Source organism: Bradyrhizobium sp. SZCCT0231 (assembly GCF_018130245.1).
GTDB lineage: Bacteria > Pseudomonadota > Alphaproteobacteria > Rhizobiales > Xanthobacteraceae > Bradyrhizobium > Bradyrhizobium japonicum_F.
The window spans coordinates 1-56088 of sequence record NZ_JAFCKP010000018.1 but is presented as its reverse complement, the minus strand read 5'-3'; the positions used below and the strand labels follow the sequence as shown (position 1 = coordinate 56088).

Genomic DNA, 56088 nt, shown 5'->3' with positions numbered 1-56088 from the left:
CTATCTCGCGCGCTTTGCCACCGAGCAGACCGTGACCATCAACACCGCAGCAGCCGGCGGCAATGCTGCGTTGCTTGCGGGGGAGGAGTGAGGCCCTGCGCCGGGCGCCGTTGCATCCCGGTGAAACATCGGTCTAATGCTCCCATCACTGGCCCGCGCCAATTCCAGCGCGCGGGAAACGACAAGAGCGAGGGAGCAACGCCGCGATGGAAAAGGGCATTTTTGCGGGGCTGAAGGTTCTGGACTGCGCGAGCTTCATCGCAGCGCCCGCGGCCGCGACCGTGCTGTCGGATTTCGGCGCCGACGTCATCAAGATCGAGCCGCCCGGCACCGGCGACCCCTACCGCAATCTGCCCAACCTCCCGGGTTATCCGACCGGAGAGCACAATTTCGCCTGGCTGCTCGAGGCGCGCAACAAGAAGAGCATCGCGATCGACCTCGCAAAGCCCGAGGCGCAGGCCGTGCTCTACAAGCTGGTGGAAGAGGCCGACGTCTTCATCACCAACATGCCGCCGCCGGTGCGTGCCAAGCTCGGCATCACCTACGACCATCTCGCCCATCTCAACGACCGGCTGATCTACGCCTCCTTCACCGGCTATGGCGAGAAGGGCGAGGAAGCCAACAAGCCCGGCTTCGACAGCAACGCCTATTGGGCGCGCTCCGGCCTGATGGACCTCGTCCGCGCCGACACCGACACCACGCCGGCGCGCTCGGTCGCCGGCATGGGCGACCATCCCTGCGCCATGGCGTTCTACGGCGCCATCGTCACCGCGCTCTATCAGCGCGAGAAGACCGGCAAGGGCTCGCATGTCGCCTCCAACCTGATGGCGAACGGGGTGTGGGCCGCAAGCGTGCTGGCGCAGGCAAAGCTCTGCGGTGCCAAGTTCGGCGAGCGACGGCCGCGCGAGCGCGCGCTGAACGCGGTCGCCAACCACTATCAATGCAAGGACGGCCGCTGGCTGATCCTGTCGCTGCTGAACGAGGAGAAGCAGTTTCCGACGCTGGCCAAGTGCCTGGGGCGCGAGGACCTGATCGACGATCCCCGCTTCGCCACCAAGGCCGACCGCCACGCCCGCTCGGTCGAGCTGATCAAGATCCTGGACGAGACCTTCGCCACCAGGGATCTCGCCGAATGGCGAAAAATCCTCGACGGCAATGGCCTCGTGTTCGGTGTCGTCGCCATTCTGGACGACATTCCGAACGACAAGCAGATGCTCGACAACGAGGTGCTGGTGCCGTTCGAGAACGACACCATGCTCACCATCAACAGTCCGATCTGGATCGACGGCGCCAAGAAGGTGCAGCCGCGCAAGCCGCCCACTGTGGGCGAGCACAGTGACGAGATTTTGCGCGGCGCGGGATACGACGAGGCGGCGATCAAGGCGCTACGGAGTTCGGGGGCGGTGGGGTAAGCGGCGGTCGCTCCACAAACTCCGGTCATTGCGAGCGCAGCGAAGCAATCCAGAGTTCCGCGGACGCATTGCTGGATTGCTTCGCTGCGCTCGCAATGACGATGGGAGACGATGTAGCTTCACCGCCAACATCCGCGTCGCGAGGTCCCATGCCCAGCTACCGCCTGCACTACTTCCCCGAATCCGGCAACAGCTACAAGCTGGCGCTGATGCTGACGCTTTGCGGCGAGACGTTCGAGCCGATGTGGACCGATTTCGCCGGCGGCGTCACGCGCACGGCAGAGTGGCGCAAGACCGTGAACGAGATGGGCGAGATTCCCGTGCTCGAAATCGATGGCGTGAAGATGACGCAGACCGCGCCGCTCCTGCTGAAACTGGCCGAACAATACGGACGTTTCGGCGCCGAAACGGAGGAAGAACAATTCGAGCTGCTGCGCTGGCTGTTCTGGGACAACCACAAGCTCACCGGCTACATGGCGACTTACCGCTTCATGCGCGCCTTCACCGAGAAGAACGATCCGCAGGTGCTGAAGCATTTCCGCCGACGGATCGAGGACTTCCTCGGCATTCTCGACGGACACCTCCAGCACAATGCCTTTGCAATTGGAGCGAGGCCGACGGTCGCCGATATCTCGATGATGGCCTATCTGCACTATCCCAGCGACGAGCACGGCTTTGATTTCGCGCAGAGTCACCCCGCCATCCACGGCTGGATCGGCCGCATGGCCGCGCTGCCCGGCTGGAAGCCGGCCTATGAGCTGCTGCCGGGCAAGCGGATGACGAATTACGCGAAGTGAGGGGCTTCGATCACCTCAGCGACAGCCAGCCGAGCGTGAACAGGATCCCGCCGATGATGACGACCACCGCGACCGCCCAGATGCTGACGCGAGCGCTGCCGGTGATCTGCTTGGCTTCTTCATTCCGCGCGATCTCGCGATTGCGCTCCTTGTTGGCTTCGCTGGTATCCGTCATGGGTCATCCAAATCGGTCTGTTAGCTTGCGCGTGATCTTTTCGGAAAACCGCTACACACTTTGCGCTGGCGCGGCCCTCCGGGTCCGGATCACGCGCTAACGCGTCTTGATGAAGCACATGCCGATGCGGCGCGAGGCCGCGGCGGCCTGACAGGTGAGACCGTTAGCACAGCTCCATGACGTAAAACTCTTGTCCGGCATTCCCGATCCCGGATCTTGCAGGGAACAATGCGCGCCCCAGCCGTCCTGATATTCGGTACCGGCGAGCTCGCTTCTCCCGCGGGTCTGCGGCCGGCTGGCAAATCCGCGTGAGAAATCAGGGTTTTTTCCGGCCGCGAACGCGGTCAGGATATCGCGGCGGCGGAGCTGGTCGCCGAAGAAATGCGGCGAGGCCGGCACGATGGTGGAATTCGACGGTTTGTCCACAAGCCAATCGACGCCCGGGAAATGGAAGCCGCCGATGCCGCGGGTCTGGTGACAGCCGGCGCAGGTGAGGTCGTTGAGGCGGCGCTGGAAGCCTGCGATCGAACGGACGTTCTGCATGTCGACGCCACGGGCCGTCGCCTGCTTCAGCGCGCCGACCACGTCATTGTCGGTGAAGACGGGATCGCCCTTGCCCTCGCCTTTCACCTCTCCTTGCATCATGCCGAACTCCGGCTGCAACGCCGAGGCATCGAGGCCGGCGGGGGTCGGCACCACCGCGGCCTTGGCCAGGAATTTCTCCGGGATCAGCACGGTGCCGCGATCGAACTCGCGCAGATGATCAGGCGCGAGCAGCCAGGCCTTGAAGTCGCGCCGCAGCGCGTCGTCGGCAACAATCCGGTCGCGGTCGATCTGGTTCTCCAGCGTCGACTCCTCGAACGTCTTCGTGGCGGCGTCGTACCTGAACACCTTGAGCAGATAGTCGGAGCGGAAATCGTGCAGCGCCGATTTCGGCGCGACCGAGACCTGGATGTTGGTCTCGATGCGGTCGAGCATGGCCTCGTCAGGCGGGAGGCGGCTGCCGATCAAGCCTGGCCAGTCGCCATTGTCGAGCCAGCGTCGCGCGATCTCGGCGCAGCTGATCGGCTTGCCGTTCGCGTCCGTCTGGCGCGGATCGCGCGCCTTCATCACCAGGTTGAGCGTCATCGGCAGGCGCGTTGCGGTCTTGCCGCCATCCGGCCCATTATCGAAACGCGCGAGACGGTAGATCAGGCGAACCTCGCCGCAGGATTCTTCCGAGACATAGGCGCGGTCCATGCGATTGACGATGCCGGCCAGCACGAAACGCGTGTCGCGCGATTTCAGATTGGCCCGATCGAACAATTGCGCGTCAAAACCCTCGCCGACGCCGATGGTCTCGCCCGGATATGTCGCCTTGTACCACGCGATGTAACGGTCGAACTCCGCATCGATCGCGGGTCGAATCTCCTTCAGCTGCGGCAGCGAGGCGAACATCAGCTCGGTCGTGAGCGGGACGTCCGCGTTCCGCTCCGGCGATAGCAGGCGCGGGATCGTCAGCGTATTGCTCTGGTCGAGCTTGCGCAGGAGATCGGGATCGGTCATCGCCGTGCCGCGCGTGAGGGCAGTGGTCTCTGCTGCGAAGAGCGAGACGACACCGCCCAGCAATGCGGCGGCAGCAACCAGAATTCGCAAGGCGCGGCCCATGTCTCCAGTAACACCGCGCAGGGACGCCTATTCAAGCAAAAAAGGCGCCTCACATCGCGGTGAAGCGCCTCTGCGACAGTCGTATCGAACGCTCAGCGCGCGACGATCAGGCCCCTGCTGGTGACGACCACCCAGCGGCCGTCCTGGCGGCGGATTGCATCGACGCGGCCGACCCCGGGGATGGGGTCGCCGGGATACACCTCGTAGAGGCCGTCACGGCCCTCGATCAGCGCGCCGCCGTTGCTGGCGTTGCGCAGGCGCCAACCTTCGATCGTCGGCAGACGTCCGACCTCGGTCTTGGGCGCGCTAGCTACCGGAGCCGACGCAGCTGCGGCGGTCGCGACCTGGGTCGGCGCGATCGAGCCGGTGGTCTCCTTGGGCACCGCTGCTGCGGCCTGCGCGGGGGCTGCGGGCGGCGTGGCGCGGAGCTTGTCGACGGTCTCGGACAGCTTTGCGATCCTAGCCAGCGGCTCGGCCTGTGCCTTCTCCAGCTTGTCGAGGCGGTCGTTGGCGCGGTTGGACTGGCTGAGGCCGGTCTTGGAGCTCTGCTCAACATTGGCCTTCAGGGCGACGAGATCGGCATCGATTCGCGCGACCGACGCATCCAGCGCACTGGTGTCGGCGACCTGCACCGGCGCCTGGGCGGGTGCGGCGAAATGCATCATGCCGGCCGTCGCAAGCGCGCCGCTGATCGCGCCGACGCTCGCCGCAATCGCCACCACCGCGGCCATCGCCGACAGGCGGCGCTTGCTGCCGGTGTCGCGCGGCTCGTCCGCCTTCACATGCGGGGCATACTCTTCGCGGTCCCAGGCGCGGTCGGCAGGCGGCATGACGATGAGCTTGCCGAGCTTCGGCTCGGGCTTCGCCGCAGCCTTCGGCTCAACCTTGGCTTCGAACTTAGGCACTTCGATCCGCGGCGGCTCCACCTTTGCGGCTTCCGCCTTGACCGGATCAGGCTTAACTGGATCAGGCTTGGGCGGCGTCTCGTGGTCGGGGGCGATCGAGGGGGCGTCGATACCGGCGGCAGCCTCGACGGCCTGCGGCGCTACGGCGTCGACAGCACCGGAATCCTGGGCAGCCTGCTCGGGCATTGGTTCGCTCACGGCTCAAATACTCCAGTCTGGATTGACCTTTTGGTAACTTTCATTACTTGCGAAATCCTTACCTGCGGACCCGCTTACCGAAATTTTAGGAACTCATCCGGGGCCGAATTGGGCCCGGAAAGTGGAACCGGCGTGGCCGCGTGCAACAATTTGTAATCGGGGCGAGATGAACGGAGGCGGAATGCGCGAAGCACGGCGCAACTCCCAACCCGTCATCCCCGCGCAACGGCGAAGCCGTTGTCGCTGGAGGTGCGAGGCGTGCGCTGCGAAGCAGTGCGCGCGGAGCCTCGAAGGATGAACGGCCTAGCTGCCGCAGCCGGGCCGTCGCCCTTCGAGGCTCGCCGAAGAGGCGAGCGCCTCAGGGTAGACGGTCAGAGAGTTGAGCACGTCGCATCCACACCACTATCCGTCACATCACCACCGGCGCATCCGGCAGCTCGTTCGGACGCGGGCCGCCCGGCGGGAAATGCCGCGCCAGCTCGCGCGACACCGCCTCGATGCCGCCGATCACGCCGTGCTCGAACCGGCCCGATCTGAACTCGGCCTCCATCGTGCGGCAGATGGTCTCCCAGCCCTCGGCGCCAACCTTCGCATCGATGCCGCGATCCGCGACGATCTCGACGTCGCGGTCGGCGAGCAGGAGATAGATGAGGACGCCGTTGTTGTGCGCGGTGTCCCAGATGCGCAGGAGCGAGAACACGTCGAGCGCGCGCTCGCGCGCCGGCTGGTTGCGGAACAGCGGGCCGCCGTCGAGCGCGCCTTCGACGACGAAGCGGACCTGGCCGGAATGGGTGGCTTCGCCGCGCTTGATCGCCTGCTCGATGCGGTCGAGCACGGCTCGCGGAAAAATCTGCTTCGCCCGCCAATGATGCTGCACGAGGTGCCTGGCAATGCGCTTGATGCTCATGACCGCTACCAGCTCCCCGAGGCGCCGCCGCCGCCGAAACTACCCCCGCCGCCGCTGAAGCTGCCGCTGTCGCTGCTTGACGATCCGCTGCTCCAGCCGCCCGAGGAGCCGCTCGACCACGAGCCGCCGCGCGAGCGGCCTGTGCCCGGCGTGATCGCCGAAAACAGATCGGCGACAAATCCGATGATGAAGCCGAGGACCCCGACGGCCGCCGCGAGCGCGGCGGAGCCGAGGATGAACCAGGTCACCGCTGCGATGATGCCCCCGGTCGCCAACGATCCGAGCAGCCGCCCCAGGATCGCGCGGAAGAACCCGCCGACGCCGATCGAGGCAAACAGCGCCACGGCAAACACCGGCGCGAGGTCGTCCAGATTATGGGCGAAGTTGACGCTGCGCGACGGTGACGGCAGCGGCTCGCCGTCGATCACCCGCAACATGCGGTCGACGCCCGCACCGATGCCCGCGGCGAAGTCACCGCTCCTGAACTTGGGGGTGATATCCTCGTCGATGATGCGCCGCGAGGTCACGTCGGTCAGCACGCCTTCGAGGCCATAGCCGACCTCGATGCGCAAATGCCGGTCGTTCTTGGCGACGACGAGGATCGCGCCGTCATCGACCTTCTTGCGGCCGATCTTCCAGGCCTCCGCAACGCGGATCGAGAATTGCTCGATCGTCTCCGGCTGCGTGGTCGGGACGATCAGGACGGCGATCTGACTGCCCTTGCGGTTCTCGAAGTCGCGCAGCTTTTGCGTGAGCGTGGCGATGTCGCTGCTGGAGAGCGTGCCGGTCTGATCGACCACGCGGCCGGTGAGCTGGGGGACGGCGACATCGGCGGAGGCGGGTAGCGCGAGCGACAGCAGGAGCGCGACGAGAATGGCAGGACGCCACCACACACTCAGTGTCATCGCCCGGCTTGACCGGGCGATCCAGTATTCCAGAGACGCCAGCAGGATACGGAGAAGCCGCGGCATACTGGATTCCCCGCCTTCGCGGGGAATGACGGCGGTGGGCGGGGCGATGCGCATTCGCGAAACGACGCGCTTACTTCGACGGCGCGGGCGCCGGGTTGAAGTCCACCTTCGGCGCGGTCGAGATCGCCTTCTCGTTCTCGACCGAGAAGTTCGGCTTCTCCTTGTAGCCGAACGTCATCGCGGTGAGGTTGGTCGGGAAGGAGCGGATGGTGACGTTATACTCCTGCACCGCCTTGATGTAGCGGTTGCGCGCCACCGTGATGCGGTTCTCGGTGCCCTCCAACTGGGACATCAGGTCCTTGAACAGGGCATCCGACTTCAGCTGCGGATAGTTCTCGGTGACGACCAGCAGCCGCGACAGCGCGCTGGAGAGCTCGCCCTGCGCGGCCTGGAATTTCTGGAAGGCTGCAGGGTCGTTCAGCACCTCCGGCGTTGCCTGGATGCTGCCGACCTTGGCCCGCGCATTGGTGACGCCGAGCAGCACGTCCTTCTCCTGCTGGGCAAAACCCTTCACCGAGTTGACGAGGTTGGGCACGAGATCGGCGCGGCGCTGATACTGGTTCACGACCTCGGACCAGTTGGCCTTGATCTGCTCGTCCTCGCTCTGGATCGCGTTGTAGCCGCAATTGGTCAGGCTCAGCGAGGCCAGCGCCGCCAGCACGGTCAGGATCTTGCGCATCAAATTTCTCCCGGTGGAAACCAGCGCAAACTATCAGATTGCGCGCCCGAGAAAAGCAGCCGGCTGACGCAAGCCTCTTGCCTATCGCAGGCCGGCATAGTCAACTCCGGCAAAACAAAAGCGGAAGCGCCAGGGAGGAACGCGATGTCCTCGTTCGAGACCATCCTCGTGGAGCGGCCGGAGCCGGCGATCGTCCGTGTCGTGATGAACCGGCCCGAGGCGCGCAACGCACAGAACCTGCAGATGACCTACGACCTCAACGCCGCTTTCGACGCGGCGGTGCAGGACGACGCGGTCAAGGTCATCATTCTCGCCGGCAACGGGCCGCACTTCTCCTCCGGCCATGACCTGCGCCCCGGAGACAAGAATACCGCAGGGGTCGATTTCCCGCCGATCGGAAATTGGGGCGGCTTTGCCGAGCCCAACGCGCATGGCCGCTTCGCCCGCGAGCAGGAAATATATCTCCAGATCACGCGGCGCTGGCGCAACCTTGCGAAGCCCACCATCGCCGAAGTGCACGGCAAGTGCATCGCGGGCGGCTTGATGCTGGCCTGGGCCTGCGACCTCATCGTCGCCAGCGACGATGCGCAGTTCTGCGATCCCGTCGTCACCATGGGCGTCTGCGGCGTCGAATGGTTCGTGCATCCCTGGGAGCTCGGGGCGCGCAAGGCCAAGGAGTTTCTGTTCACCGCCGACAGCTGGAGCGCGCAGCAGGCGCACCAGCTCGGCATGGTCAACCAAATCGTGCCGCGCGCGGAGCTGTCGTCGCGCGTGCTAGAGCTGGCGCGCCGGATCGCGACAAAGCCGTCCTTCGCGCTGAAGCTGACCAAGGAGGCGGTCAACCGCTCGGTCGACGTGATGGGCCAGCCCGCCGCGATCGACCAGGCCTTTGCGCTGCATCAGCTCTGCCACGCGCATAATCTCCAGGAGTTCGGCATGATCGTCGATCCCTCCGGCCTGCATCCCTCCGTGCGCAAGCCACCGGCGGCGGCGGAGTAGACGCGATGGATCTCAATCTCAGTGACGAGCAGAAGCTGCTGCGCGAGAGCGCGGAACGGTTCGTAGCCGAAAGCTACGATGCCGATCACCGCCGTAAGACGGCGAACGACCCGCTCGGCTTCAGCCCTTTGGTGTGGAAACAATTCGCCGAGCTCGGCTGGCTGGCGCTACCGCTTCCCGAAGAGTTCGGCGGGCTCGGCGGCGGCGCGGTCGATCTCGGTATCTTGATGGAAGCCTTTGGCCGCGGACTGGTGTCGGAGCCCTATGTCGCAACCGTGGTGCTCGGGGCCGCGCTGATCGCCAGATGCGGCAGCACGGAGCAGAGGCAGGCGAGCCTGCCCAAGGTGGCGGACGGATCACTGAAGCTTGCCTTTGCGCATTCCGAGCGCGCAGCCAGGTTCGATCTTGCTGAGGTCGCGACCAGCGCCAACAAGACGGCGCAAGGCTGGCGTCTCGCCGGCAGCAAGATCGCCGTGCTCGACGGACATGCCGCGGACCAGATCATCGTCTCCGCGCATATCCACGATCATCGGGGGCCGTCGGGGCGGATCGGCCTGTTCCTCGTGCAGGCGACGACGCCGGGTCTCGTCATCAGCGACTATCCGCGCCTTGGCGGCGGACGTGCCTGCAACATCGAGCTGTTCGACGCGCATCTGCCGGAGGACGCCCTGCTCGGCGACGGCGGCGACGCCCTGCCCGCGATCGAATGGGCGGTCGATCGCGCCATGGCCGCCCTAGGTGCGGAAGCTGTCGGCATCATGCAGACGCTGCTCGACACCACGCTCGAATACACCAAGATCCGAAAGCAATTCGGCCGGCCACTCTCCGCCAACCAGGTGATCCGCCACCGCCTCGCCGACATGGCGATGCAGGTGGACGAGGCGCGCTCGATGGCGCTGCGGGCGGCGTTGAAGGTGGATGCTGCGCCGGCCGAGCGCGCTCGTGCGGCATCAGGTGCGAAGGCCAAGATCGGCAAATGCGCGCGCTTCGTCGGCGAGCAGTCGATCCAGCTTCACGGCGGCATGGGCGTCACCGAGGAGCTCGAGGTCGGCGCCTATTTCAAGCGGCTCGTCGCCTTCGACACGCTGTTCGGCGGCAGCGCCCATCACTATGCCCGCCACGCGCTGCTCGGCCGCAGGGCCGTTTCGGCCTGACACTGGGAGAGCTTCATGGACCTGTCGTTCAATGCCGAGGAGCGTGCCTTCCAGGACGAGGTGCGTGGATTCATTGTCAAGAACCTCACCGAGGAGATGAAGCGCGCGACCGCGCTGACGCCATCGGTGTTCTCCGACCCTGACATCGGCATGGCCTGGCAACGCGCGCTGCACAGGCAGGGCTGGGGGGCCCCGGGGTGGCCGGTCGAATATGGCGGTCCGGACTGGACGCCGGCGCAGCGCTGGATCTTCGAGACCGAATGCGCGCGGGCCGGCGTGCCCAACGTCAACGTGATGGGCGTGAAGATGGTCGGGCCCGTCATCATCGGCTTCGGCAGCCCCGAGCAGAAGAATTTTTACCTGCCGCGGATTCTCTCCGGTGAGGACTATTGGTGCCAGGGCTATTCCGAGCCGGGCTCCGGCTCCGATCTCTCCTCGCTGAAGACACGCGCGGTGCGCGACGGCGACGACTACATCATCAACGGCACCAAGATCTGGACCACGCATGCCCATCACGCCAACCGCATGTTCGCACTGGTGCGCACCAGCGACAGGCCGCGGCAGCAGGACGGCATCAGCTTCGTCCTGATCGACATGAAGACGCCGGGAATCACCACGCGCCCGATCCTGACCATCGGCGGCGACCACGAGGTCAACCAGGTGTTCTTCGACGACGTGCGCGTGCCCGTCGCCAACCGCGTCGGCGAGGAAGGCAAGGGCTGGACCTACGGCAAATATCTGCTCGAGTTCGAACGCGGCTCCGGCATCGCCTCCGCCAAGCTGCGCGAGGGCTTGAAGGCGATCGCGGATCTCGCCGAGTCCGACTTGACCGGCCGGGCGATCGACAGCCCCGATATCGCAGCGCGGATCTCGGAGGTGGAGGTCGACATCGACGCGCTGGAGATGACCGAGCTGCGCGTGCTCTCGGCACTGCAGACTGGCCAAAATCCCGGCGCGGTGTCCTCGATCCTGAAGCTGCGCAACAGCGAGATCCGCCAGGCCGTGACGCGGCTGGGCGCCGACGTGATCGGCCATGACGCCCTCGCCGTCGAGCCGATGCGCCCGCTCTACAAGCTGAACCACGAGCCGGCGATCCCTGAGGAGATGCTGACGGTGATGCCGGAATATCTCAACGGCCGCGCCTACACGATTTTCGGCGGCACGTCGGAAATCCAGCGCGACATCATCGCGAAGATGATGCTGGGGATTTAGCCGAGCTGCCGCCACACGCTCCGCCGTCGTCCCGGACAAGCGCAAGCGCAGCTCCGGGACCCATAACCACAGGCAGATGTGGTTACGGGGACTCGGAGCTACCCCAGCTTCGCGCCACAACTACTCCCTGTGGCTATGGGTCCCGGATCGGCGCGCGCTTGAGGCGCGCTTGTCCGGGACGACAGCGGAGTTTGGAGCGAACGACTAACCCGCCTTCGCGTCCCGGATCGCCTGCCAGATCTTCTGCGGCGTCAGCGGGGTGTTCAGCTGGGTGATGCCGAGCTCGGCGAGCGCGTCCATCACGCCGTTGGTGACGCAGGGCGGGCCGCCGATGGCGCCGGATTCGCCGCAACCCTTGGCGCCGAGCGGATTGGTACGGCACGGCGCGGTGTCGTCGAGCGTCACTACGATCGGCGGCACGTCGTCCGCGCGCGGGATGCAGTAATCCTGGTAGCTCGCCGTGAGAAGCTGGCCGTCGGCATCGTAGGAGACGCCCTCATACAGCGCCTGGCCGATTCCTTGCGCGACGCCGCCATGGATCTGCCCCGTCACCAGCATCGGGTTGACGGCGACGCCGACGTCGTCGACGGTGGTGTAGCGCACGACCTTGGAGACGCCGGTATCGGGGTCGATCTCGACCTCGCAGATATGCGTGCCGTTGGGCCAACTGGGGCCATCGACCTCGCCTTCAGAATCGACGCTGAGCTTGGCGCCGCTCTCCTTCTCGGCGAGATCGAACAGGCTGATGCGGCGGTCGGTGCCGACCACGGTGAGCATGCCGCCCTGGTACTCGATATCCTCGACCGAGGTCTCCAGCACGTTGGCCGCCTTCTCGCGCGCCTTCTGGATCAGGTCATTGGAGGAGACCGCGACCGCCGTGCCGCCGACGAACAGCGAGCGCGAGCCGACGCTGCCGAAGCCCATCGCGAGATCGGTGTCGCCCTGGACGACGTCGATCTTGTCGAGGGGAATGCCGAGCGAGTCGGAGATCATCTGGGTGTAGGTGGTCTGCAAGCCCTGCCCCATCGCCATGGTGCCGGAATGCAGCACGACGCGGCCTTGCGAGGTCGCGTGCAGGCTGACCTTCTCGGTATGGGCGCGGCCGCCGGTCCATTCGATGTAGGAGGTGAGGCCGCGGCCGTAGAGCAGGCCCTTCTTCTTCGCCGCCTTCTTGCGCGCGGCAAAGCCGTCCCAGTCGGCGAGCTTCACGGCCCGATCGAGCATATGGGCGAAGGCGCCGGAATCGTAAACCTGGCCCGCGGCGTTGGTGTAAGGCAGCTGCGCCGGCTTGATGTAGTTGGCTTTGCGGATCGCGCGCGGATCCATGCCGATTTTTCGCGCGGCCGCGTCGAACAGGCGCTCGACGATGAAGACCGCTTCGGGACGGCCGGCGCCGCGATAGGCACCGACGGGCGCAGTGTGGGTCATCACCGACTGCACCTCGAAATGCACCAGCGGCAGGTCGTAGACACCGGTCTGCACGAACGGCCCGAGCACCAGCGGAATGATGTTGGCTGCGCCTGAGGAGTACGCGCCGGTGCAGCCGACCGACTTGACCCGATAAGCCAGCACCCTGCCCTTCTCGTCGAGCGCGAAGGATGCCGTCGAGGTGAGATCGCGGCCGTGGGTGCCGCCGACGAACTCGTCGGTGCGGTCGCCGCGCCAGCGGATCTTCCTGTTCAGCTTGGTCGCGGCATAGGCGACGATGCCGTCCTCCGGGTAGAGGTTGGTCTTCTGGCCAAAGCCGCCGCCGATGTCTCCGACCAGCACGCGGACGCTGTCCTTGGGACGCTTCAGCACGGCTTCCGCCAGCACGTCGCGGGTCGAGGCCGGGGTCTGCGACTGCACGTGCAGGAGGAGACGCCCCGTTTTCTTGTCGATTTCGGCGATGGTCGAGCGCGGCTCCATCGCGGACGGCACGAGGCGCTGGCTGACGAGATCGAGCTCGACGGTGTGCGCCGCCTTGGCAAAGGCTTCATCCACCTTGGCGGCATCGCCGTAAGCCATCGCGCCGACGATGTTGTCGGGCGCCTCCGGCCACACCACGGGCGCGCCGGGCTTCACCGCCTCGACCGGATCGACCACCGCGGGCTGCACGTCGTATTCGACCGCGATCGCCTCGGCCGCGCTCTGCGCCTCCGCGCGCGATGAAGCCACCACCGCGGCCACGGCCTCGCCGGCGTAGCGCACGACCTCGTGGGCGAGCAGGCGGCGCGGCGGCACCGTCATCGGCTTGCCGTCGGGACGCTTGAAGATGCTCAACGTCGGGATGCTGCCGATGTCGTCCTTGACGAGGTCGGCACCGGTGTAGATCGCGGCAACGCCCGGCATCGAAGCCGCGGCGCCGGTGTCGATGGAGACGATCTTCGCATGAGCGTGTGGCGAGCGTAGCACGTACAACCACAGCGCGCCGTCCTCCGGCTTGTCGTCGATGAATTGCCCCTTCCCGGTCAGCAGCCGCTGGTCTTCCAAACGCTTGACGGGCTGGCCCGCTCCGAAACGCAAATTGCCGGGAAGAATGTTCATTCCGTGGGGTCCTCGAAGTCTCTTGAAATGCGGCAGCCTTTTAGCGGATCGCCCGGAGCCATGCCAGCCACGGTTTTAGGCGGGATATCCGCGATTTCGTCATGCCCGGGCTTGTCCCGGGCATCCACGTTCTTCGTTTCCTGCGGTAAGGCGTGGATGGCCGGGACAAGCCCGGCCATGACGACTACGGAGAGAGCTCCCTGAGCGCCGCCTCCACGACCTTGCGCGCGTCCGCCGTCAGCGCGGCCTGCGGCGGGACGGGGTCGCCGGCATCGTAGCCCTGGATCGCAAGGCCGGCCTTGATGCAGGCGGCGAGGTTGAAGCGGGCGAAGGCCTCGTTGATGCGCCACAGCCGGCGCTGCAGCGCCATGGCCTCGTCCCAGCGGCCGGCCTTGCAGAGGTCGTAGAGCATAACGCTCTGGCGCGGGATGATGCAGGCCGGTCCCGCCATCCAGCCGCGGCCGCCGATCAGCATGACCGCCGCCGGAATGTGGGCGGACGCCGAGAACACGCGCAAGGCATCGCCGCAGCGGTTCATGATCGAGAGCAGCCGCCCGGTGTTGGTCGAGGCGTCCTTGATGTAGCCGATGCGCGGATGTTCGGCGAGGCGCGCAATGACGTCGAGGGTGAGATCGGAGCGCTGGAATTGCGGATTGGTGTAGATGACGACGGGAATGTCGACCGCATCGGCGATGGCGCGGAAGTAGGACTCCACCTGGACATCGGCGAGCGGGAAATACGCCTCCAGGATCGCCAGGATGCCATCGGCGCCGAGTGCCTGATAGGCTCTCGCCTGCGCCACCGCGTCCGCGGTCGAGGTGGAGGCGACGCCGGCCACGACCGGCACGCGACCCTTTGCCGCCGAGATCGTGGTCTGCACGATCGCGGTGCGCTGCGCGGCATTGAGATAGGCGAATTCGCCGGTCGAGCCGAGCGGCGTCAGCCCATGCACGCCGGCGCCGATCAGGTCGTCGCAGAGCTTTGCCAGCACGTTCGTCCGCACCGTGCCGTCGGCATCGACGGGGGAGACGAGATAGGGAAAGACGCCGTGGAATTCGGACATGTCGGAGGCTTCCGGAAAGCTGCTGGCACCCCACGGGTATTAGCAATGCCCGCCCCGGCGATCAAACCTTGAGCAGACGTATCCGCGTGCCCCAGGGATCGACCGCCTCCACGCCGTCGGCAAGCGCCGTGAGCTTCACACCGCTCTTGCGCAGGCGCTCCTCCTGGGCGGCGACCAGCTCCGGCTTCGCCATCACCAGCGAGAACCAGGCAAGACCAGTCATGGAATCGTCGCGTGGCCCGGCGCCCTGGCTCTGCCAGACATTCATACCGAGGTGATGGTGGTAGCGGCCCGACGACAGAAACGCCGCGCCGTTGCGGCGGCGGGTCGGGTCGAGGCCGACTGAGCCGTGATAGAAGCTCTCGGCCTGCGCGAGATCGCCGACGCGCAGATGCATGTGGCCGATGCGCATTCCATCCGGCGCCTTGGCATAATCAGGCACGCGCGTATTCGTGAGCGACAACAGGTCGGGGATGTTGAGCTCGTCGGTCGCCATCTTCACGCTGCCCTCGCTCCACTGCCATTGCGAGGGATCTCGGTCGGCATAGACCTCGATGCCGTTGCCTTCGGGGTCGTCGAGATAAACGGATTCGCTGACGAGATGATCGGCAAAGCCCGACAGCTTCACGCGGTGCGAGGCGGCGTGAACCAGCCAGCGCGCCAGGTCCTTGCGCGTCGGCATCAGGAAGGCGGTATGGTAGAGGCCGGCGGCGCTGCGCGATTCAATCGCGGCATCGGGACGGGCCTCCAGCACCAGCAAAGTGATGCCTGATGTGCCGAGCCTTGCTGCGGCCGACGAGCGCTCCATCACGGTAAGCCCGATCACGTCACGGTAATAGTCCGCAACGTTGTCGAGATTCTTCACCCGGAGCGTGACCATGCCGACGCGCATCGGCGTGCGGCTGGCAAAGGTCGGGCCGCCGCCCTGCGGTGTGCCCTCGGCACGTGCCGCGGCCGCGGCTGCCATCGCCAGCGACGTGGCTCCGGCGAGTTGAAGCAGGGTGCGGCGGGTCAAGTCGATGGTCATCAGTCAGGGCTCGCTGGAAATCCTTGAGGCCATATGGCCCAATTTTGGGATTGCTACACGTTCCCGTGAGGCGCTCCCAATCACATGTTCGTCGGCCGTGGTCCTACGAAGGCCGTCCTGGTCCTGGCCACCCGGCCAGTTTCGCAATCGCCCGCGGCATCCCAGATTGAGGACAACTTACAGGAGCCCGCCATGACTGATCTTAGTCCCCTGTCCTCACTGTCGTCCGCGCTCGCGGACATCGTGGCGCGCACCGCGCCGTCCGTCGTCTCCGTGCATTCGCATCGCTCCCGCGCCACCGGTTTTGCCTGGAAGAGCGGCCTGATCGTCACCGCCGACGAGGCACTGGCCGACGAGGGCGAGGTCGGGATCGGCCTGCCCGACGGCAGCCGGGTGCCGGCCACGATCACCGGCCGCGACCATACGACCGATATCGCGCTGCTGCGCACGGATGCCGCCATCGCGCCAGTCAAGCTAGCCGCAACGGTCCCACCTCTCGGCGCGTTGTCGATCGTGGTCGCGACCAACCGCGATACGCCGAGTGCGGCGCTCGGGATGGTGTCGGCGTCCGGCAAGAGCTGGCGCTCCTTGCGCGGCGGCGACATCGACGCCCGGATCGAGCTCGATGTCGGCCTTCGCGGCAGCCAGCAGGGCGGCCTCGCGCTCGATGCATCGGGCGAGGCCTTCGGCATGGCCGTTCTCGGGCCGCGGCGGGTGCTGGTGATCCCGACGGCGACGATCGAGCGCGTCGCGGCGCAGCTCGAGACGCGCGGCCGCATCGCGCGCGGATATCTCGGCCTCGGGCTCCAGCCGGTGCGGCTCGACGATGGCATCGGCGCCATGGTGATGAATGTCGACAAGACCGGGCCTTCGGCCGCGGCCGGCATCCGCCAGGGCGACGTGATCGTCGCGGTCAACGGCCAGAAACTGTCCGGTGTGCGCGCACTGTCGCGGACGCTGGGACCTGCGAGCGTCGGCACGGTGGTCGACGTCGCGGTGCGCCGCGGCGGCGAGCCGATCAGCTTCAAGGTCACGGTCGGCGAGAGGCCGGAGACGTGAGCGAGGACAAGACGGCCGAGATCGTACTGTCGCTGGAGATCGACGATCCCGCCCTCGCCGATCGCCTGGCCGCCCTGCTCGGCAACGTCGCCGGGCTTCGCCTTGCCGCGCCGGGCGAAACCGCCGCGGCGACCATCGTCGCCCGCGATCCACGTATCATGCCCGATGACATCGCGCTGACGCAGCGCGAGCTCGACGTGCTTGCGCTGATGGCCGAGGGCGCTTCCAACAAGATGATCGCGCGTCAGCTCGGCATCTCCGTCCACACCGTGAAATTCCATGTCGGCTCGCTGCTCGACAAGCTGGATGCCACCGGCCGCACCGATGCGGTGGCGCATGCGGCACGGCGTGGCGTGATCGAGCTTTGACGCCACCGGGCCTCACGGCGCTGACGTCGCCGGGAAGCTGAGCTCGACCTTCAGGCCCGGCGCATTGTCATTCAGCGCAATCTCGGCGCCATGAAGACGCGCGACCGCGGCGACGAGGCTGAGGCCGAGACCATTGCCCGGCGTGTAGCGGCTCTGCTCGAGCCGGTAGAAGCGCTTGAAGACATGATCGCGCTGCTCGGCGGGAATGCCCGGACCGTCGTCGGCAATCGAGATCACCGCACCGCGATCGGCCCTGCGGCAGCTCACAGTCACCTGCCCACCCTTGCGGCCATGCTTGATCGCGTTGTCGACGAGATTGGCGATGGCGTCGAACAGCAGGTCGCGGTCGCCGGTGATCGCGACCTCGCGGTCGCCATCGAGGCTGAGGCGCGTGGCAACCTGCTCGGCGGCGGCATCGTAGAGCTCGACGACCTCGCCGGCGATCTCGGCAAGATCAAGCGCCCGGAAGGCGCCGGTGCGGGCGCGGGTCTCGATCTCGGAGATCCGGGTGATGGAGGCGAACATGCCGAGCACGGCATCGAGATCGGCGATGGTGTCGCCGATCAGCGCCGCATCCGCCTCGCTGTTGCGCTCGTGGTGATAGGCCTTCTCCAGCCGGCCGCGCATGCGCGTCAGCGGCGTGCGCAGATCGTGCGCGACGTTGTCGCTGACCTGCTTGACCTCGCCCATCAGCGTCTCGATGCGGTCGAGCATCTGGTTGAGGTTTTCGGCAACGCGATCCCACTCGTCGTTGCTGCCGCGCAAGGGGATACGCTGGTCGAGGCCGGAGAGCATGATGGCGCGGCTGGTGGCGTTGATCTGTTCGATCCGCCCCACAGTGCGCCGCGTCACCAGCACGGCCGCGAGCCCGGCGAGCACCAGCAGCAGCGCGGCGACCGCGGCCATCGCAAGCTCGATCATGCCGGTGAAACCGCCATGATCGACTGCCGTACCGAGCCGGCGCTCCACATAGGCGAGCGTGCCGAAATAGACATAGGCCATGATCGCCGCCACGATCAACCCGAATGCCGCGATCGCGATCAGCGCCAGGCGGAAGGTCGAGGAACGAAGGGTCTTAGCCAGGAGCACGGAGGCAATATCCGATGCCGCGGATGGTGTGGATCAGCGGATAGTCCTGGGCATCGTCGACCTTGCGGCGGACGCGGCCGACATAGACGTCGATGATGTTGGTGGAGGGATCGAAATGCAGGTCCCAGACGTGCTGGAGCAGCATCGCGCGGGAGACGACGCGGCCCTCGTTGCGGACGAGATATTCGAGCAGCTGGAATTCGCGCGGCAGCAGCGGGATCTTGCGGCCGCGGCGGGAGGCGCTGCGCGCGATCAGGTCGACGGCGAGATCGCCGACGCGCAGCAGCGTCTCCTTGGCGATGGTCTCGCTGCGGCGGCCGAGCGCCTCGAGCCGCGCCAGCAATTCGGTGAAGGAGAACGGCTTGACGAGATAATCGTCGCCGCCGGCGCGCAGGCCGCGCACGCGGTCGTCGACTTCGCCGAGCGCGGAGATGATCAGAAACGGTGAGGCGATGCCATCGTCGCGCAGCTGACGCATCACGCTGATGCCGTCGATATCGGGCAGCATGCGGTCGATGGTGATCACGGCATAGTCGCGCGCGGCGCCATGGCTCAGGGCTTCGCGGCCATTGGCTGCGAGGTCGACGTCGTAGCCCGAAACAGTCAGCTCCTCGACGAGCTGGCCTGCGGTTTCCGGATCGTCCTCGACGACCAGGATGCGGCGGTGACCTCCGGTCATGCAAAACTCCGCGCGACGATCGCCACCAGACTATCCCGTTCCGGGGCTGAGCGGAACTGCCCGATGGCGATCGCGACAATGGTGCGGTACGGCGATGCGACTACCAATAGTCTCCGCACACATTGACCCATTGCCACCCATAGGGCGTCCAGCTCCTGCGCCAGCAGCCGTCGTTGTAGCCGGCGTAGAAATAGGGTGCGCCGAAGACGGCGAAACGACGGAAATGGTGGTGACGATGGAAGCCGTGGTGGCCGTGCCAGCCCGCGCCGCCGAAGCGCGGCCCGATCGCCGCGTGCGCGAACCGCGCCCCGCCGACGGTGGAACCGCCGAAATGAGCGAAGCGTGCGCCACCCATGCCGCCGGCCCGCATGCCGCCGAAGCCGCCGGCGTGCATGCCACCACCGAAATGCCCGCCACCGCCGAAATGCCCGCCACCGCCGAAGTGGCCGCTACCGCCGAAGCCGCCGTGACCTCCGCCGCCACGAGCGAGCACCGGTGAAGTGAGCGCCATCATCGCGGCGACCGCCGCCGCGGTGAGGCCTTTGAGAAGCCTGCTGTTCATCGAAACATCCTCCTTGCAGTGCGGCGGTCAGCGCGCCGCACGAGGACGATCAGATGAGGAGAACGGGCTGCCGCCTTCAACTTACAAATGCGCCAGATTCTGACGCGGGTGTTAGGGAGAGGGAGTTTAGCTCTCTCCTCGTCATTGCGAGGAGCCCTTGCGACGAAGCAATCCAGAATCCCTCCGCGGAAGGACTCTGGATTGCTTCGCTCCGCTCGCAATGACGACGTGGAGAGAGCTATGGATACGCTGAACAGCTCAGCGCGCGGGGACTTGCCCCTCACCCGGAATCCGCGCTTGCAGCGCGAATTCCGACCTCTCCCCGCCAAGAGCGGGGAGAGGTTGAGAGTCACACCCGCTTGCCGCCGCTCTTCTCCGCCGCTCGGCGCAGCGCTTCGGCGAGAGCGCCACCGCCCGAAGACTCCTGCTTGCGCGGTGCCGACGAGGTCATGCGGGCGGGATTGCGCGCGCCGTTGTCGCGCTGCATGCCGGGGGCGTCCTTCTTGGCGCCGACCTCGTCGTCGAGCCGCAGCGTCAGCGAGATGCGCTTGCGGGCGACCTCGAAGTCCAGCACCTTCACCTTGACGATGTCGCCGGGCTTCACCACCTCGCGCGGATCCTTGATGTAGGTCTTGGACATCGCCGAGATGTGCACGAGGCCATCCTGGTGCACGCCGATGTCGACGAAAGCACCGAAGGCGGCGACGTTGGTCACGGTCCCCTCGAGGATCATGCCCTTCTTGAGATCCTTGATCTCCTCGACGCCCTCCTTGAACACGGCGGCCTTGAACGCCGGTCGCGGATCGCGGCCGGGCTTTTCGAGCTCGCGCAGGATGTCGGTGACGGTCGGCAGACCGAAGGTCTCGTCGACGAAATCCTTCGGCTTCAGCGTGCGCACAACGTCGCTGTTGCCGATCAGCGCCTTGATGTCGCTCTTGGTCGCTTCGAGAATCCGGCGCACCACGGGATAGGCTTCGGGATGCACGCCGGAGGCATCGAGCGGATCCTCGCCGCCGAGGACGCGCAAAAAGCCCGCGCACTGCTCGAACGCCTTCGGCCCGAGCCGCGGCACGTCCTTGAGCGCCTTGCGCGACTTGAACGGGCCGTTGGCGTCGCGATGCGCCACGATGCTCGCGGCAAGGCCGGAACCGACGCCCGACACGCGCGCGAGCAGCGGCGCCGAAGCCGTGTTGAGGTCGACGCCGACGGCGTTCACGCAATCCTCGACCACGGCATCGAGCGATTTGGCGAGCTTGGCCTGGCCGAGGTCGTGCTGATACTGGCCGACGCCGATCGCCTTCGGCTCGATCTTGACGAGCTCGGCGAGCGGATCCTGCAGGCGCCGCGCGATCGAGACCGCGCCGCGCAGCGTGACGTCGAGGCCGGGCAACTCCTCCGACGCAAAGGCCGAGGCTGAATAGACCGAGGCACCGGCTTCCGACACCACGATCTTGTTCATCTTCAGCTCGGCGAGGCCCTTGACCAGCTCGGTCGCGAGCTTGTCGGTCTCGCGCGATGCAGTGCCGTTGCCGATCGCGATCAATTCGACGCGATGCTTCAGCGCCAGCCGGCCGAGGGTTGCGAGCGACTCGTTCCATTGCCGCTGCGGCTCGTGCGGATAGATCACGGCAGTATCGACCACCTTGCCGGTGGCGTCGGTCACCGCGACCTTGACGCCGGTGCGGTAGCCGGGATCGAGCCCCATGGTGGCGCGGGTGCCGGCCGGCGCGGCCAGCAGCAGGTCGCGCAGATTGGAGGCGAACACGCGCACGGCCTCGGTCTCGGCCGAGTTCCACAGCCGCATGCGCAGGTCGATGTTGAGATGCACCTGGATCTTGGTGCGCCAGGCCCAGCGCACGGTGTCGACCAGCCAGCGGTCGCCGGAACGCTTGAGGTCGGCAATGCCGAACCGCTTCATGATCTTCAGCTCATAGGCGCTGGGCACGCCCGGCGGCGGCGCCTCGGCCTCGGGCTGAATTTGCAGGTCGAGAATTTCTTCCTTCTCGCCACGGAACATCGCGAGGATGCGGTGCGACGGCAGCTTGGTCAGCGGCTCCGAGAAATCGAAATAGTCGGCGAACTTCTCGCCCTCGGTCTTCTTGCCGTCGCGCACCTTGGAAGCCATGCGCGCGTTGGTCCACATCTCCTCGCGCAGTGCGCCGATGAGGTCGGCGTCCTCGTCGAAGCGTTCGACCAGGATGGCGCGGGCGCCGTCGAGCGCGGCGGCGGCATCCGCAACGCCCTTCTCGGCGTTGACGAAGCTTTCGGCCACGACCTTGGGATCATTGCCGGGCTCCGCCAGCAGCTGATTGGCGAGCGGCTCGAGGCCGGCTTCCTTGGCAATCTCCGCCTTGGTGCGGCGCTTCGGCTTGAACGGCAGATAGATGTCTTCGAGGCGGGCCTTGCTGTCGGCGGCCATGATCGTGGCTTCAAGGGCGGCGTCGAGCTTGCCCTGCTCGCGGACCGATTCGAGGATGGCCTTGCGGCGGTCTTCGAGCTCGCGCAGGTAGACGAGGCGCTCCTCCAGGGTGCGCAATTGCGCGTCGTCGAGCGCACCGGTTGCTTCCTTGCGGTAGCGGGCGATGAAGGGAACCGTGGCGCCGCCGTCGAGCAGCGTCACCGCCGCCTCGACCTGCTCGGCGCGAACCCCAAGCTCCTGCGCAATTTTCTGGTTGATGTTGGCCACGCGAGATTTCCTCTATCAAAGCACGCGACGCAGGGGGGCGAACCACCGGCCGCGGGAGGCCGCTTATGGACCAACCAAGGTTGATTCATCAAGGTGCGGCGGAGGGCCGTCGACAGAGGATTTTTTGCTGGATCGATGCGATCTCGCCACATTCGTTTGGGTGGGGTCGCTCTGCTTCCGTGTCCCGGACGCACTGCAACGCTCTTAGCGTTGCAGTGCTGAGCCGGGACCCATATGGCGGCGCCGTATGCCGCGAGATGGGCCCCGGCTCTGCAGCGCATCGCCCGACGGGCGCCGCGCTGCGTCCGGGGCACGAGAGCGCCCAGCTTGACAGGTGCCGCGGTTCAACGGCTGTTCTAGTTGCCGGACTCCTGAACTCCACACGAGGACTATCATGCGTACAACATCGGTCGGCGTCTTCAAGGTCGCCACCGCCGGCCCCGGCGACGTCTCCGGCCTCATGGCCATGATCGGCTCCGGCGCGATCGATCCCAAATCGATCCTCGCCATTCTCGGCAAGACCGAAGGCAATGGCGGCGTCAACGATTTTACCCGGGAGTACGCGGTGGCCGCGCTGTGCACGGCGCTGGCGCCCAGGCTCAGCCTGTCGCCAGAAGCCGTCGAGCAGCGCATCGCCTTCGTGATGTCAGGCGGCACCGAGGGCGTGCTCAGCCCGCATCTTACGGTGTTCACGCGCAGCGAGGCCGAGCGCCCGGCGGGCCTGTCCGGCAAGCGGCTGAGCATCGGCATGGCGCAGACACGGGACTTCCTGCCCGAAGAGCTTGGGCGCTCCGCACAGATCACGGAGACGGCCAAGGCCGTGAAAGCCGCGATGGCGGATGCCGACATCACTGATCCGGCGGACGTCCATTTCGTGCAGATCAAGTGCCCGCTGCTGACCAGCGAGCGTGTCGCGGCCGCAAACGCGCGCGGCAACAAGACGGCGACGACAAACGCCTACAGCTCGATGGCCTATTCGCGCGGCGCGTCCGCGCTGGGCGTTGCAGTCGCGCTCGGCGAGATCGGCTCCGATGTCCGCGACGACGACGTGCTGCGGCGCTACGATCTGTTCTCCAAGGTGGCCTCGACCTCGTCGGGGATCGAGCTGATGCACAACGTCGTCATCGTGCTCGGCAATTCGGCGTCGTCAGCAAGCGAGTTCGCGATCGGGCATGCCGTGATGGAGGATGCCATCGACGCCCCGGCGGTGGTATCGGCGTTGAACAGCGTCGGGCTGGGCGTGGCTCCGCAGAGCATCGCGGGCCGCGAGCTCGTCAACATCTTCGCCAAGGCGGAGGCCTCGCCTGACGGCAGCGTGCGCGGCTTCCGCCACACCATGCTCGAAGACACCGACATCAGCTCGACACGCCACGCCCGCGCAGCGGTCGGCGGCCTGATCGCTGGCCTTGCCGGCACCGGCGCGGTCTACGTGTCCGGCGGCGCCGAGCATCAGGGGCCGGCCGGCGGCGGCCCGGTTGCGGCGATCGCGCGACTGTCGGATTGATAGAGCCGGCATCCCGGCTCGACCGACCTCTCCGCCCGGCGCAACCCTGCCCCTCGCGCCGGCTCGGTTGATTCACGCGGGCCATTGCGAAAAAGGTGGCAACGCTACCCAAGGGGATTTTGACGTCATGACTTTGCCGATGAGCTGGAATGAATGGGCGCAGCACGATGGCGTCGCGCTGGCGGGGCGCGTCCGCAAGGGCGAGCTGACGCCGAAGGAATTGGCGCGGCAGGCCGCGGCCGGCGTCGCCAAGGTCAATCCGGCACTGTCGGGCGTGGTCGAGCTGTTCGAGGATGTCATCGCCGACCCCGCCAAGGACGGCGCCAATCTCGCAGGTCCCTTCGCCGGCCTGCCCTTCCTGATGAAGGATCTGGGACCGACCATGAAAGGCCGGCTCCAGGAAATGGGCTCGCTGTTGATGCGCGGCAATCGCGCCGCGGCCGACACGTTCCTCACCGGCAAATTCCGCCAGGCGGGGCTCAACCTGATCGGACGCACCACGACGCCGGAATTCGGCGTGTGCTCTTCGGCCGACAATCCCGCCGTCTACGTCACCCGCAATCCCTGGAATACCGACTACACCACCTGCGGCTCGTCAGCCGGCAGCGCCGCGATGGTCGCGGCCGGCGTGGTGCCGATCGCGCATGCGACCGACGGTGGCGGCTCGATCCGCATTCCCGCCGGCGTCAACGGCAATATCGGGCTGAAGGTCTCGCGCGGCGTGTTCTCGCTGGCGCCGCACATGTCCGATCTCACCGGCCTCGTCTCGATCCAGGGCTGCCAGTCGCGCTCGGTGCGCGACACCGCCGCCTTCGTCGATCACGCGAGGGGACCTGCGCCCGGCGAGTTCATGCCGTTCTGGACCACGGCGCAGCCCTATTGCGAGATGATCAAGCGCGATCCGTCAAAGCTCCGCATCGCGCTGTCGCACACATGGGGCAACTACACCGCGACGCCCGAGATTGCCGCCGAGCTGGAAAAGGCCGGACGCTTCCTCGAAGGCCTCGGCCATCACGTCGACTATGCGCTGCCGGAGATCGACCTTCCCGCCGCATTCGAGGCGCAGACCACCTGCTACATCTCGAACTTCGCGGTGGTGATCTCCAACATGCTCGCTGCGCGCGGACTGGAAAAGCCGCCGGAAGATCTGATCGAGCCCATGAACATCCGCATCTGGGAAGCCGGGCGCCACACCAGCTTCGCCGAGCGCGCGAAGATGCAAGGCGTGTTCAACACGACCTCGCGCGGCTTCGGCGCGTTCTTCGAGCAGTGGGACGTCATCCTGACGCCGATCACGGCGCTGCCGACGCCGAAGGTCGGCACCAAGGAATATCTCACCATCTCCGACAATCCCGATGTGCGCGACTGGTTCGACAATCTGTGGCGCTTCTTCGCCTTCACGCCGCTCGCCAATCTCTGCGGCATGCCGGCGATCTCGATGCCGATGGCGAGCCAGGACCACGGCCTGCCGCTCGGCATCCAGGCCATCGCCAAGCAGGCCAATGACGGCCTCCTGCTGCAACTCGCCGCCCAGATCGAGCGCGCGCTCGACGGCAAGTGGAACGGCGGCAGGAAGCCGAAGGTGCATGTGGGCTAACAAGTGTGCGATCGCATCGACAGGCGATCGCAACCGCCTCAGTTCTTCACTGCCGGAATCTCGTCCGCCGGCTGCTGCTGGCCCTGCTTGTACATCGCGAGCGCCTTATCGAGCGCCTCGCGCAGCGCAAGGGCGGCGGCGACACTGCAGCGCAGATGCGCGGTCTGGACCACGTCGACCCTGACGGCGGCGCCGACCGGCATCAACAGGTTCGCGGCGAGCTCGATCTGGATCGCGCCGTTGTGATGGCCGAAGCAGGAGGCGCCGTCGAAATAGACGATCGGCGCCCGTTCGGCGCTGGAAGTCGAAATGGTGACGGGGCCCTGGGCGGTCGAGGGCGTTTCGGGATCGGCCATGGGCACTCCTTACGGCTAGTCGAACGAACGAAGCCCCACCATCGTCGCTTAGGCCCGCCGTGTCGAGGCCAAACCGCCCGAGGCCGAGCAGCAACGCCCATTCGGGGTTTTGCGCGGCGCCCGGCGCTGGTCTAGAACGTCGTCATGTCCACTCCACCTGTCACGCTCCCGTTCGAGGAACTCGCCGAGGCCATCAAGGGGCGCCGCTCCGATTACGGCCATATCAGCGGGCTCCAGCTCGACCGCTTCGCACCAGCTGAGGCCTGGTCCAGCCTGCCCTACCGTCCCGTCTTCGTCGGCGACACCGAGACCGGCGTTCTGCATGGCGGCGTCGTCACCGCGATGCTGGACGAGAGCTGCGGCATGGCGGTGCAACTTGCGCTCGACGGCACGCGCGCGATCGCAACCCTCGATCTGCGTATCGACTACCAGAAGCCGGCGACGCCCGGTCTCGACATCAAGGCGCATTCGGTCTGCTATCGCACCACGCGCTCGATCGCTTTCGTGCGCTCCACCGCCTATCAGGACTCCGAGGACGATCCGGTCGCGACCGCGACCGCCTGCTTCATGATCGGCGCCAACCGCACCAACATGCTCGCCGACCGCCGGATGGATGCGCGCAGCATCCCGACGCTGGAGGCGCCCGAGGATCCGGATGGCCCGTTCGCACGCAGTCCGTTCGCGCGCTGCCTCGGCATTCGCATCAACGACGACGGCACGCTGACGATGCCATTCTCGCCGAAGATCATCGGCAATCCGATCCTGCCCGCGATCCACGGCGGCATGACCGGCGCCTTCCTCGAGACCACCGCGATCGTCGGCGTGGCGCGCGAGCTTGGCGCTGCCGCGCCGCCCAAGCCGATCGGGCTCACCGTCAACTATCTGCGCTCCGGCCGCGCGCTCGATACTTTTGCCAACGTCTCGATCGTCAAGCAGGGCCGCCGCATCGTCGCCTTCGAGGCGCGCGCCTGGCAGGACGATGCGGACAAGCCGATCGCCACCGCCTTCGGCCATTTCATGCTGCGGCCGAAGCCGGGAAGTGACGAGGAATAAGCTCATTTTGACTTGACGGCCGCAGCTCCGGCCAGAACGATAGCGCGTCCCCGCGAGAGGTATTGGATTGCGACATCCGCTCGACATCGTCGCCATGTTCGCCGCACTCTGGCTGCTGGCGTCGATGGTGCTCGACGCGCTGACGCCGAAAGAGCTGACGGCGATCATGATCGGCATCGCGATCGGCCCCGCCATCGTCATCACCGCCGTGTTCTATTATCTGCGCTGCCCGCGCACGGATTTCGCGGTGATCTTCGCAGCTCTCTGGCTGATCTCGGACATCGCCATCGCCTTCATCTCGCCGAAGGAGCTGCCGCATTTCCTGATCGCGGTCGGCTTTGTGCCGGCGCTGCTGATCGGCATCGTGCTGCACTGGCAACGCTTCCAGCGGCGTCATGAACGCCTGCCCGTGCCCTCGGCGAAGCGCAGCTAGCGCGGCAAGAGATTCGTCTTCGCGAGATCCAGCACCTCGTCGCCGCGGCCGTTCATCACCGCGCGCAACACCCAGAGGCTGAAGCCCTTGATCTGCTCGGCCGTGATGGTCGGCGGCATCGACAGCTCCTGCTTGGCGGTGACGACGTCGAGCAGCGCCGGCCCATTGTACGCCAGCATCTCATTCATCGCGCCGGGGAGCTCGCCGGGATCCTCGACGCGTTTCGCGAAGATACCCATCGCGCGCGCCATCGCGGCGAAATCGGGGTTCTCCAGGTCGACATTGGTGTCGACGAAGCCCGCCGCCTTCATCTCCAGCGCGACGAAGCCGAGCACGCCGTTGTTGAAGACGATCACCTTCACCGGCAGCTTCATCTGCGTCAGCGTGATGAGGTCGCCCATCAGCATGGTGAAGCCGCCGTCGCCGGATAGCGAGATGACCTGGCGGCCGGGCTGTGCGGCCTGCGCCCCGATCGCCTGCGGCATGGCGTTGGCCATCGAGCCGTGCACGAAGGAGCCGATCAGCCGGCGCCGGCCGTTCATGTCGAGATAACGCGCGGCCCACACCGTCGGCGTGCCGACATCGGCGGTGAACACGGCATCTTCCGCCGCGTGGTCGCTGATGACTTTTGCCAAATATTGCGGGTGGATCGGTTTGCTGCCCGGCGTGCCCTTGGCGAGCGAGTCCAGGCCCTCGCGCGCCTTCTTGTAATGCGTGACCGCGTCGTCGAGATGCTTGCGCTGCGTCTTGGTCTTCAGCAGCGGCAGCAGCGCCTCGATGGTGAGCTTGACGTCGCCGACGAGGCCGAGATCGATCTTGCACCGCCGTCCCAGATTTTCCGGGCGGATATCGATCTGCGCGACCTGGCAGTCGGTCGGGAAGAACTGCTTGTAGGGAAAATCGGTGCCGAGCATCACCAGCGCGTCACAGGCGTGCATGGCGGCATAGCCCGATGAGAAGCCGATGAAGCCGGTCATGCCGACGTCGTAAGGGTTGTCGTATTCGACATGCTCCTTGCCGCCGAGCGCATGCACGATCGGGCTCTTCAGGGTCTCCGCAAGCTGCATCAGCGGCGCATGCGCGCCGGCGCAGCCGCGGCCGCAGAACAGGGTGATGCGCTCGGCGCCGTTCAGGAGGTCCGCCAGCGCCTTCAGCTCATCCGCCTGCGGCACGACTTTCGGTGCCGACAGCGCGAGCCCGCGCGTCGTCGACAGCGCGCGCTTCGGCGGGCTGCGGAAAGCGACATCGCCGGGCATGGCGACGACGGCGACACCCCGCAGGCCGACCGCCGCGCGGATCGCATTCTCCAGCACGTAAGGCAGCTGGCTCGGGTCCGAGACCAGCTCGCAATAATGGCTGCATTCGCGGAACAGGTTTTGCGGTTGCGTCTCCTGGAAATAGCCGCCGCCGATCTCGGCGGTGGGGATCTGCGCCGCAATCGCCAGCACCGGAACGCGGCTGCGATGCGCATCGAACAGACCGTTGATCAGATGCAGATTGCCCGGGCCGCAGGAGCCCGCACACACCGCAAGGCTCCCGGTCATCTCGGCTTCGCCGGCCGCGGCGAAGGCCGCAACCTCTTCGTGGCGGACATGGACCCATTCGATTGTGCCGCGGCGACGCAGCGCCTCAGTCAGCGCGTTCAGACTGTCGCCGACGATGCCGTAGATGCGCTTAACGCCGGCCTGCTCGAGCGTTGCCACGAACAGATCGGCCACGTTGTTGATCGCCATGTCGGTCTCCTGCTGTCTGCCAGTCGCATGCGTACGATGCGCGAGCATCGCGGCACCGCGAGGGACAATAAGCTATGACACGATCCCGGCCTGTCTGTTCCGGCTCACTTTTTCGCAATCGCCCGATCGTAGGCTGCGACTGTCACCTTTGCGCGAGCTGCGACATCCGCTGCACTCATGCCGGGCTTGTAGAGGCTGGAGCCGAGCCCGAACGCGGTCACACCACCCGTGATGTACTCCGCAAAGTTCTGGTCGGAGACGCCACCGACAGCGGCAATCATGACGCCGGCCGGCAGAACGGCGCGGATCGCGGCGATGCCCGGCGCGCCGAGCACGCCCGCCGGAAAGAATTTCAGGCCCGATGCGCCGGAGCGCGCTGCGAGCAGTGCCTCGGTCGGCGAGAACACGCCGGGCATGGTCACCATGCCGTGCTGATGCGCGCGCGCCAGCACCTCGGTGTCGACATTGGGCGAGACCATCAGCCTGCCGCCGACGTCGTTGAGACGATCGACGTCTGCCGTGGTCAGCACCGTGCCGGCGCCGATCAGCACGCCTGATGGCGCCTGCTTCACCGCCATCGCGATGGAGCGGAATGGATCGGGCGAGTTCAAGGGAATCTCGATCGCGGTCATGCCGGCCTCGATCAGAACGCCGACGATCGCCTCGGTCTCCTCGGGCTTGACGCCACGCAGGATCGCGACCAGCGGCCGCTTCATCGGCGGAAAGGCAACGCTCATCTTTGGCAATCCTTCTACTTCGTCCAGATCGCGGCAGCTGCCATCGACAGACCGCGGCGGACGGCTTCATCCGCATCGACCGGCCTGGCGGTCACCGACAGCGCCTCGAAAGCGAACCGATACAGCATCGCGAGCCGCCCCGAGGCAATCAGCTGGACACCCGCTTGCGGCACGGCGCCGGAGAGCCCTGCCGCCAGCTCGACGCCGATCAACGTGCCCGACAGCGTCTCACGCGCCGCAGCCGGCGTGCCGCCGAACAGAAGCTGCCGCGACCGCGCGGTGAACAGAAGGTTGGCGGCGAAGGCCGGGGCGCCGAACGCGGCCTTCACGGCCGCCTTGAAGCTCGCGACATCCTCGGCGTCGTCTGCGCCCGCGACCGCGAGCGACAGGATCGTCTCGCGCGAGACAGCGCTGAACAGCTCGCCGGTCATGAAAGTTGAAAATCGTTCGACAGTGCCGTCCTTCACGCGAACCCATTTCGAATGCGTGCCGGGCATGCAGACCAGCGCCTCGCCCGCAGCATCGAGGCCGAGCGCGCCGAGCAATTGCGTCTCCTCGCCGCGCATGACGTCCGGCGCTTTTGCATCGCGCTGCGCGATGCCCGGCAGGATGCGGATGTCGCGCGCCTCGCCCGGCACGCGCACGGCCTGTTTCAGAACGGCCGAGAGCGGCGCCGGCGTGTCGACATAGCCGGCCTCGACCCAGCCTGTTTTGGCGCCGGCCATGCCGCAGACGAGAACCGGCAGATGATCCGGCGCTTCGACCGCCGCAAGATGCGATTGCAGCACCGCTGGGAAGCCGGTCCTCGCCGCAGCCAGCATGCCCTCGCCGCTGCGGCGCTCGGCCAGCACCTGACCGGCGCGATCGACCAGCCAGAGCCGGAAGCTGCTGGTGCCCCAATCCACCGCGACGTAGGCGGGTTCGGTCATGTCAGGTCTCGTCCTCGTCTCACGGCCAAGACGCCGTCTCGCGACACATGAGACGATGTCTTGCAGGCTCCCGTCGAGATACCGGCTATTGCGCGGGTAAACCAGCCCTTTCTCTTCAATTTGAGGCCCTGCCGCGCTGGCACACCGCTTGCTCAAGCTTCATCGCTCAACTTCGTCAACGCGCGACAAGACGCGTCAACATCAGATGAGGAAACCCATGGAGATCGGCTATTTCACGATGCCTTCGCATCCGCCGGAGTGCGGCCTGAAGGAAGGGAACGACTGGGACCTGCAGGTCATGCGCTGGCTCGACGAGCTCGGCTACCAGGAGGCCTGGGTCGGCGAGCACCACACCGCGCCCTGGGAACCCAATCCCACGCCCGACCTCCTGATCGCGCAGGCCTTGATGCAGACCAAACGCCTGCGCATCGGACCGGGCGGCTTCCTGTTGCCCTATCATCATCCGGCCGAGCTCGCCAACCGCGTCGCGATGCTCGACCATCTCTCCGAGGGCCGGCTCAATTTCGGCGTCGCGGCTAGCGGCTTGCCGAGCGACTGGGCGATGTTCAACGTCGACGGCATGAGCGGACAGAACCGCGACATGACGCGCGAGGCGCTGGAGATCATCCTGAAGCTGTGGTCCGATCCCGCGCCCTTCACCTACAAGGGCAAGTACTGGACGGTGACCAAGCCGGACACGATGTTCGACTTCCTCAAGCCCCATATCAAACCGTTGCAGGCGCCACATCCGCCGATCGGCGTCGCCGGGCTGTCGAAGAACTCGGACACGTTGAAGCTCGCCGGCGAGCGCGGCTTCATTCCGATGAGCCTCAACCTCAACCCGGCCTATGTCTCCAGCCACTGGGACTCCGTCGAGATTGGCGCCGCCAAGACCGGGCGCAAGCCGAACCGGCAGGACTGGCGGCTGGTGCGTGAGGTGTTCGTCGCCGACACGGATGAGGAGGCCTGGAAGCTCTCGACCGGCGACATGATGGGCCGGATGATGCATGAGTACTTCCTGCCGCTGCTCGGCCATTTCGGCTTCAAGGATTATCTGAAGCACGCCCCTGATGTGCCCGACAGCGACGTCACGGTCGAATATTGCGCCAAGCGGAACTGGATCGTCGGCTCGCCCGCGACCGTCGCCGAGAAGATCGAGAAGATCTATGACGAGGTCGGCGGCTTCGGCGTGCTCCTGGTGTTCGGCTTCGACTATAAGCACAAGGCCGAAGCCTGGCATCACTCGCTCTCGCTGCTGAAGAACGAGGTGATGCCGCGTCTTGCGCATCTCGGCTCCGCGAAGAAGGCGGCTTGACCCGAGCATGATCCGGAAAAGTGCGCAGCGGTTTTCCGAAGAGATCATGCTATACTCTTAGCGCCGGGTGCGGCGCTATCGTGCCGCACCCGCATTTATTTGGGAGATATCCGCGTGTCGGTGGACGCCAGGGATTTCAAGCAGGCGATGCGTCAATGCGCCGGCGCGGTCGCGTTGGTGACGGTGGGCGCCGAGCACGGCAAGCGCACGGGCCTGACGGTGACCTCGGCCTGCTCGCTGTCGGACTCGCCGCCCTCGCTGATCGTCTGCGTCAACCGCAATGCCAGCGCCCACGCGCGCATCCGCGAGGAAGGCGCGTTCGCGATCAACTTCTTGCACGAGGATCACGCGATGCTGGCGCTCACCTTCAGCGGCCAGAAGGGCGTCAATGGCGACGACCGTTTTGCCTTCGGGCAATGGACGCGCGGCGCGACCGGCGCGCCGGTGCTGACGGATGCGGTCGCCGCGTTCGACTGCGTGCTGGCGCAGGAGTTCGAAACGAAGACGCATTCGATCTTCGTCGGCGAGGTCCGCGGCGTCTCGCATGCAGATGCGGCCAAGCCACTCGTCTATCTGCGCGGCAATTTTCACACCCCTCACGAGATCCGCGAGACGGTCGCGCTCGGCGACCTCGACGCACGGCATCTGAGCTGGACGGATTTTTCCTGACCTAGAACAGATTGTACCCAGGCGTGAGGATGCCGTCCGGATCGTGACGGCGTCTGGCTTCGCGCAGTAGCGGCCATCTCGGGCCGAAATGATCCGCCCAATCCTGTGACGACATGGCAAGCGCGCTGACCGGGTACAGCACGCCGCCGGCGCTGCGAATGCGATCGTAAACAGCGCGATTGCGCGCGACCTGCCGGTCGGCATTCTCCTTGTCCGCGGAGGACGGGATGCGGATGAGATTGAACGGAAACACGACCCGTTCATCGGGCAGCCGAAGCAGGGGCGTGCGGCAGCCGTCCGTGAACATCGGATAGTAAGTGACCCGCCCGAACGGACCGAGATCATCGCTGTTCAACCCGGCCATGACCTCGCTCGCGATCTGAAGCGCGTTGCTGCCGCGCAGATAGGTCAGCAGCCAGGGATGCGGATTGAACCATTGGCCGTTCGACCGCAGCAGCTTTTCGAGCTTGGTGAATGCGTTGGCGTCGTCGCCAAAGGTCAGGTCGGAGACAGTCTCGTGTTTGTCGGAGAGCCCGGCGAGCAAAGCCTTGTCGGCGGGAGGCGCGCTGCTGTCGTAGAAGACACCCGCCTCCAGTTGATAGCGCCAGCCGCCGGCGCCATCGGGCACGACAGCGCCCTGCAACTGGTCGAAGCGCGCCTCGTCGAGAGCGCGCCGCTGATCCGCGGTCAGTGAAGCAAGATCGGGATAGGACAGCAGATAACGCCTGACACGTTCGGGGGCCTGCATCAATCGAAGCGTGGCCCGGGTGATGATCGCGCATTGCGTCAGCCCGGCGCGAACGGCGTCGAACAGGTCGGCATGCGCCGTCGGAGAGCAGGTCAGCTCCACGCCTTCGCCGGTGACGATATCGAGTTCCAGAACCTGGTCGGTCTGGAGCCCGTGCCGGGACGACGCCCCGCCAATTCCGCCGACGGCAAGCGTGCCGCCGATGGACAGGCCGAGGTAGTTGGTGAGGACCGGCGGCATGAGCCCCTTGGCCAGGGTCGCCTGCAGCACAGCGTGCCAGGTCGTACCGGCATCGACCACGATACGATCGGGCTCGATCCGGTGGATCGCCGCCATCGCACCGAGATCCATCACGATGCCGTCTTCGGCCATGGCCCGGCCGTAGGTGGCGTGCCCCTGCCCACGCGCTGCAACCTTCAGCCCCTGCTCCCTTGCCCAGCGCAGAATGCCGGCGATCTCGGCGCTCGACCTGGGCTTGCAGACGGCCCGCGGCTGCCTCTGAATGATGTGGCCAAAATCCTGCGCCGCGGCCGCGCGGGATTCCGCGTCGTCCGCAAGCAATGCTTTGGGCGGTCGTGGGTCTCGCGAACCTTGCGATTGTCCGGCAAAGGTGGCCGAAGCCAGCGTCGCCGTGACGCCGACGCCCGCGTGCAAGAGTGTCCGTCGATTGGGAGTCATGGTGCAATCCTCTGCGCCCTCGCCGGGCGGATGGGCCCCTGCGCTTCAAGTTGCGATCGACTGCTCGCCAGGACAACCGGCGCATCGCGGGATAGACATTCCCGCCAATCGAGAGAATGCGTTCCCGCGTGTCGGCTCAAAGCCGCTCGTGCTTCAATCTCTCCGCCAGCAGGTCGACGAAGAGGTACGTCTTGGCCGGCGGTGTCGCGCTCGGCGGAAACACGGCGCGCACGGGCGTTCGCGGCGCCTCGTACGTCTCCAGCACGATTTCGAGCGCGCCCTGATCGACGAGATCGCGGATCTGCCAGAACGGCCCGTATCCGACACCGAGGCCGTGACGAGCGGCGGCATGCGCAGCCGTCATGTTGTCGGTGCGAAAGCGGCCGTTCACCTGCACGATCGCCGTGGCGCCGTCGATCTGAAAGCGCCATGTGTCCACTTCGCCGCGACCGGTCCTGCGCATGATACATTGATGCCCGGCGAGATCGTTCGGATGATGCGGGTGGCCATGACGCGCGAAATAGTCGGGCGCGCCGTAGACGACCGTGCGCAACTCTCCCAGCCGCCGGGTCTTAAGCGACGAGTCCGGCAATTCCCTGATCCGGACGGCGAGATCAAAGCCGTCGCCGACGACATCGACCGGCCGGTCGGACATGTTGACGTCGACTTCGATCTGCGGAAAACGCGCCATGAACTCGGCGATCACGGGCACCACATGGGTCGATCCGAACAGGACCGGTGCTGCGACCTTGAGCAGTCCCGACGGCTCGACGCGCCGGTTTGCAGCCTCGAGCCGCGCTTCGGTGATTTCCGCAAAGGCCGGCTTTACGCGGCGATAGAACGCCAGCCCCGCTTCGGTCGCCACTGACTGCCGCGTGGTTCGCCGCACCAGTTCCACGCCGACGCTCTGTTCCAGCGCGGCCAGCGCTCGGTTCACCGATTGCAGCGACCGCCCCAGTTGCCGGGCGGCGGCGGTCTGGCTGCCGGCCTCGACGACAGCCAGGAAGACTTCGATCTCCTCCATCGCGTGTGCTCCTCTTGCTCCGCCGGGAATGTATGTTCGCGGCGGCGCAATTGCCGCCCTGGAATCGAGCTGCGAGAGTCGATCAGGCGCCGGGCCGCGTCCGGGTTCCAGCAGGGGCCCGCGAGCGCGCTAGAACGAGATCTTGAATTGCTTGATCTTGCGATAGAGCGTGGCCCGGCTGAGTTTCAGCGCGTGCGCTGCCTCGGTGACGCGGCCACCGTGCTTGCGCAGGGCCTCGACGATCGTCGCGCGCTCGGCCGCTTCGAGATCGGGCTCCGCAGCCCGCCCACCAAACGGTGGCAGATCGAGGTCGGTGTCGGCGATGACACCGTCTTCCGCCGTGCACCCCGCGAGCCGGAGCACGTGGCGGAGCTGGCGCATGTTGCCGGGGAACGGATAGGCCGCGAGCTGCGACCAGGCCTCGTCCGACAGCCGGCAATTCGGCGCCTCCTCGCGCGCGATCTGGCGGATGATGTCGGCGCGGTCGGCACGCTCGCGCAGGGCCGGCAGGCGGACCTCCATGCCGCGCAGGCGGAAATAGAGGTCGGCGCGGAAGGCACCCTCTTCCGCCATGCGGCCGAGATCGCGGTGGGTGGCGCTGATCAGGCGAATGTCGACGGCGACAGGCTTGAGCGCGCCGAGCGGCCAGACCTCGCGGTTTTCCAAAACGCGCAGCAGGCGCGTCTGGAGCGCAATGGGCATATCGCCGATCTCGTCGAGGAACAGCGTGCCGCCATCGGCCTGCACGATCAGGCCCTTCGAGCCCTCGCGCCGCGCGCCTGTGAAGGCGCCGGCCTCGTAGCCGAACAGTTCGGCGTCGATCAGACTCTCCGGCATCGCCGCGCAATTCAGTGCGACGTAATTGTTGCGCGCACGATTGCTCGCCGCATGAATAGCGCGCGCGAACACGTCCTTTCCGACGCCGGTCTCGCCATGCAGCAACACCGGCAGATTGTGATCACCGATGCGCGCGAGCCGGTTCACGCTCTTGATCAGGCCGGGATCGCGGCCGGCGAGCCGATGCAGCGCATCGAAGCGGTCGACCGGCGCATCGCGGCGCGGCGCATGCGCCTTTGCACGCATCGGCGGGGCGACATGCCCCTGGCCCAACGGACTGCCATCCGCGCGACGCAGCTCGACGAGTTCATCCGTACCATGCGTGGCATGATGATCGAACTTGACGTAGCGCGACAGATCGATGCCGGAGGCGATCATGCCGTCGGTGAGACCCAGCAGGGCACGCGCGGAACGGCAGGCGCCGACGACGCGCCGGTCGTCGTCATAGGCGATGAGGCCACTGCCGCCGTCCCCGGGCACGGTGGCGATCCAGGCGTTGCGGAAATGGCCACGGAAGATCGCGCCTTCCATCCGCCGCGTCGCCTCCATCGTCACCGCGAGCGCGAGCTGATGTGCGGCGCGCTCCAGATCCTCGCGGCAGGAGGTGATGTTGATGGCACCGGCGAGCCGCCCGGCCTGGTCGAACAGCGGCGCCACGGCGCAGGAGAACATGTGCCACTGCGCCCGAAAATGCTCGTCGCGATGCACCAGGATCGGCTTCTCCTCGGCGAGCGCGGTCCCTAGCCCGTTAGTGCCCTCGAACGTCTCGGCGAAATTCGAGCCGGTGTAGATCTTCCAGTCCAGAAACATCCTTGCGTCGGCTTCGCCCGGCAGGCGGCTGAACAGCATGGTCGCGTTCGCATCCGCGAGATTGACGCAGTAGCCGGCGTCGCGCAGCACACGAGCGAGATCGTCGAGCTCGGGCATTGCGAGCCTGATCGTCTCCTCCATCGGTTCGGCGACATGCCGGATTTCGGCTTCGGTCAGCGTCTGCGGCGGGCCCTGGCGGGCCGGATCGAGCTTGTGATTGACGAGGCACCGCCGCCAGGAATTGGCGATCCGCGAAGAGGCATCGACGTCGGCCAAGCGGTCAGTAACCTGATTGGCGACGGACAAGACACGGGCGACATGATTCGAGGCCGAAAGGCTGGCCATCGCGGACGTCTCCACCCTGTTATTGTGCAAAGTCTGGCACCACAGGCGGGGATGTCAATCGGGAACCGGGAACGGGGACTCGGTGTGCTGTCTCTTCTCATCATTCCGGGGCGATGCGAAGCATCGAACCCGGAATGACGGGGAGTGAATCATCAAAATTGCTGCACCGCCCTCACCACGTGTCGATGCACGGCCGCTTCTTCGCTGTCCTCGCCGACGGCTTCGGCACGGAGCGCAGGCCCGCCATGATCCACCGCCGCGTCTCGGCGGGGTCGATGACGTTGTCGATCTCGAACACGGATGCGATCGAGACCGCCTTGCCGTTGGCGTAGAGCTCGGCGACCTTGTTGCGGTAATAGGTCTCGCGCTCTTCGGGATCGGCGATCGCCTCCATCTCCTTGCGGAAGCCGAGGCGGACATAGCCCTCCAGGCCCATGCCGCCGAACTCGCCTGTCGGCCAGGCCGCGGTGAAGAACGAGGCGTGGAAGCCGCCGCCGATCATCGACTGCGCCCCCAGGCCATAGCCCTTGCGCAGCACGATCCCGAACAGCGGCACGGTGAGGCTCGCGCCGGTCACGAACATGCGCGAGACGTGGCGCACGATCGCAGTCTTCTCCGCTTCGGGGCCGACCATGAAGCCTGGCGTGTCGCAAAGCGAGACGATCGGCAGATCGAAGGCGTCGCACAGCTGGAGGAAGCGTGCGGCCTTGTCGCCGGCATCGGCATCGATCGCGCCGCCGAGATGGCGCGGATTGTTGGCGATCAGGCCGAACGGTTTTCCTTCGATGCGGATCAGCGCGGTGATCATGCCGACGCCGTAATCGCGGCGCAGCTCCAGCACGCTGTCCTTGTCGGCGACGAGGTCGATCACGCTGCGGATGTCGTAGACGCGCAGCCGGTTCTCAGGGATCGCGCGGCGCAAGAGGCGCTGGTCGGCGGCTTCCCACTCCGTCACCGCGCCCTGGAAATAGGACAGATACTTCTGCGCGACGGATGTCGCCTCCTCTTCGTCCTCGACCAGGATGTCGATGACGCCGTTCGGCGACTGGAACGCAACAGGGCCGACCTCGGCCGGGTGGTAGACGCCGAGCCCGCCGCCCTCGATCATGGCGGGACCGCCCATGCCGATCGAGGCGTTCTTGGTGGCGATGATGACGTCGCAGCAGCCGAGCATCGCGGCATTGCCCGCAAAGCAATAGCCGGAAACGACGCCGACGACAGGCACCAGGCCGGAGAGCCTTGCGAACTGCACGAAGGACGGGCCGTCGAGGCCGGTCATGCCGAGCCGGTCGGTATCGCCGGGCCGGCCGCCGCCGCCTTCGGCATAGAACACCATCGGCACGCGCCAGTCTTCCGCGAGCGTCAGCATGCGGTCGATCTTCTTGTGATTCATGTGGCCCTGCGTGCCCGCGAGCACGGTGTAGTCATAGGCCACGACGATGCAGCGTGCGCCTTCCGGCCCGAATTTCTCGGCGTTGACGGTGGCGACGCCCATGACCAGGCCATCGGCCGGTGTGTTCTTGATGAGATCGTCGAGCTTGCGCCGGCGCCGCTGCGCCGCGATCGCAAGGCTGCCGTACTCCATGAAGGAGCCGTCGTCGACGAGCTGGGCGACATTCTCGCGCGCGGTGCGCTGGTTGGTGTTGCGGCGGCGTTCGACCGAGGCGGGGCGGTTGTCGTCGAGCGTGTTGGCCTGGCGCGCGATCAGCTCGGCGAGATCGGGGCGAATGTGATCGAGATCGACATCGGCTTCCGCCGCCGTGCTATCAGCGGCGACGTCGAGCGGCTCGAGATACAGGATCGGCTCGCAATGCAACAGCGTGACGCCGTCGCCGGCGACGAGCTTCATGACGCGGCCGCCCTGCTCAGCCATGACCAGATGCTCCATCTTCATGGATTCGATCACGGCGAGCTGCTGGCCGGGGCGGACGATCTCGCCTTGCTTCACCTGGATGGTGACGATGGTTCCTTGCAACGGGGCCGCGACCATCACCGCGCCTTCCGGCACGGCCTGCGCAACGCGCGCCTCCGCGCCGTCGCCACCGCTGCGCTCGGTCGCGGCGAAGTAGAGCGGCTTGGCCGCGCCGTCGGCGGCATCGACGAGCTTTGCGACATTGCGGTCGATGAAATCGGTCGCGATGCGGTTGGTCCTGAAATCGGAATGCGCGAGCACCGCCTGGAGGAAGGCGATGTTGGTAACGACGCCGTCGATCCGGAACTCGCGCAAGGCGCGCGAGGCTTTTGCGACCACGTCATGCCAGGCCTCGCCCGGCGTGTGCACGATCACCTTGGCCAGCAGCGAATCGAAGGCCGCACTGGTCTTGTAGCCGGCATAGCCAAAGCTATCGACGCGGACGCCCGGGCCCGACGGCGGCTCGAACACCGCAAGCACGCCGCCGGTCGGATGCGTCGCGCCGGTCTCATCCAGCGTCTCCATGTTGACGCGAAGCTGCATGGCATGGCCGCGCGGCTTCGGGATCGATCCCTGCGCAAGACCCAGCGCGGCCAGCGTGCTGCCTGCAGCGACCGCGAGCTGGGCGCGAACGAGATCGAGGCCGAGCACCTCTTCCGTGACGGTGTGCTCGACCTGAAGCCGCGGATTGGCCTCGATGAAGGCAAAGCTGTCCTCGGCGGTGCCATCCACCAGGAACTCGAACGTGCCGAGATTGTCGTAAGACGCCGCACTCGCCAGTTGCTTCGCCGCCTCGATGATGCGGCCGCGCAAGGGATCGCTCAGCGACGGGCTCGGCGCCACCTCGATCAGCTTCTGGTGGCGACGCTGGATGGTGCATTCGCGCTCCCAGAGATGGGAGATCGCACCATGGCGGTCGCCGATGACCTGGACCTCGATGTGACGCGCCTGCCGGATCAGCCGCTCGGCATAGACGCCGTCGAAACCGAACGCAGCCTTGGCCTCCGACTGGCAGCGTGCATAGGCCTCGGCGAGATCGGACGCATTCTCGACGATGCGCATGCCGCGGCCACCGCCGCCGGCCATCGCCTTGATCACGATCGCAGCGTTGCTGCCGAGCGAGGCGAAGAACGCCGTGATCTCCTCGAGGCTCGACGGCCCGCTGGTGCCGGCAATGATCGGCACGCCGCAGCGCTTTGCCAGTTGCCGGGCCGCAACCTTGTCTCCGAACAGTTCGAGTGCCGTCGCCTTCGGCCCGACGAAGACGATGCCGGCGTCAGCGCAGGCTTTCGCGAACGCTGCATTCTCGCTGAGGAAGCCGTAGCCGGGATGCACGGCATCGCAACCGGCAGCCTTCGCGGCCTTCACCACGGCCTCGATGTCGAGATAAGCCCGGGCGCCGCGGCCGGGGATCTCGACCGCCTCGTCGGCAACGCGCACGTGCAGCGACAGCGCATCGTCGGCGGGATGGATCGCAACTGTCGCGATGCCGGCGTCGGCCGCCGCGCGCGCGATGCGGATGGCAATCTCGCCGCGATTGGCAATCAGGAGCTTCTTGAACGACATCGTCTCTCTCACTCAGACAGCAGCAGGAAGATTCGGATTGAGGTCCTGCTTCTTCACCTTGCCCGTCGCCGTCAGCGGCAGGGCTTCGATAATACGCACTTCCGGGACTTTGTAGACGGCCATCCGCTCGGCGCACCAGGCGCGCAAACCCTCCGCGGAGATGGTGCCGACCGCCTCCGGCTTGAGCTGGATATAGGCGACCGGCACCTGGCCCTTGTCGGGATCGTCGCGCCCGACCACGCCCGAGCCCAGTACCTTCGGATGCTGCCCGAGCAGCGCCTCGATCTCCGGCGGGAATACGCTCATGCCTTTGACCTTGAGCATCTCCTTGCGGCGGCCGAGGAAGTGCAGAAAACCGTCCTTGTCGATGGTGCCGATGTCGCCGGTGCGCAGCCACCCATCGATCAGCGACTCCGCGGTCGCCTCCGGCTTGTTCCAGTAGCTCTTGAGCAGCGATGGAGTGCGCACGCGGATCTCGCCTTCCGCGCCGAGCGGCAACAGCGCGCCGGTCTCGAAATCGGTGATCTTGAACTCGGCGCCGGGGACCGGCAGGCCGACGAAGATCGGCTGGTTGTTGAGATCGAAATCGTCGTCCTGGAAACCGGCGGTAAACGTGTTGGAGGTGTGGGTCTCGGTCATGCCCCAGGCGGCCTCCATCAGGATCGTGCCGGTGAGGTCCTTCCAGCGCTTGCGGTAGTCGGCATTGAGCTTCTTGACGAAGGAAACGACGCGCACCTGCTTCAGCGACGACAGGTCGAACTCGCTCCAGCGCGGATGGTCCATCAGTTCGACCGCGCCGTCGACCGGCATTGCCGTGATCGTGACCTTGTACTTGTCGATCGCGGCCATGGCGCCGACGGCGTCCCAGCGCGCGAGCAGAACCAGCGTCGCGCCGGAGAACAGCGGGAAGATCAGGCCGAAATTCTCACCTGCGATCCAGAACTCCGGAAAGAACGACAAGAATACGCTGCTCTCGTCCGACAGCACCGAGATGCCGTAATTGGCGGCCGCCGTATAGACCATGTCGCGATGGGTATGGACGCAGCCCTTGGGCATGCCGGTGGTGCCGCCGGTGTAGTTGAGCGCGGCGACATCATCGAGGCCGGGCGGCGGCAGCGGCGTGGGTGCCGGCATCGCCGCAAGCGCCGGCAACAGATCGGTCGCGCCCGGGACCGCGATACGCGGTGCGCGGATCGAGTCGGGTGTCGGAAATGCCGGCGTTGCCGGCACCACATCGGCAAAGCTGGTGACGATGACCTCGCGCAGCCGCACCTCGCCTTTCACCTGCTCGACGACGGGAATGAGCTGGTCCAGCGCCACGATCACGTCGGCCTGGGTGTCGTTGAGCTCGTAAGACAGCTCGAAGGCGCGCGACAGCGGGCTGACGGGGACGTGGACCGCACCGAGCTTCAGGATGCCGAAGAATACGATGTGGAATTGCGGACAATTCGGCAGGAAGACGGCGACACGATCGCCCTTGCGCACGCCCTTCGCCTGCAACAGCGCCGCGAAGCTGTCGCTCTGCCGGTCGAGATCGGCGTAGGTGGTGACATGCCCGTAGAAGATCACGGCGGGTCGCGCGGGACTGCGCTTCGCCCAGGCGCGCAGATATTCCGTCAGGGGAACTTCGCCGTGCAGATAGTTCGGCGAGCGCGGCATGTCCTTCGGCCAGGCCTTGTCCCACAGGCCCCGCAAGGCGGCGAGGTAATCCTTCTCGTTGAGGCCTGCACTCATGGCGTCTTTCCCGTGCTGTTTTTCCTTTCGCGGCGGCACGCAACGTGCCGTCGCTCGGCATCGTTACACGTCGAGCACGGCAGAGTTCATGTCAAGGAAAACAGTTTTCCGCAGCACGGCCGATGCCGCGACGCGGAAAAATCTCGCTACACCGTGACGAGACGAATGATCCGCCGCACGGCTGTCGGGATCGGCGCGATGACCGGCACGGTGAACATCGGCTGAAGCTCGCGTGCCGCTTCACCCAATGGCCCGCCGCCGATGATCACCGCCTCCGCTCCGTCCTGCGCAATGCAGGCCTCGACCGCGCCGGCAAGAGCGGTACGCAACAGCGATGGATCGAGGATCAACTCATGCGGATCGCCGTCGGCAAAGCGCGTGCCGGTGTAGTGCGATCGCAATCCCAGGGTCTCCGGCAATGCATCGATCTTCGCCTTCAGCAGCGGCGTCGTGGTCGCCACGCCGAACCGGCGACCGTTCTCGGCAACTTCCAGCATCGCGGATTCGCCGATGCCCACGGCCGGCAGCTTCATCGCCGCCTTGATCCCGGCGAGACCGGGATCACCGAATGCCGACACGATGATGCCGTCGCACTCACAGCTGTTGGCATGCGCGATCTCCTCGACCTCCGGCGCAGCCGTCTCCAGCGCATCCGCCGACACGATCATCGTGGGCGCACGCTTCGCCGTGGCGCCGACAATGTCGAAACCATCGCCGGCAGAAGACCTGGCAATCGCCACCATCATCGCGGTGGTCGCCTTATTACTGTTTGGATTGATCAGAAGGATGCGCCGGCCGGCCATGCTATCCCCCCGCCCGCACTCGCGCGCCGATCTCCCGGAAGATCGCGGTGAGCTCGTCGACCTCGTCCTCGCCTTCCTTCGGCCGGATCCGCTGCTCCATCTCCTCGATGTGATGACGCATGGCATGGATCGCGCCGGCCTTGTCGCGGGCGAGGATCAACGCGCCAATGTCGGGATGCGCGTCGGGCGAGCAATCCGGCTCGCCCGGCTGCTCGAAGGTCGCGATCGCCAGCGACGTCCGCAGCATCAGCTCGCGCGACATTTCCAGCAGCACGCGGTTGCCCGCGAGCTTGGCGACCAGAATGTGGAATTCCGCCGTCAGCGACAGCGAGGCCCAGCGGTCGTTGCGATCGTGGCGCGCCTCGCGCTCCATATGCGCCTTCAGCTCGGCCTTGCCGGTTTTGTCCAGCCGGTCGATCGCGGCGCTCACAGCCGCGGTCTCGACGATGCGGCGCGCGGCAAAGATATCCTGCGCCTCCTCCCAGCTCGGCCGATACACGAAGGCGCCCCGGTTGGGGATCTGCATCACCACCTTGCGCGAGGCGAGATGGGATAGCGCCTGGCGGATGTGAATCCGCGTGGTGCCGAACGCCGTTGCAAGCCTGTCCTCGCCGAGCTTGGCGCCGGGCTTGAGCCGCTTCTGGCTGATTGCGGTCAAGATGCCCTGCACCACCGGATCGTCGTCGATGCTGCGCGGATCGACGGCCTCCGGCTCCCTGTGCTTCGGCTCGGAGCGCTTCGGCTTGCGCTTGAGGGGACGGGTTCGCTTCATCCGTCGCTTTTACAAGATTCTGGAACGTTGCCGCAGCCCATTTTTTATACAAACACGACAACACAATGTCCACAATATATACAGATAATTGGCGCCAATATTTGGCGCCAAAAAATTAGCACAACGTCTGCAATGCCTTAACGAATGGATCGCGCTGGCACGGCGATTGCTAACTCCCTTCGCGCAGGGCAACGCGAAGGATGGAGCTGGCGTTGAGCGACGTACGCGGACATTCGCTGGATCTGAGGGGCATCGGCCACGCCTTCGGCGCGACGGTCGCGCTGGACGAGATCAATCTCACCGTCGCGGCCGGCGAGCTGATCGCGCTGCTCGGGCCCTCCGGCTGCGGCAAGACCACGATGCTCCAGATCATCGCCGGCTTCCTGCGCCCGTCCAAGGGCGAGGTCCGTTTCGACGGCGCGCGGGTCGAGCACATCCCCGCCAACCGGCGTCGCATCGGCATGGTGTTCCAGAACTACGCGCTGTTTCCGCATCTGACCGTATTCGAGAACGTCGCCTACGGACTGCGCGCACGCAAGCGGCCGAACGCCGAGGTCGCCGCGAAGGTGGAACAGATGCTCGGCCTCGCGCAGATGGCGGCTTTCGCGCGAAGGCTTCCCGGAGAATTGTCCGGCGGGCAACAGCAGCGCGTGGCGCTGGCCCGGGCGCTTGCGATCGATCCGGGCCTCGTCCTGCTCGACGAGCCGTTCTCGGCGCTCGACAAGAATCTGCGCCTCGACATGCAAATCGAGATCAAGAGCCTGCTGAAGACCTTCGGCGTCACCTCCATCATCGTCACGCACGACCAGGAGGAAGCGCTGTCGATGGCCGACCGCATCGTCGTGCTCAACAAGGGGCTCATCGAGCAGATCGACAGCCCGGACGCGCTCTACGACCGCCCCGCGAGCCTGTTCATCTCGAGCTTCATCGGCCACACCAATCTTTTGCGCGGCACCGTTACCGACGCTGACCGCGTGCAGCTGGACGCCGGGCCCGAGATCGATCTCGGCCGTTCGGTTCAGCGCCGGCGCGGCACGCCTGTGACGATCTCGGTCCGGCCTGAAAACATCGCGTTCGGCGCCGAACGGCCCGGCGCCATCCCCATCACGATCCGCGCCACCGTGCCGCTCGGCGCCGTCAGCGTCACAGAGGGCGTCACCGCGAGCGGCGAGGCCGTGAAGATCAGCCAGGCGCGCGCCGCCGGCGTCGCGAAGGCGCAAGCCGGGGAAACGGCCTGGCTCGCGATCTCCGATGTCTCGCGCGTCAGCATCTTCAGCACGCCGGTCGACGACGTTTCCAAGCATTAGCAAAGGAGTGTTTGACATGAGCCTATCCCGGAGATCGCTGCTCACCTCAGGTTCGGCCGCACTTGCGGCGGCAAGCCTGGGCTGGCCGACATCATCGCGCGCGGCTTCCTCGATCGTGGCGACGACCTATCCCGGCAGCTTCGACGAAGCCTTCCGTTCGGTGGTCGGGCCGGCCTTCAAGAAGTCGAGCGACGGCGGTGTCACCTTTACGCCCCTGCTCGGCGTCGACCAGATCGGCAAGATCCAGGCCTCGCGCAACACGCCGCCCTTCGACGTCGTGCTGTTCGACGAGGGACCGCTGATCCCGGCGATCGCGAGCGGCGTGCTGGAGAAGTTTCCGGTCGAGCAGTCGAAGTCATATGCCGACATCCCGAGCGTGTTTCGCCATCCCGACGGCTACGCCCCCGTCATCACCGTGCAATTGATCGGCATCGCCTACAATCCGAAGAAGATCACGACGCCGCCGACCTCGTGGGAGGATCTCTGGAAGCCGGAATACAAGGGGCGCGTCGGCATCACCGGGCTCGGCTCGAGCCTCGGCACCGCCTTCATGGTCGAGATCGCGAAGCTGAACGGCGGCTCCGAGACCAATATCGAGCCGGCCTTCGAGGCCATCAAGAAGCTGCTGCCCAACGTCGGTGCGATCGCGGCCTCGCCCGGCGCGCTGGCTGCGCTGTTCCAGCAAGGCGAGATCGATATCGCCTTCAATTTCTGGAATAACGTCGCGCTGCTCGCCGCCAAGGGCGTCGACATTGCCTTCGCCAAGCCGAAATCCGGCGCCGTCGTGATCCGCACCAGCGCGCAGATCGTGAAGAACAGCCAGGATCCGAAAGCGGTGCTGGACTATCTCGACACGGTGATGTCGGTCGAGGCGCAAAAGGGGCTCGAGGCGGCGCCCTGGATGATGATGCCGACCAACGGCAAGGTGGCGCTGACCGGCGCCAACCTCACCGTTGCCAAGAGCGTCGACGACCTCGTCGCCAACAACGTGCTGCTCGATTGGTCCAAGTTCCAGCCGTTGCGCGGCGAATGGATCACGCGCTTCAGCAAGGAAGTGAAGATCTGAATGACGCCGGCAAGCACGAGCGCATCGCGACAAATGCCGCCGGTGATTCCACTGGCGGCGTTGTTCCTGGCCGCCTTCGTGCTGCCGCTGATTGCGCTTGTCGCGATCAGCCTGTTCCGCACGCCACAGTTCGCGGAACTGTCGCTGGCGCAATATCTGCGGTTCTTCTCCGATCCGTTCAGCATCAAGGTGCTGACGGACACGCTCTGGCTGGGGGCGGAGGTCGCACTGGCGACGCTGATCCTCGCCTACCCGCTCGCACTGGTCTATGTCGCGAGCGGCCAGTTCATGCGCACCCTGATCACCTTCCTGATCATGCTGCCGCTCTTGACCAGCACGGTGGTACGCACCTTCGCCTGGATCGTCATCCTCGGCCGCGACGGCATCGTCAATTCGGCGATGTTGTCGCTGGGGCTCTGGCAAGCCCCGGCTCGCTTGCTTTACACCTGGGAGGGCATGGTTCTGGCCCTGACGCAGATCCAGCTCCCCCTGATGGCGCTGCCTGTTATCAACAGCCTGCTGCGGCTCGACGGCAATCTGACGCGCGCGGCGGAAGGGCTCGGCGCAAGCCGCGCCCGCATCTTCATCACCGTCATCCTGCCGCTGACGCTGCCGGGCGCCATCGCCGGCTGGCTGCTCGTCTTCGCCGCCGCTGCGACCGCCTTCATCACCCAGACGCTGGTCGGCGGCGGCCGCCTCATCCTGATGCCGTCCTACATCTACCAGCAGGCGGTCGGCGTGCAGGACTGGCCGTTCTCGGCGGCGCTGTCGCTGATCTTCACGCTGGCGGTGACCGGCATCGTCTTTGCCATCGGCGCACTCTCCCGCCGCTACGTGCGAGGCGTCGATGCAGCGTAGTCTCGTCGACCGCGTCTATTCCGGCGTCATTGGTGCGATCACCGGCTTCGGCATGCTGTTGCTGCTGGCGCCGACGCTGGTCGTGCTGATCATTTCCTTCACCGGCGGTATCACGTTGAAATTCCCGCCGCCGAGCTGGTCGCTGCGCTGGTATGTCGAACTGCTGCAATCGCAGGAAATCATCGAGCCCGCGCTGACCAGCCTCAAGGTTGCCGCGGCAGCGACGATCCTTTCCGCGATACTGGGCGGCGCGGCAGCGCTTGGGCTCGCGCGCAGCAGGCTCAAGATCGCACGCGCCCTGGATGCCTTGTTTATGTCTCCGATGGTGCTGCCCGCAATGGCATTCGGCCTGTCGCTGCTGCTGGTCTTCAACCTGCTCGGCATCCGCCTGTCGGCGGCAACGCTGGTGCTCGGCCACACCATCATCTGCGTGCCCTTCGTGATCCGGATGGTCGGTGCCTCGGTACAGCAGCTCAATCCGGTGCTGGTCACCTGCTCGCTCAGCCTGGGTGCCAGCCGCTGGTACACCTTCCGGCGTATCACGCTGCCGCTGATCCGCCGCGGCATCGTCGCCAGCTGCTTCGTCGCGTTCCTCACCTCGTTCGATAATGTGCCAGTGTCGCTGTTCCTGGCCGATGCGCGGACCGAGGTGCTGCCGATCAAGCTCTGGGCCATCCTCGAAGGCAGCCTCGACGTGCGCGTCGCCGCGGTCTCCGGCGTCATCGTGCTGCTGACTCTGGCCGGCCTCGTCTGCGCCGAGATCTTCGGCGGCGTCAGCCGCCAGATCGGGAGCCGCTGACCATGCCGATCGAACGCGATCTTCGCGGATATGGCCGAGCCCGACCCGGCATCGTCTGGCCCAACGGCGCCCGCGTTGCGGTGTCGCTGGTGGTGAATTTCGAGGAAGGCGCCGAGCTCGCGATCGAGCAGGGCGATGCGGAGACGGAGCGCTATGGCGAGGTCGCCTCGACTTCGCCGCCGGGCGTGCGCGATCTCGTGCAGGAACAGGTGTTCGACTACGGCATGCGCGCCGGCCTGTGGCGCTTCCTCGATGCCTTCACTGAGGCCAAAGTCCGTTCCACCTTCATGATGTGCGGCCGCACCGTCGAGCGCGTGCCTGAGCTTGCCCGCGCCGTGGTCGAGGCCGGCCACGAGCCGGCGGTGCATGGCTGGCGCTGGCTGCCGCACACGCTCTATGGCGATGCCGGGACCGAGCGTCGCGACATCGAAAGGACGCGCGACGTCATTGCGCGTGCGACCGGCGTCACGCCGGTCGGCTTCATGTCACGCGGCAGCCAGAGCGCGTGGACCCGCGACCTCCTGACCGAGCTCGGCTTCGCCTACGATTCCAATGCGCTCGACGACGATTTGCCCTATTGGAGCCGGTCGCCACGGGGATCGATGCTGGTCCTGCCCTACGGCTTCGACACCAACGACATGAAGTTCTTCCATCCGAACGGGTTCGTGCAGCCGGAGGATTTTTCGAACTATGTCAGCGCCGCACTCGGGACGCTGGTCGAGGAGGCCGAGCGCGGTCGTTCGGCGATGCTATCGATCGGCCTTCACCTGCGCATTTGCGGCCGACCTGCGCGCTTCCGCGCGGTGAAGACCATTCTGGCCGAGCTGGCGCGGCTGGAGGGCCGGGTCTGGGTCGCAACACGCGCCGACATCGCGGCGCATTTTCGTGAAGTCGCGCGCTAGGCCGGTCTCCGCGGTCGCCTCCGTGACGCCGGAGATATTTTGCCCCGCAATTCCGCGGGAGAGCTGCCGGCATGCAGCATCGGAGATACGAATTCTTCCAATCTAGAACACCTCGACATCGCCTCTCCGAGCGTTGACTTGGAGAGGTCTCTGGCAGAACGATCGGCGCAGATCATCCGCGCCAGCGCTGGCGTGGGCGCAGCCAAAGGCCGGAGGCTCCATGCATCAATCGACACATACCGGGCACCTCGACCTCCCCGCGCTGAGCGCAGCGGAGCGGCTCTTCATCTGGGGATTTCGGGCGAAGGCACGCAATGGAGGCGCCGTTCCCACCGCAGCCGACATCAAGCAGGTGTACGACCATTTCCGCGTCGGCGACGCCGTGCCCTCGCTGGAGTCCATCATCGAGATCTTCGCCTGCACGGCCCATACCGCCATCGAAGTGCACTGCCCGACTTGTCCACGCATGTCGGACAGCGAGCACGGAATTCTGCGCGCCATCGCCGCGGCACAACAGGACCGCGTCGATGTCGCCCGCGAACAGTTCGAGCGCTGGCTGCCGCCGGTCGGCGCCGATTGGGCGCTCGCGCCGGTCCAGGGGCTTGCAACGATCTTCCGCACGGCCGGTCTCATCCTGCCCGACCGGCACGTGCGGTCTCTCGACCATGACCGGATGATGACGATGCAGAGCTGGCTGGTCGGAAGCCCCACGCTGCATTGACGAGAACATTCATGATGCAGGATGCATGCGATTCCGTGGCATCGGACGCCGGCCAGTCGCAGCTCTGTCCGCTCCAGGCCGCGCTTGCGGCGCCACGAAGCGTCGAGAGCTACGATGATTTCTGCCGCGTCGCGCTGTCGCTGTTCCGCTTCATCGGAGCGGCCTATGCGACCGGAGCCTCCGATTGTTGGGAAGCGGCCTATCGCTTTGCCGACGAGGCGCCCGGCATCGCCGACAGTCCGCTGCTGGTCGCCCGGGCCGCGGCCCTCGTCAGGATCCTGCGCGGCGGCCGGCCATGCGAGCTGTGCTTCATGCCGCCGTCCTGCAGGCGCCTTTCCAAGGACGAGGCGGAATTGATGCGCCTGCTGGCGGTCGCCCGCAACAAGCAGCCTGGGGAACTCGAGTCCGTGGTCTGCCAGTTCGTCGGCTCCGGGAAAGAGGATGCGACCACGCGGGCGGTCAACGCGCTGGCCTGCTGCTGACACCTAACCTCCCTTCTCGAGCACGAGATCGATCGTGTGGCTTGCGATCTTGCGCAGCTGGGCTTCGTCGCCATAGGCGCGCTCGAGCACGGCGAGGCCACGCGTCACCGTGATGATGTGCAGCGCTGCGGCCGCCGGATTGCCCTTGAACTCGCCACGCTTGGCGCCGGCCGACAAGGTGTCCTGAACCAGCGCGGTGATGCGCGAGATGAGGTGCGCGAAGGCCTGGCGCGCTTCTTCATCCAGCCCCTCGCCTTCCGCCGCGCCGAGCTCCATTAGGCCGCGCGTGGTCGGGCATCCCCGCGGCGGCGAGCCGGATCGGAAATTGGTGATCGTCAGGTCGAAGAATGCGGTGAGGCGTTTGCGCAAAGACCCCGTCCCGAGCGCCTTTTGCAGGGCGAGCAGATAGTCGCCCGCGTAGCGCTCATAGGCCTGCAGGAACAGCGCTTCCTTGCTGCCGAAGGCATTGTAGAGGCTGCCGCGCTGCACGCCGGCGTCGCGCGCGATGTCCGACAGCGAGGTGCCGCGGACGCCCTTGCGCCAGAACTGGTCGAACGCGATGCGCAGAACATCGTCATGGTCGAACTCGCGCGGTCTCAAATGTTGCTCCTCAAAGTATTTGACACGACGTCAAGAACATGTTTTCTTGACGCCACGTCAAAAACTAATTGGGATTGATATCCCGTTTCGTCAATAAGCCGACGGCCGGCGCGGATCATGTGCCTGGCCGATCAGGCCCGCATGCAGAGGGACGTACGATGCCTCTCCTCCACATCTCGATGCGCGCCGGAAAGCCGGACGCCTACCGTCAGGCCATCCTCGACAGTCTCTACCGCGCCATGCGCGAGGCGCTGAACGTGCCCGAAGGCGACGAGTTCATGACCATCAGCGAGCTTTCGCCCGCAAACTTCCGCTGCGGCAATGCCTACGGCGTCACGCGCAGCGAGGACGCCGTGCTGATCCAGATCACCGTGTTCGCCTCGCGCACCCCCGAGCAGAAGAAGGCGCTGTACCGGCGCATCGCCGAGCGGCTCGGCGAGAGCCCGGGCATCCGGCCCGAGGACGTGTTCGTGAACGTGCTCGACGTCCCCAAGGAGAACTGGTCGGTCGGGCACGGCGTCGCGCAATTCGCCTGAAACGGCCGAGCGCGGAATCGCCGGCGCCCTCTTGAGAATTGCCGGCCGGAAGGGTCTGATGGGGTGCGGAGCAAGCCTCCGCCGAGCCGAACCCGGGACCTGAACGGAATGACCATGTCGGTCGAGCAATTGTGGAGCCTGCCGGAGACCGCGCTGATCGGCGCCTATGCCGAGGCGCGGCGCCGCTACGCAGAGAAGAAATTCGAGCGCGACACCCAGCGCGCGCGGCTGGAATGGATGCGCGCAAAGCTGTTCGTCAACACGTCCGGCGGTGTGACCGAACGCAGGATGGCGGTCGACGTGTCGGAGGAGCTGGCGCGCAAGGGCCAGGAGGTGCGCGAGATGACGCGCGACCTCGACATGCTGAAGATCGACGTCGACGTGATCGACACGATGATCCAACTGCGCGGCGCCCACGGTGCTCCCCCGATCCATGCGGACGAGACGGCCGAGAGCCCGGCCGAGCCGGAGGTTGAATGAGATGGTGGCGTTCCGCGGCAGCTGCCTGTGCGGCGAGGTCGCCTTCGAGGTCGATGGTCCGTTCGACCGTTTCCTCAACTGCCATTGCTCGCGCTGCCGCAAGGCGACCGGGACGGCGCATTCCTGCGAGGTCATCGTGAAGGCAGAGGCGCTGCGATGGCTGCGCGGTGAAGCATCCGTCGTGCGCTTCGACCTACCCAACGCGCGGAGCTTTGCCACCGCATTCTGCAAGACCTGCGGCAGCCCGATGCCGCACCTCACCCGCAGCGGGCGCGAAGCGATCATCCATGCCGGCGCGTTCGACGAGAAACTGGGAGCGACGCCCGACCGGCATGTGCAGTGGGCATCGCGCGCGGAATGGTATGTCCATGGGAATGGATTGCCCGTGGAGGATTGAGACGCCACGCGGGCTTCACTCCGCTGCAACGCACGCCTCCATGATGCCGTCGAGCTCCGCCTTCGAGAGAAGGCCGAGCTCGGCAATGAAGACGATCCGCGTCCGCGCCACGCCCGGTGCCGGCGTATCGCCGGGCGCCAGCGTCGCGCGGCCGGCGGCGAACTGAAACACTATCATGCGGCCGGGCCGCTCGATGCTCTCGAACAGTCCCTTGGCGCGCGCCAGCTTCGGCGCAAGGCTGTTGATGGCCTGCTGCAAGCGGGGCAACGAGACCGGCTTATCCGAGGTCCAGCTCAGCGTCTCGAAGCGCTCTTCTGCCGGCCGCCGCGGGCCGACCTCACGCGGCGCGGGTGCACGATCGACATCCGCGGGAAACAGCAGCGCGGCCGGAATCTCGCCATGCTGCGCATCGACCACGACGGCGGGAACACGCAGCGCGCGGATGGCCGCGCGCATCCGCACCCCCGCGCCCTCGTCCGCCAGATCCAGCTTGCTCAACGCCACGATGTCGGCGACGCGCAACTGCGACCGCTGGAGCGCGTCGTCGAGGGCGGCGGGCGGCGCCGTCGCGTCCATGACGCAGAGCACCGTCTCCAGCGGCGCCTCGCGCAGGATCACCGGGTCCATCAGATTGCGCACGATGTCGGCGGGATCGGCGACGCCGCTGGTCTCGATGACGATATGGTCGGGCTTCGGATCACGCCGCAGCAGCGTCGACAGCGTGCGCAACAGATCGCCTTCGAGCGAGCAGCAGATGCAGCCATTGGCAAGGCTGACCACGCCATCGCTCGCGCCCGCGATCAGCTCCGCATCGATGTTGATCGCGCCGAAATCGTTGACCACGGCGGCGATGCGCCGCCCCTCCGCATGCGCCAGCAGATGGTTCACGACCGTGGTCTTGCCGGCCCCCAAAAAGCCCGTCACCAGGAGAATGGGGACCGGCATGGGTCAGCCCTCGACGACGGGGCGGCGCACGGGCCTGCCCGGCCGCGCCGCCACGTCCAGCACGCCGTCGCTGATCAGCACCTGGCCGCTGACGACGAGATGCCGCACGCCTTCCGACGGGCGGTTCATCGCGGTGAAGGTCGCGCGGTCGCTGAGCTTCTCGAAGTCGAACACGACGATGTCGGCATCCGCGCCTTTCGCAAGCCGGCCCTTGGCCTGCATTGCGGGCGTGCTCTGCGAGAGGATCTCAGCCGGGGTCAGCGCGCATTTGCGCACGCCTTCCAGCAGCGACACGGCTTTGCGCTCGCGCACCCATTCGCGGATGAATTTCGTGAAGCAGCCGGCCGAGCGCGGATGCGAGGTCGCATCATCAGGCAGCGGCCAGGCATCGCCGGTATAGGTCGAGCCGTCCGACAGCGTCCACGGCATTGCGTCGGAGGCAATCGCGCCGCCGGGATAGAGCACCGACATGTCGAGCAGGTCGCGGTGATGCGCATTGTTCTCGGTGTCGAGGATGTGCCAGAGCACCAGCGAGGACGGCTCTTCGGCCTGAGCCTTGAGCAACTCCTCGCGGTCGTGGAAGCGGTAGCCGTCGGTCACGCGCTGCACGGAATCGTAAGCAGTGCCGTTGCGCTCGACGAACTGGGGATCGCTGAAGAAGGCGGCGGCCAGCACGGTCGAGCCGGTGCCGTAAGGGTAAGCCTCGACCGTGATCGGCAGGCCCTGTCCTTGCGCCTTCTCGATCAGCACGCGGCAGCGCTCGACGTCGGTCTTGCTCGACGAATTGAAATGGCAAATGTGCATGTGCGCGCCGGTGGCGCCGGCATAGCCGATCAGGCGGATATAGGCTTCAACCGCGCTCTCGGGATCGATGCGCGACATGAAGGCGACATGGGTGAAGGTCGGCACGTCCTGCTTCGCAGCGAGCTGGCACACTGCGGTCAGCTCCTGCACGCCGGCGCCCGGCGCATAGGCGTTCAGGATGCCGATACCGATGCCGCCCTCGTTGAGGCCGCGGGTGAGGCGCTCGAGGATGCCCGATACCTCCGCATCGGTTGCGACGTTGTCCATCCAGCGGCGATCGCGCATGGCGTTGCCGAACGCTTCCAGCGAGCTCTCCGCATTGGAGCCCGTCATCGCGCCGATGCGGGCAAAGGCCCAGTTGGTGGCGGCACCGTAGTTCAGCACGCGGCCCTTCCGCGCCTGGCGCTCGTACCAGGACCCGACCGGCAGCACGCCGGCCTCGAGATCGAGCGACGTGGTGACGCCGTCGAACGCCTGCATGCGGTCGGCCGGGATCGACTGGCCATGGGCGTGCAGATCGATGAAGCCGGGGGCGACCACGAGCCCAGTGGCGTCGATCACCCGCTCGGCGCCGCCGAGGCCCGTGCCGACGGCGGCGATCTTGCCATCCACCACCGCCACGTCGCCAACGGCGTCCATCCCGCTCGCGGGATCCACCACCCGGCCGCCAGAGATCACCAAACCGCTCATCTCGTCACTCCGAAAAGCTGAAAGCCAAAGGCCCCCGAAGTCCCGGCAGCTTCGGAGGATGAAACCGGCCACATCGCAGGACCGTCCCGGCGCGCATGATGCAGATTCTGGAGAGAACGACCACCGCTGCGGATGCCGATACTGCATGCGTATTGCCGCGCAGCTATCGCGAAAGCGTGCAGACAGGATGCAGTCTCGGGTTGCAACTTCGCCAATGCCAAGCTATGGGATGCACGCAATTTCAATTTCTGGAGGCGACCGTGTCTACGACTGCACGCTTCCCGGGTTCGCCGCGCGATACCTAGCGCGTCCCCCGGGATCGATACCCGGGTGAGATCACAAAACCCTACAACAGATCGAATTTTCCGCGGCCTGTCGGCGCGCGATTGCGAACTTGTGTCATGATACTCAATGTCCTGCCGGCCCCTTGTCAGGTGGCCGGACGTTCCGAGCTGCTCGAAAGGCGGCTTCGGCGATATCATCCGCGTTTCCAGGACGCCGTACGTGCCCTGGCCGCGCGGCACCCGCGCTTGGCCGACCTCGCCGCGAGCTTTCCCGCGCTCCTCTTCGCGCTGGCTGTTCCGCGGACACGGCTCGATCCAGCACGCGCGATAGCATGCGTGGTCGACGGCGCTCCCCTCGCGCAGGTCGCCGCACCTGCCGATCTGCCCATGTGGCTGCGCAAGCTGCCGCCGGAGGCATTCGTGCGCCCGGTCCCGCGCTTGCCTGACGGCGAGCTGTTTCGCCGACAGATCGCGAACCACCTTCCGCGCTCGCTCAAGCTCGCGCCGTGCTGGCTTCAGCTCGTCGCCGACACCGCCGAGCTCGCGCATGAGCCGATGGCTGCGTGGATTGCGCGTGAGTTCGTCCGCGAGCCACAGCGTGTGAGGACTGCGCGGTTGCGGCTCATCTGTCTCTGGGCGTGGTTTTCCTCTCAGCCCACGACATTGGGGCACGATCTGATCGAGAGGCCGTGGACGCCGGACCTGCGGATCGATGCCGCACGTTCGGCCGCAGAGGATTGGCGAACGATCGTTGCCTTGCACACCAACCTCGGCCGCCTGCCGATCGCCGACATGTGGCTGCGGCCCGGCCGGATGGCAGGTTACGAATTCGTGCCGCTGGATTCCATTGCCGCCATCACCGAAGAGGCAAAGGCGATGCGGAATTGCCTCAACTCCTATGGCGGCGACCTCGCACACAATCGGTCGCGGCTCTGGAGCATTCGGAAAGACGGAGAACGGGTCGCGACGTTGCGGATCGCGCGCCGCTACCGCGATCCGCTGCCGAACATCGTCGAGCTCGAAGGTCCCGGCAATGCGACGGCATCGCAGGAGCTGTGGTGGGCGGCACGTCAATGGCTGCACAAGCACGACTTGTCGCAGATCGACATGAAGCAACATGCTTGGGAAACCGCGCCGCTGGATCGCGAAAGCTGGGTGTCGCTGTGGCGGCCATACTGGCTCGCCAAGCGCCGCATTCCGGACTGGCTGCCGATGGCGGCGTCGCGCAGGGCGCTCGAAGCACTGTGAGTGGAAATGGTGCCAACGGAAGTCCATTGCAGCCCGTACGCGCTCTCGTTCTCGCGGCATGATCTGCCCGAGCTATGCTCCGCTTCACACCCCCTCCAAGGAAAGGGCGCAGGGAAGACCGCATAGGCGTTAAGTTTATTCTTGAGTGTTGGAATCACACGTGATTCCAAGGGGCATGGCAGACGAATCGCTTCTGAACGAGGACTGGACGAGAGTGGTTGCGCAGCTGGGTGGAGCTGAGCAGCTTGAGACGAGTGCGCGCCAGACGAAGGCTTTCGTGCGGCGGCGCCAAATTCCAG

53 protein-coding genes (1 of these 53 only partly in view) are annotated in these 56088 nt (G+C 66.2%); 25 read left to right on the top strand and 28 right to left on the bottom strand.

Going from position 1 to position 56088, the window contains the following annotated elements; genetic code table 11:
- The 3 genes from putA to JQ566_RS29430 all read left to right on the top strand — a co-directional run.
- Positions 1-91, top strand: the 3' portion of a protein-coding gene (gene putA / locus JQ566_RS29440; RefSeq protein ID WP_212378938.1) for a bifunctional proline dehydrogenase/L-glutamate gamma-semialdehyde dehydrogenase PutA. The gene continues 2909 nt to the left of window position 1, outside the view; the window shows 91 of its 3000 coding nt (coding positions 2910-3000); the start codon falls outside the window, past its left edge; the stop codon is at positions 89-91.
- A 115-nt stretch (positions 92-206) separates the two neighbouring features.
- The gene (locus tag JQ566_RS29435; RefSeq protein WP_212378936.1) at positions 207-1412 is read left to right on the top strand and encodes a CaiB/BaiF CoA transferase family protein; all 1206 of its coding nucleotides are present in this window, start codon (positions 207-209) and stop codon (positions 1410-1412) included.
- 149 nt (positions 1413-1561) lie between these two features.
- Positions 1562-2209 (top strand): glutathione S-transferase family protein, encoded by a 648-nt coding sequence (locus tag JQ566_RS29430; RefSeq protein WP_212378934.1) that lies wholly within the window; start codon positions 1562-1564, stop codon positions 2207-2209.
- Positions 2210-2219: 10 nt separating this feature from the next.
- Here the strand turns inward: JQ566_RS29430 and JQ566_RS29425 are convergent, their stop codons facing one another.
- From JQ566_RS29425 to JQ566_RS29400, 6 genes are all read right to left on the bottom strand, one after another.
- Positions 2220-2384, bottom strand: coding sequence for a hypothetical protein (locus JQ566_RS29425; RefSeq protein WP_212378932.1), 165 nt, complete (start codon positions 2382-2384; stop codon positions 2220-2222).
- Positions 2385-2480: 96 nt separating this feature from the next.
- On the bottom strand, positions 2481-4031 hold the full coding sequence (locus JQ566_RS29420) for a hypothetical protein (RefSeq protein WP_212378930.1): 1551 nt from the start codon (positions 4029-4031) through the stop codon (positions 2481-2483).
- A gap of 92 nt (positions 4032-4123) precedes the next feature.
- Positions 4124-5122: a hypothetical protein gene (locus JQ566_RS29415; protein WP_212379018.1), complete on the bottom strand. Its 999-nt coding sequence runs from the start codon at positions 5120-5122 to the stop codon at positions 4124-4126.
- A gap of 421 nt (positions 5123-5543) precedes the next feature.
- Entirely contained in the window at positions 5544-6041 is a 498-nt protein-coding gene (locus tag JQ566_RS29410; RefSeq protein WP_212378929.1) for a TPM domain-containing protein, read from the bottom strand.
- A gap of 5 nt (positions 6042-6046) precedes the next feature.
- Positions 6047-6946 carry a TPM domain-containing protein gene (locus tag JQ566_RS29405; RefSeq protein WP_212379016.1) on the bottom strand — a complete coding sequence of 300 codons (900 nt, stop codon included), beginning with the start codon at positions 6944-6946 and terminating at the stop codon, positions 6047-6049.
- Between the two features lie 136 nt (positions 6947-7082).
- Positions 7083-7691, bottom strand: coding sequence for a LemA family protein (locus JQ566_RS29400; RefSeq protein WP_212378927.1), 609 nt, complete (start codon positions 7689-7691; stop codon positions 7083-7085).
- A gap of 144 nt (positions 7692-7835) precedes the next feature.
- On the opposite strand from JQ566_RS29400, the gene JQ566_RS29395 reads away from it, so the two are divergent.
- Genes JQ566_RS29395 through JQ566_RS29385 form a run of 3 tightly spaced genes read left to right on the top strand, consistent with a single transcriptional unit; the run spans position 7836 to position 11056 of the window.
- The gene (locus tag JQ566_RS29395) at positions 7836-8690 is read left to right on the top strand and encodes an enoyl-CoA hydratase (RefSeq protein WP_212378925.1); all 855 of its coding nucleotides are present in this window, start codon (positions 7836-7838) and stop codon (positions 8688-8690) included.
- A 5-nt stretch (positions 8691-8695) separates the two neighbouring features.
- Positions 8696-9844, top strand: a complete 1149-nt coding sequence (locus JQ566_RS29390; RefSeq protein ID WP_212378923.1) for an acyl-CoA dehydrogenase family protein — start codon at positions 8696-8698, stop codon at positions 9842-9844.
- A gap of 15 nt (positions 9845-9859) precedes the next feature.
- Entirely contained in the window at positions 9860-11056 is a 1197-nt protein-coding gene (locus tag JQ566_RS29385) for an acyl-CoA dehydrogenase family protein (RefSeq protein WP_212378921.1), read from the top strand.
- Between the two features lie 204 nt (positions 11057-11260).
- On the opposite strand, the gene JQ566_RS29380 is transcribed toward JQ566_RS29385, so the two are convergent.
- The 4 genes from JQ566_RS29380 to JQ566_RS29365 all read right to left on the bottom strand — a co-directional run bounded on the left by JQ566_RS29380 (position 11261) and on the right by JQ566_RS29365 (position 15672).
- Entirely contained in the window at positions 11261-13582 is a 2322-nt protein-coding gene (locus tag JQ566_RS29380) for a xanthine dehydrogenase family protein molybdopterin-binding subunit (protein ID WP_212378919.1), read from the bottom strand.
- Positions 13579-13761: a hypothetical protein gene (locus JQ566_RS29375; RefSeq protein WP_212379026.1), complete on the bottom strand. Its 183-nt coding sequence runs from the start codon at positions 13759-13761 to the stop codon at positions 13579-13581. The genes JQ566_RS29380 and JQ566_RS29375 overlap by 4 nt, the downstream gene beginning before the upstream one ends.
- A 5-nt stretch (positions 13762-13766) precedes the next feature.
- The gene (locus JQ566_RS29370) at positions 13767-14645 is read right to left on the bottom strand and encodes a dihydrodipicolinate synthase family protein (RefSeq protein WP_212378917.1); all 879 of its coding nucleotides are present in this window, start codon (positions 14643-14645) and stop codon (positions 13767-13769) included.
- 61 nt (positions 14646-14706) lie between these two features.
- Positions 14707-15672: a VOC family protein gene (locus JQ566_RS29365; RefSeq protein WP_212378915.1), complete on the bottom strand. Its 966-nt coding sequence runs from the start codon at positions 15670-15672 to the stop codon at positions 14707-14709.
- Between the two features lie 192 nt (positions 15673-15864).
- Between JQ566_RS29365 and JQ566_RS29360 the strand changes: the two genes are divergently transcribed.
- Positions 15865-16731, top strand: coding sequence for a S1C family serine protease (locus JQ566_RS29360; protein WP_212378913.1), 867 nt, complete (start codon positions 15865-15867; stop codon positions 16729-16731).
- Entirely contained in the window at positions 16728-17099 is a 372-nt protein-coding gene (locus JQ566_RS29355; protein WP_212378911.1) for a response regulator transcription factor, read from the top strand. Before JQ566_RS29360 ends, JQ566_RS29355 begins: the two co-directional genes overlap by 4 nt.
- A 12-nt stretch (positions 17100-17111) precedes the next feature.
- On the opposite strand, the gene JQ566_RS29350 is transcribed toward JQ566_RS29355, so the two are convergent.
- From JQ566_RS29350 to JQ566_RS29335, 4 genes are all read right to left on the bottom strand, one after another.
- Entirely contained in the window at positions 17112-18188 is a 1077-nt protein-coding gene (locus JQ566_RS29350; RefSeq protein WP_212378910.1) for a sensor histidine kinase, read from the bottom strand.
- Positions 18175-18867: a response regulator transcription factor gene (locus JQ566_RS29345; protein ID WP_212378907.1), complete on the bottom strand. Its 693-nt coding sequence runs from the start codon at positions 18865-18867 to the stop codon at positions 18175-18177. Before JQ566_RS29345 ends, JQ566_RS29350 begins: the two co-directional genes overlap by 14 nt.
- Before the next feature lie 100 nt (positions 18868-18967).
- Positions 18968-19429: a hypothetical protein gene (locus JQ566_RS29340; RefSeq protein ID WP_212378905.1), complete on the bottom strand. Its 462-nt coding sequence runs from the start codon at positions 19427-19429 to the stop codon at positions 18968-18970.
- A 349-nt stretch (positions 19430-19778) separates the two neighbouring features.
- Positions 19779-22115 carry a Tex family protein gene (locus JQ566_RS29335; RefSeq protein ID WP_212378903.1) on the bottom strand — a complete coding sequence of 779 codons (2337 nt, stop codon included), beginning with the start codon at positions 22113-22115 and terminating at the stop codon, positions 19779-19781.
- Between the two features lie 394 nt (positions 22116-22509).
- Here JQ566_RS29335 and atzD point away from each other — a divergent pair, with 394 nt between their 5' ends.
- Positions 22510-23619, top strand: a complete 1110-nt coding sequence (atzD, locus tag JQ566_RS29330) for a cyanuric acid amidohydrolase (protein WP_212378901.1) — start codon at positions 22510-22512, stop codon at positions 23617-23619.
- 127 nt (positions 23620-23746) lie between these two features.
- Positions 23747-25216 (top strand): amidase, encoded by a 1470-nt coding sequence (locus JQ566_RS29325; RefSeq protein WP_212378899.1) that lies wholly within the window; start codon positions 23747-23749, stop codon positions 25214-25216.
- Between the two features lie 38 nt (positions 25217-25254).
- Here the strand turns inward: JQ566_RS29325 and JQ566_RS29320 are convergent, their stop codons facing one another.
- On the bottom strand, positions 25255-25572 hold the full coding sequence (locus tag JQ566_RS29320; protein WP_212378897.1) for a hypothetical protein: 318 nt from the start codon (positions 25570-25572) through the stop codon (positions 25255-25257).
- 144 nt (positions 25573-25716) lie between these two features.
- Here JQ566_RS29320 and JQ566_RS29315 point away from each other — a divergent pair, with 144 nt between their 5' ends.
- Positions 25717-26625 carry a PaaI family thioesterase gene (locus JQ566_RS29315; RefSeq protein WP_212378895.1) on the top strand — a complete coding sequence of 303 codons (909 nt, stop codon included), beginning with the start codon at positions 25717-25719 and terminating at the stop codon, positions 26623-26625.
- 67 nt (positions 26626-26692) lie between these two features.
- On the top strand, positions 26693-27058 hold the full coding sequence (locus tag JQ566_RS29310; RefSeq protein WP_212378893.1) for a hypothetical protein: 366 nt from the start codon (positions 26693-26695) through the stop codon (positions 27056-27058).
- Here JQ566_RS29310 and poxB read toward each other — a convergent pair.
- From poxB to JQ566_RS29295, 3 genes are all read right to left on the bottom strand, one after another.
- Positions 27055-28791, bottom strand: coding sequence for a ubiquinone-dependent pyruvate dehydrogenase (gene poxB / locus JQ566_RS29305; RefSeq protein ID WP_212378891.1), 1737 nt, complete (start codon positions 28789-28791; stop codon positions 27055-27057). The two genes, JQ566_RS29310 and poxB, sit on opposite strands and share 4 nt — an antisense overlap.
- Positions 28792-28895: 104 nt before the next feature.
- Positions 28896-29528: a 2-dehydro-3-deoxy-6-phosphogalactonate aldolase gene (locus JQ566_RS29300; RefSeq protein ID WP_212378889.1), complete on the bottom strand. Its 633-nt coding sequence runs from the start codon at positions 29526-29528 to the stop codon at positions 28896-28898.
- 14 nt (positions 29529-29542) lie between these two features.
- Positions 29543-30457, bottom strand: coding sequence for a 2-dehydro-3-deoxygalactonokinase (locus tag JQ566_RS29295; RefSeq protein WP_212378887.1), 915 nt, complete (start codon positions 30455-30457; stop codon positions 29543-29545).
- A 217-nt stretch (positions 30458-30674) separates the two neighbouring features.
- Here JQ566_RS29295 and JQ566_RS29290 point away from each other — a divergent pair, with 217 nt between their 5' ends.
- Both JQ566_RS29290 and JQ566_RS29285 read left to right on the top strand, forming a co-directional pair.
- Positions 30675-31772, top strand: a complete 1098-nt coding sequence (locus JQ566_RS29290; RefSeq protein ID WP_212379014.1) for an LLM class flavin-dependent oxidoreductase — start codon at positions 30675-30677, stop codon at positions 31770-31772.
- Positions 31773-31886: 114 nt separating this feature from the next.
- Positions 31887-32441, top strand: coding sequence for a flavin reductase family protein (locus JQ566_RS29285; RefSeq protein ID WP_212378886.1), 555 nt, complete (start codon positions 31887-31889; stop codon positions 32439-32441).
- Position 32442: 1 nt separating this feature from the next.
- On the opposite strand, the gene JQ566_RS29280 is transcribed toward JQ566_RS29285, so the two are convergent.
- The 7 genes from JQ566_RS29280 to JQ566_RS29250 all read right to left on the bottom strand — a co-directional run bounded on the left by JQ566_RS29280 (position 32443) and on the right by JQ566_RS29250 (position 43670).
- Positions 32443-33867 (bottom strand): FAD-binding protein, encoded by a 1425-nt coding sequence (locus tag JQ566_RS29280; protein ID WP_212378884.1) that lies wholly within the window; start codon positions 33865-33867, stop codon positions 32443-32445.
- A 136-nt stretch (positions 33868-34003) separates the two neighbouring features.
- Complete coding sequence (locus JQ566_RS29275) at positions 34004-34891, bottom strand: LysR family transcriptional regulator (protein WP_212378882.1); 888 nt, start codon at positions 34889-34891, stop codon at positions 34004-34006.
- A 129-nt stretch (positions 34892-35020) separates the two neighbouring features.
- Complete coding sequence (locus tag JQ566_RS29270) at positions 35021-36883, bottom strand: sigma-54-dependent Fis family transcriptional regulator (protein WP_212378880.1); 1863 nt, start codon at positions 36881-36883, stop codon at positions 35021-35023.
- 172 nt (positions 36884-37055) lie between these two features.
- Complete coding sequence (locus JQ566_RS29265; RefSeq protein WP_212378878.1) at positions 37056-40361, bottom strand: acetyl-CoA carboxylase family protein; 3306 nt, start codon at positions 40359-40361, stop codon at positions 37056-37058.
- 12 nt (positions 40362-40373) lie between these two features.
- Positions 40374-42095 (bottom strand): AMP-binding protein, encoded by a 1722-nt coding sequence (locus JQ566_RS29260; protein ID WP_212378876.1) that lies wholly within the window; start codon positions 42093-42095, stop codon positions 40374-40376.
- 146 nt (positions 42096-42241) lie between these two features.
- The gene (locus JQ566_RS29255; RefSeq protein ID WP_212378874.1) at positions 42242-42898 is read right to left on the bottom strand and encodes an aspartate/glutamate racemase family protein; all 657 of its coding nucleotides are present in this window, start codon (positions 42896-42898) and stop codon (positions 42242-42244) included.
- A 1-nt stretch (position 42899) separates the two neighbouring features.
- The gene (locus tag JQ566_RS29250) at positions 42900-43670 is read right to left on the bottom strand and encodes a GntR family transcriptional regulator (protein ID WP_212378872.1); all 771 of its coding nucleotides are present in this window, start codon (positions 43668-43670) and stop codon (positions 42900-42902) included.
- A 200-nt stretch (positions 43671-43870) separates the two neighbouring features.
- On the opposite strand from JQ566_RS29250, the gene JQ566_RS29245 reads away from it, so the two are divergent.
- From JQ566_RS29245 to JQ566_RS29215, 7 genes are all read left to right on the top strand, one after another.
- Positions 43871-44977, top strand: a complete 1107-nt coding sequence (locus tag JQ566_RS29245) for an ABC transporter ATP-binding protein (RefSeq protein WP_212378870.1) — start codon at positions 43871-43873, stop codon at positions 44975-44977.
- A gap of 16 nt (positions 44978-44993) precedes the next feature.
- Positions 44994-46043 carry an ABC transporter substrate-binding protein gene (locus JQ566_RS29240; RefSeq protein ID WP_212378868.1) on the top strand — a complete coding sequence of 350 codons (1050 nt, stop codon included), beginning with the start codon at positions 44994-44996 and terminating at the stop codon, positions 46041-46043.
- Positions 46044-46901, top strand: coding sequence for an ABC transporter permease (locus tag JQ566_RS29235; protein ID WP_212378867.1), 858 nt, complete (start codon positions 46044-46046; stop codon positions 46899-46901).
- On the top strand, positions 46891-47700 hold the full coding sequence (locus tag JQ566_RS29230) for an ABC transporter permease (protein ID WP_212378865.1): 810 nt from the start codon (positions 46891-46893) through the stop codon (positions 47698-47700). Before JQ566_RS29235 ends, JQ566_RS29230 begins: the two co-directional genes overlap by 11 nt.
- A 2-nt stretch (positions 47701-47702) precedes the next feature.
- The gene (locus JQ566_RS29225) at positions 47703-48602 is read left to right on the top strand and encodes a polysaccharide deacetylase family protein (RefSeq protein WP_212378863.1); all 900 of its coding nucleotides are present in this window, start codon (positions 47703-47705) and stop codon (positions 48600-48602) included.
- Positions 48603-48822: 220 nt separating this feature from the next.
- A complete protein-coding gene (locus tag JQ566_RS29220) occupies positions 48823-49323 on the top strand; it encodes a hypothetical protein (protein WP_212378861.1) in 501 nt (166 codons plus the stop codon).
- 11 nt (positions 49324-49334) lie between these two features.
- The gene (locus JQ566_RS29215; protein WP_212378859.1) at positions 49335-49805 is read left to right on the top strand and encodes a hypothetical protein; all 471 of its coding nucleotides are present in this window, start codon (positions 49335-49337) and stop codon (positions 49803-49805) included.
- Between the two features lie 3 nt (positions 49806-49808).
- Here the strand turns inward: JQ566_RS29215 and JQ566_RS29210 are convergent, their stop codons facing one another.
- Entirely contained in the window at positions 49809-50405 is a 597-nt protein-coding gene (locus tag JQ566_RS29210; protein WP_212378857.1) for a TetR/AcrR family transcriptional regulator, read from the bottom strand.
- A gap of 158 nt (positions 50406-50563) precedes the next feature.
- Between JQ566_RS29210 and JQ566_RS29205 the strand changes: the two genes are divergently transcribed.
- The 3 genes from JQ566_RS29205 to JQ566_RS29195 all read left to right on the top strand — a co-directional run bounded on the left by JQ566_RS29205 (position 50564) and on the right by JQ566_RS29195 (position 51818).
- A complete protein-coding gene (locus JQ566_RS29205; RefSeq protein ID WP_212378855.1) occupies positions 50564-50941 on the top strand; it encodes a tautomerase family protein in 378 nt (125 codons plus the stop codon).
- A gap of 108 nt (positions 50942-51049) precedes the next feature.
- Positions 51050-51421 carry a hypothetical protein gene (locus JQ566_RS29200; protein WP_212378854.1) on the top strand — a complete coding sequence of 124 codons (372 nt, stop codon included), beginning with the start codon at positions 51050-51052 and terminating at the stop codon, positions 51419-51421.
- 1 nt (position 51422) lies between these two features.
- A complete protein-coding gene (locus JQ566_RS29195; RefSeq protein ID WP_212378852.1) occupies positions 51423-51818 on the top strand; it encodes a GFA family protein in 396 nt (131 codons plus the stop codon).
- Between the two features lie 15 nt (positions 51819-51833).
- On the opposite strand, the gene JQ566_RS29190 is transcribed toward JQ566_RS29195, so the two are convergent.
- Both JQ566_RS29190 and JQ566_RS29185 read right to left on the bottom strand, forming a co-directional pair.
- Positions 51834-52763, bottom strand: coding sequence for a CobW family GTP-binding protein (locus JQ566_RS29190; RefSeq protein ID WP_212378850.1), 930 nt, complete (start codon positions 52761-52763; stop codon positions 51834-51836).
- A gap of 3 nt (positions 52764-52766) precedes the next feature.
- Positions 52767-54257: an amidohydrolase family protein gene (locus JQ566_RS29185; protein WP_212378848.1), complete on the bottom strand. Its 1491-nt coding sequence runs from the start codon at positions 54255-54257 to the stop codon at positions 52767-52769.
- A gap of 620 nt (positions 54258-54877) precedes the next feature.
- On the opposite strand from JQ566_RS29185, the gene JQ566_RS29180 reads away from it, so the two are divergent.
- Positions 54878-55789, top strand: a complete 912-nt coding sequence (locus tag JQ566_RS29180) for a hypothetical protein (RefSeq protein WP_349643365.1) — start codon at positions 54878-54880, stop codon at positions 55787-55789.
- Positions 55790-56088 lie beyond the last annotated feature (299 nt).

What these genes read in the sequence shown, in the direction of transcription:
- JQ566_RS29435 (WP_212378936.1), top strand. Translation starts at nt 207, where the DNA reads ATGGAAAAGGGCATTTTTGCGGGGCTGAAGGTTCTGGACTGCGCGAGC.
- JQ566_RS29430 (WP_212378934.1), top strand. Translation starts at nt 1,562, where the DNA reads ATGCCCAGCTACCGCCTGCACTACTTCCCCGAATCCGGCAACAGCTAC.
- JQ566_RS29425 (WP_212378932.1), bottom strand. Translation starts at nt 2,384, where the DNA reads ATGACGGATACCAGCGAAGCCAACAAGGAGCGCAATCGCGAGATCGCG.
- JQ566_RS29420 (WP_212378930.1), bottom strand. Translation starts at nt 4,031, where the DNA reads ATGGGCCGCGCCTTGCGAATTCTGGTTGCTGCCGCCGCATTGCTGGGC.
- JQ566_RS29415 (WP_212379018.1), bottom strand. Translation starts at nt 5,122, where the DNA reads ATGCCCGAGCAGGCTGCCCAGGATTCCGGTGCTGTCGACGCCGTAGCG.
- JQ566_RS29410 (WP_212378929.1), bottom strand. Translation starts at nt 6,041, where the DNA reads ATGAGCATCAAGCGCATTGCCAGGCACCTCGTGCAGCATCATTGGCGG.
- JQ566_RS29405 (WP_212379016.1), bottom strand. Translation starts at nt 6,946, where the DNA reads ATGACACTGAGTGTGTGGTGGCGTCCTGCCATTCTCGTCGCGCTCCTG.
- JQ566_RS29400 (WP_212378927.1), bottom strand. Translation starts at nt 7,691, where the DNA reads ATGCGCAAGATCCTGACCGTGCTGGCGGCGCTGGCCTCGCTGAGCCTG.
- JQ566_RS29395 (WP_212378925.1), top strand. Translation starts at nt 7,836, where the DNA reads ATGTCCTCGTTCGAGACCATCCTCGTGGAGCGGCCGGAGCCGGCGATC.
- JQ566_RS29390 (WP_212378923.1), top strand. Translation starts at nt 8,696, where the DNA reads ATGGATCTCAATCTCAGTGACGAGCAGAAGCTGCTGCGCGAGAGCGCG.
- JQ566_RS29385 (WP_212378921.1), top strand. Translation starts at nt 9,860, where the DNA reads ATGGACCTGTCGTTCAATGCCGAGGAGCGTGCCTTCCAGGACGAGGTG.
- JQ566_RS29380 (WP_212378919.1), bottom strand. Translation starts at nt 13,582, where the DNA reads ATGAACATTCTTCCCGGCAATTTGCGTTTCGGAGCGGGCCAGCCCGTC.
- JQ566_RS29375 (WP_212379026.1), bottom strand. Translation starts at nt 13,761, where the DNA reads ATGGCCGGGCTTGTCCCGGCCATCCACGCCTTACCGCAGGAAACGAAG.
- JQ566_RS29370 (WP_212378917.1), bottom strand. Translation starts at nt 14,645, where the DNA reads ATGTCCGAATTCCACGGCGTCTTTCCCTATCTCGTCTCCCCCGTCGAT.
- JQ566_RS29365 (WP_212378915.1), bottom strand. Translation starts at nt 15,672, where the DNA reads ATGACCATCGACTTGACCCGCCGCACCCTGCTTCAACTCGCCGGAGCC.
- JQ566_RS29360 (WP_212378913.1), top strand. Translation starts at nt 15,865, where the DNA reads ATGACTGATCTTAGTCCCCTGTCCTCACTGTCGTCCGCGCTCGCGGAC.
- JQ566_RS29345 (WP_212378907.1), bottom strand. Translation starts at nt 18,867, where the DNA reads ATGACCGGAGGTCACCGCCGCATCCTGGTCGTCGAGGACGATCCGGAA.
- JQ566_RS29340 (WP_212378905.1), bottom strand. Translation starts at nt 19,429, where the DNA reads ATGAACAGCAGGCTTCTCAAAGGCCTCACCGCGGCGGCGGTCGCCGCG.
- atzD (WP_212378901.1), top strand. Translation starts at nt 22,510, where the DNA reads ATGCGTACAACATCGGTCGGCGTCTTCAAGGTCGCCACCGCCGGCCCC.
- JQ566_RS29325 (WP_212378899.1), top strand. Translation starts at nt 23,747, where the DNA reads ATGACTTTGCCGATGAGCTGGAATGAATGGGCGCAGCACGATGGCGTC.
- JQ566_RS29320 (WP_212378897.1), bottom strand. Translation starts at nt 25,572, where the DNA reads ATGGCCGATCCCGAAACGCCCTCGACCGCCCAGGGCCCCGTCACCATT.
- JQ566_RS29315 (WP_212378895.1), top strand. Translation starts at nt 25,717, where the DNA reads ATGTCCACTCCACCTGTCACGCTCCCGTTCGAGGAACTCGCCGAGGCC.
- poxB (WP_212378891.1), bottom strand. Translation starts at nt 28,791, where the DNA reads ATGGCGATCAACAACGTGGCCGATCTGTTCGTGGCAACGCTCGAGCAG.
- JQ566_RS29300 (WP_212378889.1), bottom strand. Translation starts at nt 29,528, where the DNA reads ATGAGCGTTGCCTTTCCGCCGATGAAGCGGCCGCTGGTCGCGATCCTG.
- JQ566_RS29295 (WP_212378887.1), bottom strand. Translation starts at nt 30,457, where the DNA reads ATGACCGAACCCGCCTACGTCGCGGTGGATTGGGGCACCAGCAGCTTC.
- JQ566_RS29290 (WP_212379014.1), top strand. Translation starts at nt 30,675, where the DNA reads ATGGAGATCGGCTATTTCACGATGCCTTCGCATCCGCCGGAGTGCGGC.
- JQ566_RS29280 (WP_212378884.1), bottom strand. Translation starts at nt 33,867, where the DNA reads ATGACTCCCAATCGACGGACACTCTTGCACGCGGGCGTCGGCGTCACG.
- JQ566_RS29275 (WP_212378882.1), bottom strand. Translation starts at nt 34,891, where the DNA reads ATGGAGGAGATCGAAGTCTTCCTGGCTGTCGTCGAGGCCGGCAGCCAG.
- JQ566_RS29270 (WP_212378880.1), bottom strand. Translation starts at nt 36,883, where the DNA reads ATGGCCAGCCTTTCGGCCTCGAATCATGTCGCCCGTGTCTTGTCCGTC.
- JQ566_RS29265 (WP_212378878.1), bottom strand. Translation starts at nt 40,361, where the DNA reads ATGTCGTTCAAGAAGCTCCTGATTGCCAATCGCGGCGAGATTGCCATC.
- JQ566_RS29260 (WP_212378876.1), bottom strand. Translation starts at nt 42,095, where the DNA reads ATGAGTGCAGGCCTCAACGAGAAGGATTACCTCGCCGCCTTGCGGGGC.
- JQ566_RS29255 (WP_212378874.1), bottom strand. Translation starts at nt 42,898, where the DNA reads ATGGCCGGCCGGCGCATCCTTCTGATCAATCCAAACAGTAATAAGGCG.
- JQ566_RS29250 (WP_212378872.1), bottom strand. Translation starts at nt 43,670, where the DNA reads ATGAAGCGAACCCGTCCCCTCAAGCGCAAGCCGAAGCGCTCCGAGCCG.
- JQ566_RS29245 (WP_212378870.1), top strand. Translation starts at nt 43,871, where the DNA reads ATGGAGCTGGCGTTGAGCGACGTACGCGGACATTCGCTGGATCTGAGG.
- JQ566_RS29240 (WP_212378868.1), top strand. Translation starts at nt 44,994, where the DNA reads ATGAGCCTATCCCGGAGATCGCTGCTCACCTCAGGTTCGGCCGCACTT.
- JQ566_RS29235 (WP_212378867.1), top strand. Translation starts at nt 46,044, where the DNA reads ATGACGCCGGCAAGCACGAGCGCATCGCGACAAATGCCGCCGGTGATT.
- JQ566_RS29230 (WP_212378865.1), top strand. Translation starts at nt 46,891, where the DNA reads ATGCAGCGTAGTCTCGTCGACCGCGTCTATTCCGGCGTCATTGGTGCG.
- JQ566_RS29225 (WP_212378863.1), top strand. Translation starts at nt 47,703, where the DNA reads ATGCCGATCGAACGCGATCTTCGCGGATATGGCCGAGCCCGACCCGGC.
- JQ566_RS29220 (WP_212378861.1), top strand. Translation starts at nt 48,823, where the DNA reads ATGCATCAATCGACACATACCGGGCACCTCGACCTCCCCGCGCTGAGC.
- JQ566_RS29215 (WP_212378859.1), top strand. Translation starts at nt 49,335, where the DNA reads ATGATGCAGGATGCATGCGATTCCGTGGCATCGGACGCCGGCCAGTCG.
- JQ566_RS29205 (WP_212378855.1), top strand. Translation starts at nt 50,564, where the DNA reads ATGCCTCTCCTCCACATCTCGATGCGCGCCGGAAAGCCGGACGCCTAC.
- JQ566_RS29200 (WP_212378854.1), top strand. Translation starts at nt 51,050, where the DNA reads ATGACCATGTCGGTCGAGCAATTGTGGAGCCTGCCGGAGACCGCGCTG.
- JQ566_RS29195 (WP_212378852.1), top strand. Translation starts at nt 51,423, where the DNA reads ATGGTGGCGTTCCGCGGCAGCTGCCTGTGCGGCGAGGTCGCCTTCGAG.
- JQ566_RS29190 (WP_212378850.1), bottom strand. Translation starts at nt 52,763, where the DNA reads ATGCCGGTCCCCATTCTCCTGGTGACGGGCTTTTTGGGGGCCGGCAAG.
- JQ566_RS29185 (WP_212378848.1), bottom strand. Translation starts at nt 54,257, where the DNA reads ATGAGCGGTTTGGTGATCTCTGGCGGCCGGGTGGTGGATCCCGCGAGC.